We start from the raw sequence: 57,671 nt of genomic DNA, 5'->3' as shown, positions 1-57,671 counted from the left end.
CTCCTGCCAGATTAGCTTCCAGTGATTTTGAGTGGAAAATAACCCGCTCAACCCTGCCTTTTTTAATAGCTTGGGCAGAAGTCTCATAAATGAAAGCAGGAGCAAGAAAAAGAAAGATGAAAACTTGAATATAGAGGTTAGTTAGGTGTTTCATCCCGCAAAATAAGCTTAAAACAGAAAGGTTAAAAATTTTCTAGAAACTCTACATTAATGTAATTCCGGCCTGCCATCCCAACCACCCCATCCGATCTCCATTGAAAAGGTTCTTTGCACGATGAGGAATAAAACTCTTTTGATAGGCATCAGGCTCAGAACTATCGTTATTATAGACGGAAAACCCAGGACCAGCAAAAACTGTAAGTCCTTTTATAATTTGATACTGAATGTTAGTTTGAAGTCTGGAAAGTGTATTGAAGCTGCTATTCTTAAAGAAAATATACTGTGAACTTGTTTCCAACGCTAGCGATAATTTATTATTAAAGGTAAAGTCGTGACCTATACCTAATCCAGCGGAATAAACATCGGATGAATTATCTTTCAAAATGCCGCCAGTGATCATTGTATATAGCTTGTTGTTTCCTGTTTTGAAACTGATATTTCCTTTCATAACATCATTGCTGGTGATAGTTATTTTATGATAACCCTTTCTAACCAGATTTAATAGTCCGATCGAGTAGCCAGACGAGGTATCTGCCACATTCACAAGTCCTATCTGTGTTCCATTCATCTTCTTTGCAAAGTTCACTATTCCGGCCACCTGTACACCTTTTAACCGGTTTCCGGCTATATTAAGTACTCCCGCTACCTGGGTTCCTTCAACCGACTTCCAATTAATGTTTAAAACTCCAGCTCCCTGAACTCCTTTTAGTTTTCCAAAGCTTACATTTGTAACACCCGCATATTGGGAACCCCTGATGTCACTTCCTGTAACATTTAAGACACCGGCAGCCTGCATTCCTGAGAAGGTCCCCTCCGTAAGGTTAGCTACCCCTCCAAATTGTCCGCCTATAAATTTACCGTGTGCTCTGTTAACAACCCCGGCTGCTTGAAGGCCATGCACATCTTTCTCAACATTGTTGAAGACGCCTGCAAACTGGCCCCCCACAACACTATCCAGAACAACATTGAAAACTCCCGCCGCTTGGAATCCTTCAACCTGTCCGCCGACAATATTCATTACGCCAGCAGCCTGGAACTTCTTTGCATCTTGTTTACTGATATTAAATATGCCCGCTACTTCAGCACCATCTATTCCAGCCGTATACCCACCGATAACATTTAAGGAACCTTTATTCACGATCTGAGAGCTTAACATTCCATGGGAGCTTAGGCCAGGGAGCAGGGATGCCTGAAATGGACTTTGAGCAATAAAGGAAGGAATATTTAAACTTTGAATACGCTGTTTTGAGGATACCAGCCACCTGCCAAGCCCATATCGTTCTATCCGGTTAGAAAATGCTCCTTCTCCTCCTGAACCTACTGCATAACCCTGTCCCGTAATAGTAATGCCGGCAAGGAATTGGATGCTCGTGTCCCTAAAGTCTTCTTTACTGACCGAAATTATAAGTCCTTTGTGATCTCCTTTAAACTTCAGCTTGAAATACCCTTTACTATCAGTAAGTGTTGATTTTAATAGTTTCCTTTCATAAACGCTCGCATTTCTAACTCCTTCGCCTGTCCTCTGATTGTATACGTACCCCTCTATTTCGTAACTGTTTTTTTCAGTACGTATGTCGCCGGCTTCTATGTTGAACCGGTAAATAGCGGTACGAAGAATAATGTAATTGCCGCTCTCTTTATAATCCACATCGCCTTGGAATAGAATATCAAGAACGTTTCTGATGGTTTTATTTTGAACGTTTACCGTAACAAGGCTGTCAGAATGAAAAGTGCTTCCACTGTATGAAAAATAAAAATTTCCCTCTTTACTGATCTTGTCCAGTACCTGGGTAAGCGGTTGATTAATAAACCTTACGGAAATATTCCTATTTAAATGGTTCTTGAATCCTGCTGGAGACTGAGCGTGTATTTTAAATGAGAGAAGCAGAAATACGAAAATGGTAAGGCGGTACATATTATTTAAGGATGATCTGATTATCCTTTTGAGTAACAGAAATATTAAATGTTTCACTAATCACTTTTAAAATTTCACCTAGAGACTCATTTTTGAAGGTGGTAGTAAGCGTTAGGTTACGTAGTTCCGGGTTTTCGATTACAATTTGAGCTTGATAAGCCTCATTCATTATTTCAATCACGCGCCACAAAGGAGTATTGCTAGCAACAAAAATTTTGCTTCGGTAATAGTTATGCAATTGATCTGTACTTTTCTCCACACGCAGTTTTTGCTGACTATCCACAAACACCTTCTCCCCGGCATGCAATATTACAGTTTCAGAACCTTCACTAACTTTAACAATACCAGTCTCAACGATCACTTCTGTTGCTGTCCCTTTATGTTTAACGTTGAAGGAAGTGCCAACAACCTCTACCAGTACTGCGCCACTTGATATTACAAACGGCTTAGCTTTGTCTGGTTTAACTTTAAAGAATACCTCTCCTTTTGCAAGATCCACTTGTCGTTTTTTTCCAAGTAAAGAGCTCGAGTAAGTTAAAGAAGAGTTTTTATTTAAGGTGATCACTGATCCATCAGGTAAAGTTTCTGTGATCACCTTATTACTTGCGGTGAACTGAGTTTCCGACTTTCGGAACAGAAGTAATCCGATCAATGATACCAATACAATAGTAGCTGCTACTTTCAGCCAGTTGAAGTCCCTTTTAATAGGCCTGATGACCGTTTCTGGTGCGGTTTTTCTCTCTCCTGCCCTTTGTTTGAACCTTTCCCAGGCTGCGTTTTCATCTACAGTGCTTTTCGATTCGAGATTTTTGCTGGTGCTCCAGATAAGAGAGATGTCCGAAAACTGCTTCTGATGTGCAGGATCGGCCGCAATCCAGTCTTTTACCTGGCGGTCCTCTTCGGGGCTCGTCTCCTTTAAAAGGAATTTTACCAATAGCTCATCTGTCATCGCTTACAAAAGTCTGTTAAATAGCCAAAGTAATAGTAATGGTAAAAAATCGACAAGTTTAGTACGCATAATTTTGAGGGCTTTACCCATTTGGTTTTCTACCGTTTTAATAGACAGTCCCAGCTGATCAGCAATCTCCTTATACTTCAGTTCCTCAAACCTGCTCATCTGAAAAATTACCCTGCACTGCTGTGGAAGTTCATTGAGGGCTTCTCCGATCTTCTGTTCAAGCTCTTTCAGTTCAAGTCTTTGAGAGGCTTTATTACTTTCTCCTGCCATAGAATGTACCGCGTAGTCTTCATACTTGGCTTTGGTTTTATTATGCTTGAAGTAATTTAAACAAGCGTTGTGAATCATTTTGTACAGATAAGCTTTCACCGATATCTCCACATTCAGTCCTTCTCTTCGTTCCCACAATTTAAGAAAAACGTTCTGCACAATCTCTTCCGCCAGGTCCTCATCTCGCAGCATAACGTTCGCGTATGCATGCAAGGCCTTGTAGTGCTCTTTGAACATGCGTTCAAAGGCATGGTCGTTATAAAAAACATTAGCCGAAAGAGAAGCAGTATTAGATTCCACTTGTTTAAATCTGCTTCAAACTTATATAAAATTTTTGCCTTCTATATCCAATTTTTTAAACTGTTATTCCAACCCTTCGGGTTTGTTTTTGAGAAAAAGCTTCTACTGTTTCCTAATCACCTTTCCGCTTCCACTGATGCGGCTATCCACGCTCGGGTTACCCCAATAGTAAACTTTCCCGCTTCCACTTATCCTGGCTTTTAAAAAGTCTGAAATACCGAGCCATGCTTCACCACTTCCGGAAATATCAACGTCAGCATCCCTGGCTTCTAAGTGGTGCAGGTCCGCCTCTCCTGATCCCGAAATGTGTATATCTGCTTTGTCTACCTCAAAACTATCTTCAATTTTAACTTTTCCCGATCCACTGATCCTTATTCTAAGACGGTCTGATTCTGTAAAATCCGAGATAGAGAACTTCCCGCTACCACTTAGATTTAATTCCTCAATTTCTGGTGTTACGATATGTACTCTTATATCATCGTCAATAATGTTGCTACGGGTCTCGTAACCGAGGGTAAGGGAATTGCCTCTCACAGTTGTTTTATATTTTGATATCAGATTGGATGATCCTCGTAATTCTACCTTGTATTCATCTCCATATTCAACGGTTACATGCTTTGATCCACTTAAATTTATAGTGTTGAAATCTCTTAAGTTGCGTGTTTCATTAACGATATGTCCGTTTGCCTCAATTCTGTCTTTTAAGCAAGAGCTAAATAGAACTAGTATAAATGCTAGAATAGTTGTTGTTTTCATGTTTGTATATATATTAAAATTTAAAGTTTAAACCTGCTTTGAAACCGATGTACCATGCCTGAAAATTGTCATCCCAGCGGTTCTGGTGTTCATGGAAGTAGTGCTTTACCAATGTTTTTCCCTCTTCTGTATTTGTATTTATGAAGTTCAGAGATGGTCCCCCGTTTAGCTCCAGGTGTTTCCCGATAAGGATCGCTGGCATGACTCGTAGCGAAGTCTTGAAATACTCTTCGTAATCAAACCTCCCTACATACGTGGAAGCTAATTCGGTATTTAGTCTGAATATTCTGGATTGAAAAAAATGAGCTCCTAAACCTGCCTCGAGGGCATAGTCGTCCTTATTTGTTTTCCAGTTGAACCCTCCTCCAATAATACCATAGAGGACCCTTCCGCCGGAACGAAAAGAAAGAAGAGTGGTTTCTGTTTCATCAGTACTAACACCGATAGATTTTTCACCGTTACGTATTAAATTGATGATTCCCACTGGACAATCGCTGCTGTCAGCTATGTTGATAAATCCAGCTATTTGCGCTCCCCTTACCTTTCTAGCAATATTGATAAAACCGGAAACCTGGGAGCCAGAGATATCTTTTCCATGATTGAAGAAGCCTGAAAGCTGGCTCCCGGTTACGTTTTCTGCACTTACGTTGCCGAACCCGGCAAATTGTGAACCTCTAACTTGTTTTGCTGTATTTAAATAACCTGCGAGCTGGATTCCTGTAACTTCGCGGGCTACATTAATAAAGCCAGCAGCCTGGATCCCTTTCATATCTCCGCATGTATTGATGAATCCAGCGTACTGCCCACCTTCAACTTCTTTCGCTGCTATGTTCGCAAAACCAGCAAACTGCATCCCTTTTGCACTACCATACGTGTTAGCGAAACCAGCAATTAGCAAACCATCAGACCGTGTGCCCAAGTGGTTGGAGAACCCAGCTACTGCTAAGCCTTTAACATCATTGCGAACAACGTTTGAAAGTCCGGCAAATGCCAAACCTTTTTCTGCTGCAGAAAAACCTGCAAGAAGATGAAAGGAAAAATCGTTAGTATCCAGGGGAGCGTGACTTCCATGAGTACTGATCGGATATATCACCCCAAGATGTACACGGTCTGTTGTTTGAGCATTTCCCGAGAAAGCCGTGAAGGCTTGAATTGTAAAACCAGCTATAGCTGTCAGCAGGTTATGTTTGGTTTTAGTAGTAAGTCTCATTTCTTCGATATTTGTAGATGTGACACCGAAAGAAAAGCTTACCCCTACGTCTTCGAAAAAAAAAATTAGCTGTCTTTATAAGGCAAAATTTCAACACTTAAAAAACTGCCTGAATTTTTATCTAAGTTTGAATTAAGATATGACTGCTGCTGCTCTTTTAAACGATCTTAAATCCCGGAAGTTCAAACCTGTATACCTCTTTCATGGAGAGGAGCCATACTATATAGACTTTTTTGGTAATTATATTGAGAATAACTTACTGTCGGATGCAGAGAAGGGCTTTAATCAAACGGTGCTCTATGGAAGAGATACCGATATGATCTCTGTTCTTAATGCAGCAAAGCGTTTTCCTATGATGAGCGAATACCAGCTTGTGATGGTAAAAGAGGCGCAGGATCTTAAATGGGGTAAAGATGGTGACGACGATAAAAAAGGGAACGATCCTTTATTGACTTATCTTGAGAAGCCTGTGCCTTCCACAATCCTGGTTTTTTGTTACAAACATGCTAAGTTCGATAAACGAAAGAAGACCTTTAAGGCAATGGACAAAAATGGTCTTGTTTTCGAGTCTGCCACTATCTACGATAATAAGGTGCCAGGTTGGATTGAAGATTTCGTACGTGAAAAGGCCTATCGAATTCAGCCCAGGGCTGCATCTATTTTGGGAGAATACCTCGGAAACGATTTGTCTAAAATATCCAATGAGCTGGAAAAGCTCATGTTGAATATCCAAAAGGGGCATGAGATAACTGCCGAAGATGTCCAAAACAATATTGGCGTTAGCAAAGAGTATAATGTTTTTGAGCTTCAAGATGCCCTTGCTAAAAAGGATCCTCTTAAAGCTAATCGAATAATTGATTATTTCGCTGCTAATCCAAAGAATAATCCTATTCAAATGGTGCTGGGTGCCCTTCAGAGTTGGTTCACTAAAATTCTGAAGTATCATTACATTGGAGATAAAACACCCTCTAATCTTGCGAAGGAATTGGGAGTTAATCCGTATTTCGTAAAAGATTACGAATCGGCGGGGAAGAGTTTTAATGTCTGGAAAGTAATAGAAATAATAGGATTTTTAAGAGAATACGATCTCAAAACAAAAGGCGTAGACGCCACCGGAAATACAGCAGATGGCGAGTTATTAAAGGAGCTGGTCTTTAGAATCATTCACTAGATTATCAGTTAGACACACGCTTCCATTCTTCTGTTCGTCCCATGATTGCCAATCCGTAATATTTTCTAATATTGAGTTTAGAAGGTTCAGGCAGAGCTACCTGGCAGTTATAAGATCTTCCGGATTTTGTGTCATAAACTGATCCTCCGCGCCAGATATTTTTTCTTGCAAAAGATAGATCATTAAGGATATCGACGCCAATCAATGACCGACCCCTAAGGGAAGCATCATGATTATGTGTATCTTTCAGAGGTTTTTGATCTTTGTCTACAGAATCTTTTAACCAAATAAGTTTTCCAAAGTACTTGTTGTCTTTTTTATATATCTCAATCTTTTCTGTTTCCCGAATACTTATCCAGGTGCCAAGTATAGCATCTTCTTCCTGGCAAAAGGCTTTAAAGGCAGAGGTGGTTAATAAAATACAAAAGAGTACTGTAGCTTTCATAGGTTACAAGTGTAAATAAGGATACGGTCTGATCGTCTGGATTATTATGAGAAAAGAGCTTGCGGTACAAGCTCCTTTCGCTGAAAAATATAATTATAAATTATGGTTGTTGATTTTGGATTTTAGATTAGCAAATGTGTCATTCGCTTTAGACACTGCTGTATCAGAGAATCCTTTTAATGATCCTGAAACTTGTGAAATAGTTTTCTTTCCGTTTGCAGTACCTAGTAAATACCATGCAGCGGCTCCTGTTGCAAGCCCTGCTAACAATAGAGTTCCAGTTTTTGAATTGTTTTTCAACATCATAGTAGATTTTTTAATTATACTCAATACTGTATAAATATCTTGCCAAAATGCAAAGTTTGAGTTGAAAAAATTAAACTTCGAGTAATTGAAGAAAGGGCTAGGCTGGATTATGTCTGTCTTTAGACTTCTATTTAAAAGATTAAAGGGCTAAAATAAAAAAAGCCGCTTTCGCGGCTTTCGGATTATTCTTCAGAATCCCCGTCGTAATGAACTTTAGGGATGTGCTTGTCAATTTCCCATCGTCCTGTTCCTTCTTCACCTATTACGTCAAATAATTCCAGAACACGGCGTGCTACGTACTCCTCTTCAATCTGTTCTTTCAGGAACCATTGAATAAATTGAAAGGTCATGAAATCTTTGGCCTTAAAACAACGGTCTGCCATTCGATTGAATTGTGCAGTTACGCTGATTTCCTGTTGTAACGCAATCTCGAAAACACTTTTGAAGGTTTCAAATTCCTGGGGAATGTTAGTAATTTCAGGAGAAATAGCATGGCCACCCATATCGTTAACGTAACGGAACAATTTCATCATATGTTCTCGTTCTTCGTAAGATTGTTTTTCCAGATATTTCGAGCTATTATCGAACCCATTCCGGTTACACCAGGAAGACATTGCTAAATATACGGCTGAGGAGTAGGCCTCTGTTTTAATCTGTTCGTTTAAAAGAGCTTCGATTTCTTCGCTTAATGAAGTTCTTAGTCTGAGAAGGTCTTTCATATCTTTTTACTGTTGTCTTTATACTAAATTACACAAAGAGAACAGCAAAACTTGCTAAAAGTGTACCAGAAAAGTTAATACGGAATAAGTCTAAATATTATGCAAGCGAGGTCATGCATTCTCTCAAGATGCTATTTAGCTGGAGCATAAATTTAGCGCCGTTAAGAATGTCCTTTAGAGCGATCACATCGGTGATAGTTAAAACGAAGCATCGTTCCGTGTAATGAGGCATAATTATAACAGTATCAGCATGACGTGATGTATTTTTCGCCATTTCAGCTACGTCGATCTTATTTATTTTTTTAGAAAAATTCAAGAAATCGCCAATCTTGAAGAAGGTGCGACTATTGCCAAATTCTAAATAGAAAGCATTTTTAGAGTTACACTGGTAAACACCTCCATTAGAAGTTTTGAATATTTCTATAAGATTTTGAGCCGATGATATTTGCATAACTATTTAGAATCATTACAAATATATGGGTTGTTTATAATTAGTCCAAATTGTTTTTCGATAATTTAAACTTTAATTGGTCAAACAATTAGTCGATTAAAATTTTTAGTTTTTATTATTGGATGTTCATTTTTCACGACAAATTTTAATGAGAGAGTTACCAATTACGGTTAGGAGATCAATTGAGTTATTAGGCTTGGTGCTGATCGCATATATTATTGTTCTGGGACAAAGTATAATTATGCCCATCGCCATGGCATTTTTTATAAGCATTGTTCTTTTACCAGTTTACCAGTTTTTTGTAAGGAAACGTTTTCCTGAGGCCCTGGCCATCTTTATATCTATTCTTCTATTAGCAATAGTGGTGGCTTCCATTGTCTGGTTCTTCTCTTCTCAGATTTCAGCCCTCGTTTCTGATTTTCCTTTAATTAAAAAAAATATCACCAGTCACCTAAACTCGTTAAGTGCCTGGATAAACACCCAAACCAAGTTTTCTACTAAGGAACAGTTGAATCTGATCAATGATCAAAGTAATAAACTTTTAAATTATGCGAGCGGTATGCTAACTGGAGCTGCTGGTTCCGTTTCTTCTACCCTGGTTTTCCTTGGACTCCTTCCCATCTATATCTATTTGTTGCTTTATTATAAAAATTTGCTTCTTCGCTTTATCTTTCTGTGGTTTCCCGACGAAAGCCATGATAAAGTAAGAGAAGCCATTTTAGAGTCGAAGGTGATCATAAAAAGTTATCTTATTGGTTTACTCATTCAGGTTACCTATATGACCATTTTACTGGGAGTAATTCTTTCTATTATTGGCATTAAACATGCCCTGCTCATTGCAGTAATTTTTGCGTTCCTGAACCTGATACCTTATGTGGGGGCATTGATAGGTAATATTATTGGTGTTTTGATCACCCTAACTTCCAGCGATCAGTTGTGGCCAATTTTAGCCGTGCTAGGTACAATAGCACTCGTGCAGTTTCTTGACAATAATATATTAATGCCGCGAATAGTAGGGTCGAAAGTTAAAATAAATGCTCTAATGACTATTATCGGAGTGTTCCTTGGAGGTAGTCTTGCTGGTATATCTGGGATGTTCCTGTCACTCCCGATAATTGCGGTGCTTAAGATAGTATTCGACCGCTCTTCAATATTGAGGCAGTGGGGGGTATTACTAGGAGACGAAAGACCAACAGAAAGTCCTATGGCGTCACCCGCTATGCGTTCAAATAGTCAGGAAGTTCAGGAAGATATACAACGGAAAAACGACATAGAGCCGCCGCACAAAGATTGATGGGTTAAATAGAGATAAGTATTTCAGGCAGAGGCCCGGCGATAACCCGTACTTCTACCTTCTGTAAAGGTGGCGGCCTTATTTAACAGGGTATTCATTTCAAATGGCTTTTCTATAATACCGTCTGCTCCATATTTTTCTACAGCATGATAAATGCTATCATCAGATGAGATGATTATAACAGGGATACTACTGGAGTAAAGATTGTTCTTCAATTCCTTACATATCTCTAGACCATTATAGGAACCCATCTGAATATCAAGAAGGATGAGATCTGGCTGGAAATCCGTGATTTGTTTTTCAATCGATGCAGGGGAAAGGCTAGTTTCCACCTGGTAACCGTCAATGGTTAACATAAGGTTTAAGACGTCTAAAATATCTTCGTTATCATCCACCGCTAAAATCCTCTTCGCCATAACGTTTAAATAAGTCAATAATTAACCGGGCATTGGGGAGATTGTTTGCTGAATCTCAATAAATATTAAAATAAAGGGTGATAGGTAGCTTGATGAACTTATTGAAAGGAAATTACCCGGAAACGGAGCAAAAAAAAATCTGCAAAACTTAATTTTGCAGATTTTCTAGATTTAGTTTCTTAATAGATATTACGACCAACGGTTGCCGCCTCTTCCGCTGTCACCGCCATTGCCTCTGGTATTACCATTTCTGCTGCCCGCAGATCTGTTAAAACCCCCACCACCTCTGTTAAAGTTTCTATCACCATTACCACCAAATCCACCGCTTCCACCTTCGCGATTGAAGCCGCCACCAGTACGAGGTTTGTTGAAATTATTTCTTGGACGATTGTCTGCTCTTGCTTCGGCTTGTGAAACAGAGATTGCACGACCATGGATTTCAGCTCCATTCAGTTGATTAATAGCATTTTGACCTTGTTCGTCATCAGGCATTTCAACAAAACCGTAGCCTCTCTTTTTACCTGTTTCTTTATCAAGGATTAATTTTACGGATGAAACTTCTCCGAATTCTTCAAAAGTTTGCCTTACATCGTCTTCTTCAAGCTGAAACGGAAGGCTGGCAACAAAAATGTTCATGGATTAAATAGAATAAAGGTGAGAATTTATGAATAATTATTATTTGAAAATCATGCAGATAAGACTACTGTTGTAGAGGTATAACATATGAAAGGTTTATAATGTTCTGGAAAAAAAATTAAAATTATTATTTGATCTCTATGTATTCCTCTGATTGTTTATAAGTATTAGTAAATATTAATTTATTAAATTTACATCTTTTTTATTAAACTCAAAATCTTTTGCTATTTTTTCCCTGAAAGATAAAATAGAATTAACATCACCAAAATAACGTGACTTTTAACGACTTTAATTTTGAACCCGATCTGGGCGAGGGCCTGGAAGCAATGGGTTACAGCGAGCCTACCCCAATACAGCAGGAAGCAATTCCTCTAATTCTTGAGGGAAAGGACTTGATTGCTTGTGCTCAAACGGGTACAGGTAAAACAGCTTCGTATCTTTTGCCATTAATTAATAATATAGCGAAGGGTAATAAAGAGGAAATAGCGGCGCTAATCCTAGCACCAACCCGTGAGTTGGCCCAGCAGATAGACCAGCAGGTTGAGGGACTGGCCTACTTCTCTGGCGTTAGTTCCGTTCCAATATTCGGCGGGGGCGACGGGATCGTATATGAACAGCAAAGAAGAGCTATTCAGAACAAAGTCAATATTTTAATTGCAACTCCCGGTCGGTTGATCCAGCATTTAAACTCTGGTATCCTTAATCTGAAGAGCCTTAAATACCTTGTTTTAGATGAGGCTGACAGGATGCTTGATATGGGTTTTTATGACGATATCAGAAAGATCATCAATCATTTGCCTAAAAAGAGACAAACTCTGCTGTTTTCGGCTACAATGCCTCCGAGAATTCGTTCCCTGGCCAAAACAACACTAATTAATCCCCAGCAAATAAATCTTGCACCTTCTCAGCCCGCTGCTGGTATAGAGCAGCAGATTTTTAAAGTTACTGATGTTCAGAAGGTACCTCTGATTCAGCTCTTACTAAAAAAGGGTTCTTTTGCCAGTATTATCATATTTGCCTCTACCAAGGAGAAAGTGAAAGACCTTCATCGTGCTTTAAAAAGCATGGGAATTCAGGCGAAAGCCTTTCACTCCGATCTTGAGCAAAATGAGCGTGAGGAAATTTTAAGGGAGTTCAGAAATCAAACGCTACGGGTTCTCATTGGTACTGATGTTCTTTCGAGGGGAATAGATGTTGAAGGGATCGACCTTGTTATAAATTTTGATGCACCCTCCGACCCCGAGGATTACATTCATCGTATAGGACGGACAGCAAGGGCAGAAGCAACAGGTACTGCGATCACACTTGTTAATGAGAAAGATCAGCGGAAACTATTATCTATTGAAAGGATTATAGGAAAAGAGCTTCCTGTGTTGAGACTTCCGGAGGAAATAGGAGAGCAGGTTGAGTTTTCCGCCGCAACAAGTAATAGAAGAAGGCCACCACAAGGAAAAAAGAAATTTAAGCCTAAGCCTAAAAAAAATTCCTCCCAGTAACGGCCTTTTGTGATGCTTATGCTTAATCAACAAACAGGCTGTTAGCCTCTTTTGAAAGCTGATTGAGGTCTATTGGAACTACACCGACGTGCTCGCATACCAGGCCTCCTGCAAGGTTGGCAATAGCCGCCGTTTTAAAATCATCCAAACCGGCAGCCAAACATAAAGCTGCCGTAGAAATTACAGTATCTCCGGCCCCTGAAACATCAGCGATGTTCCGGATATGGGCTGGAATAATTTGATGTCCTGCCGCGGATTGCATGAAAACGCCGTGTTCAGATAAAGTAACCATAACCTTCTCTGCATTGAGAACCTGCTGAAGTTTTGCGACAGCAGTTTCTAATTCACCAGGGTTTTTAAGATTGACATCTATTTTTAAACCCTCACGAAGCTCTTTTAAGTTGGGTTTGAAAAGGGTAACCCCTTTGTACCTAAGGAAGTTCCGTTTTTTAGGATCAACAACGGTAATTATATTTCTTTGCTTGGCCTTTAAAACTACTTTATCAATCAGGTCTTCTGTAATGGCTCCTTTGTCATAATCCTCAAAAATAATCGCGTCGATCTTTTTCTCATCAATAATTAAAAGGATGCGAGAGAGAAGATCTACCGTTTCTGTCTGACTAATATCCCTGTCAACTTCTGCATCAATACGAAGCATTTGTTGATGGTGACCAATCACACGGGTTTTAACGGTAGTAGGTCGCGAAGTTAATCTGAGCAGGCCTTCGCTGGAAAGATTCTGGGCTTCCATAAGTCGGATAAACTCATCACCCTCAAGGTCGTCACCGATTACGGCGCAGATAATTGGATTAGCGCCAAGGGCCTGAATGTTTAAAGCAACATTAGCCGCTCCACCAAGACGGTTCTCCTTCCTTTGCACTGAGATAACAGGAACTGGAGCCTCTGGGGAAATGCGGTCAACATTTCCCCAGAGATATGAATCCATCATCACATCTCCAATTACCAATATATTTAAGTTACTAAACTGCTGGAACAGTTTTTTCATCTTTCAACTGTTCTAATGCTGATTTAATTCGTTTACAAGCTTCAATTAATTTATCATCTGCAGCAGCATAAGATAAGCGGATAGAGTTTGGATCTCCGAATGAGTCACCACTTACAGTGGCTACGTGACCTACGTTCAATAAGTATAAAGAAAGATCTTCAGCATTTTTGATCACTTCACCTTCAAAAGATTTTCCAAAGAAAGAGCTGATCTCCGGGAAGAAATAGAACGCACCTGCAGGTAAATTTACTTTCATTCCTGGAATTTCTTTAAGCAAGCCATATACAAGATCGCGGCGTCTTAAAAATACCTTTTGCATTTCTTTTACGCTGTCTAGGCTCCCGTTGTAAGCAGCAATACCTGCCATTTGAGTGATAGAAGAAGTTCCTGATGTTACCTGGCTTTGTAATTTCTCAATAGCAACAGCAATTTCTTTATTGCTTGCAGACCAGCCTAAACGCCATCCGGTCATAGCATATGCTTTTGATAAACCGTTGATAATGATAACGCGGTCTTTTATGCTTTCAAATTCGGCAATAGAAACGTGCTCTCCTATGAAGTTTATATGCTCATAGATCTCGTCTGAGATAATATAGATGTTAGGATGTTTCTCAAAAACGGCAACAAGCGCAGCAAGCTCTTCGCGGGTGTATACTGTTCCTGTTGGGTTGTTTGGAGAGGAGAACATGAACAGCTTTGTTTTCGGTGTAATGGCTGCTTCAAGTTGCTCAGGGGTGATTTTAAAATCCGATTCAATAGTAGCATTAATGAAAACAGATTCGCCTTCTGCTAATTTTACCAATTCAGAATAAGATACCCAATAAGGAGTAGGGATAACTACTTCTTCGCCCGGGTTAATAAGACAAAGTATTGCATTAGCTAAAGATTGTTTAGCACCAGTAGAAACAACAATTTGATCGAAACCAAAATCCACCTTGTTTTCGCGCTTTAATTTTGCAGCGATAGCCTTCCTTAAATCGGGATAACCCGCTACAGGGGTATAGTAAGAATAGTTCTCATTAATAGCTTTTTCTGCTGCATCCTTCACAAAATCAGGGGTAAAGAAATCTGTTTCACCAAGGCTAAGGCTTATTACGTCTACGCCCTTAGCTGCTAATTCTCTTCCGAGTTTTGCCATTTTTATGGTAGCAGACTCGGCAAGATTGTTGATTCTGTTCGATAAAATACTCATAACGGCAAATATATGAACCCTTTATGTAAAGGTGGAGAAAAACTTAAATTTTCAAAATTATGCCCTCTATGCTATCCTGAAGCCTATTTGTTTTATTTCTGAACGTCGAAGTGTTTCTTCTAACTCATTGATCGAGTTAGGCGTTTTTTTTGTTTCTATTTTTTTCTAAGGATGTTTTTCTGTTTGTTTTTCTAGCTTAATTGAATGAAAAATTGGTTATTTTATCTACTTGCGGTGTTTTTTCGCTGTTTTATTGATAAAATATTTCCTGTATCATGTTTTTTATTCAAAAACGTTTGAAATTATTATAAAAAGTATGATATTTGTAATGTTTTAACAGAAGGTTGTGAGGGTAAGGTAGGTTTTTAAGTTTGTTAAACTGTTTTAGTCGTTCTTTTTGCCGTTAATAGATTGTCTTAGTTTTTGTTTTGTTTTAACTATTACCGGTTTCCATATTAAACAGTGAAACCTACCTTCTCTTTTTTTAACAATCTTGGTATGGCTAATAAAAATTTCAAATCCGTTAAATTCTCCGAAACAGTTATTACTGAATTAATGGTTCCTTCTTATGCAAATTTCGAAGGAAAGATTCACGGAGGAATTATCTTATCCTTAATGGATAAGGTAGCTTATGTATGTGCAGCAAAGCACGCAAACGCATATTGCGTAACAGCTTCGGTTGATACTGTAGACTTTCTTGCAGCGGTGGAGATGGGCGAACTAGTTTCATTTCATGCTTCCGTTAATTATGTTGGGAACAGTTCTATCGTTGTAGGTATAAAGGTTGTTGCTGAGAACGTAAAAAAGAATACGGTCAAGCATACCAATACCAGCTATTTTACAATGGTAGCCCTGGATGACGATCACAAGCCAGTAACGGTTCCCGGTTTAATACTGGAAAGCCAGAAGGAAGTGCTTGCCTTTATAGAAGCAGTTAAAAGGAAGAAGCTCAAAGAACAATTTAAGAACAATGTAGCAATGATCAATAGCACTATTGATATTGATATAGAAAAGCAATTGCTTTCAGAGGAACGTTGCCTGATATCTTATGAATGCGGACAAGATGTTCTATCTGCAATTTATACAAATTCGCAGCTATATCAAGGCGAGTATCATTAAAAATTATAGAACCTAATATTCATCTACCTAAGAAAATTGTTACTTAAAAAGTAAACTGTTTTGGTGTAAAGAGCAGCATGGATCTGCTCTTTTTTAATTTAAAGCTTCCTATCCCTGCGTCAGCATCACCTTTGAATCCTTCAAGTTGTCTATTTGAACTAAATATATAACTAATAGGACAAATTGAATTAATGATCAAGACGTAGGTTTGAATAAAATTTTTTCTGGATTATTATGGACCGCTTTGATTTTAAAGTTAATGTTGTTTCTTCCACTCCCGTTTATCTTCAGCTGGCCTATGTTATGCAAAGGGCAATAGAACTCGGTACATTAGAACCTGATGCTTCTTTACCTTCAATAAGAAACTTATGTATCAAGTGTTCTATTTCTAAAACTACGGCACTTCAGGCTTATAATTACTTATTGCAACGAAAGAAAGTATATTGGGAAGGTAAAGGTTTTTTTGTAGTCGGTGAACAAGGTTTTAGAAGATCTTCGGTACCTCTGAGGCCACCTCTTTAAGAAATGAATTTAGAAATATTTAAAGCCTGAATCGTAACTCTATTGCTCTTCCTATTGCCTGTATAAGATCAGATTCAATACCCTGTTTTGCTGTACTGGAAATCCATCCTTTAGTATCTTTTATTAATTCTATCGTCTCTCCATTTATAATAATAGGAATTTTGGTTGTTTTTTTAGTAATTGGTTCAGTATTAACAACTTTGAAGTTGTAATCAACGTCATTGAATGTAATTCTTAATGGCATTCCCATAGTTCCAAAGTTAGCTTTTAATTTTTGGCGACTAAAGAATTGTTGAAAACATCCCATTAAATATTCATTAACAAAGCGGCGGTTTGTTCATAACTTTCAGCAGTTTCATTTTGATAATAAATCATATAACCTGCACAAGGCAGGCGAAAGAAAGGATTAAATTCAACCAAATATGTTGTATCGGAATAGACAAATGAGGAGGCTCCTTGCGACGAGGGACGTATGGGGAAGGGTATGAATCAAGCTTTCCTTACACGGCAGAGATGCATCATATAGTATTCCTACAATTAGGCTACTGCTAGGATCTTGGCTGCCCTTGCATTAAAATACACATTCGTTTTATAATTTTTTTGATTGTGGAGAAAAAAGTTTGTAGTTTAGACGTACATCTACTAAAAACATGACTTTTCTTTTATTTAAGCGGTTCTTTCGAGAGCCCGTGAACCTGTATCCTTTTTTACAAACGCTGACGTTTACGCTGCTTGTTGACTATCTTTTCTTTGCAATTCTATTGATCAAATTAGAACTTCTATAATGTAATCAAGATTTGAAAGTTGGACCTGATTCATCAGGAACTATTTATTATTTGCTCCGTTTCTTATCTTAAAGAAATCGCAGAAGGGAAATTCCCAAAAGAAGTTTGCTCCCGACTGCAATTTTTGCTTATTTATTAATTACAAATGGAATATAAAACGCTAGGAAAATCTGATCTGAAAATTAGTAGGATCAGTCTTGGATGCATGTCTCTAACGGGTAGCATAGATGAAGCTGAAACTGTGATTGCCGGAGCTCTCGAAGCAGGAATTAATTATTTTGATACGGCTGACCTGTATGAAAGCGGAGCTAATGAATCAAAAATAGGAACCCTGCTACAAAGACGCAGGAAGGATGTTGTTATAGCCACTAAGGTTGGCAATCAAATGAGGGCCGATGGATCTGGATGGGATTGGAATCCGAGTAAAGAATACATTCTTAAGTCAGTTGAGGGAAGCCTGAAGAGGTTAAAAACGGACTATATCGATCTTTACCAGCTACATGGAGGAACCCTAGAGGACCCGATTGATGAGACGATAGAGGCATTTGAAATCTTAAAAGAGCAAGGTAAAATACGTTTTTACGGCATTTCATCCATTCGCCCGAATGTTATTTCGGAATACGTAGCTAAAAGTAATATAGTGAGTGTGATGATGCAGTTTAGCTTGCTTGACAGACGCCCGGAGGAAAAAGCTTTCAATCTCCTCGAAGAAAATGGCATATCTGTACTGGCAAGAGGAGTGGTTGCCCAGGGTTTGCTGGCAGGTAAAGAAGTCAAAGCCTACCTGGAAAGACCTCTGGATGAAGTGGCGGTTGCCGCCAGGGCCGTCAGGGAAGTTTCCGGTGAAAAAAGGACTTTAATGCAAACGGCCTTACTATATGTATTATCTAAAAAGGTAGTAGCAAGTGCTGTATTTGGAACCCACTCAGTACAGCATCTATCTGAGGCAACTAGTGTTTTCAATGTTCCGCCTTTAGCACCTGATGAATTGCAGTATTTGGATGAACAGGTTAAACCTAATCTTTACACTGTTCATCGTTAGAAACTAGTTTTTCATCCTGTTTGCTTCAGCATCAAGACCGGTATTCCTGTTCCGTTCTGGTTTGATATTGCTGTTGCCGAACTTATAGGAAAGAGATAAGTTGAAAACCCTCGATTCCCATTTATTGCTGAAATTTAAGTTCATATTCGCATAATTGGTCTTGCCGCGATTCTCGCGCATATTAAATATATCATTCACATTAGCCCGCAGACTCATTTTGTCTTTGTTAAAGCTCCTTTTCAGGCCAACATTAAAGGCTGGTGTGTTATTGATCTCGAAGATGCTGTATCGAAGGGGCGACATGTACCAGAAAGATAGGTCTGCACTTGTTTTTTTATTAATAGTAAATTGATTATCAGAGTTGATCTGAAAAACTGTCTGATTTACGTCTAGTTGGGAACCAAGCAGAGCAGATTTAAAGCCCATATTAAAAACCTGTGTATTGTTATTTATCTTCCACCATTTAGCGACCTGTATCGGCGTGAAAAAATTAACGGAGTATACAGTCTGGCTGCTCAAATTCCTCTCCTGTGCTAAAGTGATCTTCGTTTTATCGTCTTGTTCTGTGATTTGGGCGATTACATTATTTGTCCGACTGTAGTTAAGGGTGAGCGTATAAACGCTTTTGAAGGTATAAGACAAGTCAGTTGAATTAGTGAACTGGGGTCTTAAGTATGGATTCCCCTGTTCATAGGTATAATCATCAAGGATATAAATAAAAGGATTAAGGTTATTATAGTTGGGTCTGTCTATTCTCCTGCTAAAACTTAGTCCCACCTGATGATCCTTCCCTAATTTCTGACTAATAGAGGCACTTGGAAAGTAATTTAAATAATCCCTTTCTATCACGCTATCCTGAGTTATCGAATTTCCTTTTGAATAGGTTTGCTCTGCCCTTAAACCGATCTGTACAGTAGTTTTCTTAAACTGCTTATTAAGATTGAAATAGGCTGCATTAATATTCTCGTCGTAAATAAAATGGTTCGATCTGCCACGGTCGGTAATCCAGATATTATTTTGCAAGGTGTCGAAGCGGAAATTATTATCTGTTCTTACATAACTGCTTTTAAGTCCAGCCTCCAATCTCAGCGTTTTAGAGAAAGGATGTGTATAATCAATTTTTGCTGATACTATATTAATATCGGCAGGGGCAAGATTATGAATAGACTTTACAGGGCGACTTGTCGCGTTGGTCCGGCTGTAAAAGTTATCCCTGAACTCGTCCAGCTTACCTTTGTAAGTGGAGTAATCTGCGTCAAAGGTGATCTCTCGCCCGTTGGTGTCAATTGTAGTTTTAGCATTGAAGTTGAAAGCGGAGTTAGTGTAACGCTGGTTATTTCTTCCGTTTACGTTGATTGATTCAGCCGGCTTAAAGACGGAGCTTGGCGAAATAAAGCTTATGTCAGTTCCGCTAATGGCATCCTCATCCACCGAATTATCATAGCCATTGATCATAAGGCCTAGTGTGGTTTTTTTTGTCGCAAAGAAGTCGATCCCTGCTTTGTATGAGTTGTTTGATCTTCTGCCATCCCAACCATTATTCTGGTTGAAGTGAGTTACTTCATTACTTTCTTCAACAACACGAATTAAGTTGAAGCGACTTATATTACCATTGTTGCTATAATTATAATTTCCGAATACATTTATTTTGTTTTTGCGGAAGTTTAGATTTGTTCCTGTATTATACTTAGAGGTTTTGCCATAGCCGGTACCTGCGTTAAAGGTTCCATTGAAACCCAGGTTTTTGTTCCTTTTGGTTTTGATGTTGATAATTCCAGCATTACCTGCAGCATCGTATTTAGCAGAAGGATTAGTGATCAGCTCGATCGTCTCAATCTGATTGCTTTGCATACTTCTTAGCATGTTTGCAACGTCGGCACTACTCATGTACGTTGGTTTACCATCAATCATGATAAGCACACTGTTCTTACCGTTCATAGAAATGTTATCATCTTTATCAATGGAAACACCGGGAGATTTCTGCAAAACTTCTAATGCTGTATTTCCTGCTGATGATGGGCTAGCTTCAACATTTACAACCAGTCTGTCTGCTTTTCTTTCGATAAAAGGCTTTTGAGCAGTTATCGTTACCGCCTTTAAGGTTTTACTTTCTTTTACAAGAACTAGTGCCGGAATAACTATGGATTTCTGGGCAGAGTCTATAGTCACAGGCGAACTATAAGTTTTTGCAAGTCCAACAGAATTGGCCATTATCAGGTAGCTTCCCTGTGCTGAAGGAGCAAAACGGTATCCGCCCTGCTCGTCGCTCAATATTGTTTTAACAAGAGAAGAATCTTTCTTATTAAGCAGACTTACTGAAATATAATCAAGAGGTACGTTCTGCTCATTCACAACCTTTCCACTTATTGAATAGGTGATCTGGCCAAAACTCTTAAAGGTGATCAGAAGAAGAGTAATAGTTATAATTGGCAGCGATAATAGTTTCATGTTAAGATCTGGTAATTCAATATTCTTGTTTTGGTTGAGTTATTATAAGAGTGGGAGAAAGCAAGAATAGTTACAAGGAATTTTAAAATTGTGAATTTAGAAGCTTGCTTCATACCAAAATTACAGCTGCAACTGAGCAGTAGAGCCTAAAACAAATGAGTTGTTTGTGCTATTTCTAATACTTTATATTTTCGTTATATGATCAAAGCGTATAAGTTATTTACTGGTGATGACGGGCATTCGCACTTTGAAGAGGGGACAGTTGCCGAAAATCTTATTCACCATGTAGAAGGCATCAGATTTAAGGAAACTCCGGCAGATTTTTCTTATGATTGGCATAATGCTCCTACAAAGCAATATGTGCTAACATTAACGGGGACCCTGGAATTCGAAACCCGCCTGGGGGAGAAGTTTATTTTAAGGCCCGGAGAAGTATTAATTGCACTAGATGTAACTGGTTCGGCTCATCGATGGAAAATGTTGGGCAATGATCCTTGGAAACGCGTATATGTTTCCATTAAAGATGAAGCGGATCTTAATTTCATCCCAAATTCAAAAGATCAGTTAAACCCCTGAATTTTATCTTCAGATTTTTCTAATAGACGGCTTCCTTGTATCTTGCGGGGATGTTTAATAGTAAAATAGAGAAGAGGCAATCGGGGATTCTTTTATATGGTATTACGCCTCCAAAAGCAAATAATACTACTGAGAAAATAGAGGAGATCACTAAAAGGACTATTGCCAGGGTTCAGGAGCTGGATATAGACGGCTTGGTAATCTATGATTTGCAGGATGAAGCTACCCGGAATCCTGCTGAAAGACCTTTTCCTTTTTTTCAGACTATTGATGCATTTACCTACGCGAATGAGTGGTTCCGTGATTCTAATCTTTCCAAGATTGTATACTGTTCTGTTGGTAAGTTGAACGAGGATGAACTCACTCGCCAGGTTCAAAATGGGTCAGATATGAATGCAACTGTTTTTGTAGGTGCTCCATCAAAGGATCATCATGTACAATTGTCACTGGATAAAGCTTATAAGATCTGGAAAGATTATGACCCATCATCATTGCTAGGGGCAGTTGCCATTCCTGAAAGGCATTATGTGAAGAAAAACGAACATTTACGGATCGCTAATAAAATGCAGAGTGGCTGTTCGTTTTTTATCACTCAATGCGTGTACAATGTTGAGTATGTTAAGAACCTTATATCAGACCTTTATTTTTCATCTCAGCAAACCGGAACTGAAATTCCTACGCTTATTTTCACTCTAACTCCATGTGGTTCAGTTAAAACCTTAAAGTTCTTAGACTGGTTAGGTATTCATGTTCCCGAATGGCTGGTTAATGAATTAACTTATTCAAATAATATCCTGTCTAGATCTGTCGATCTGTGTATTCAAATTGCCAGAGAGATAATTGATTACTGTCTCGAAAAGAATATTCCGTTCGGATTAAATATCGAAAGCGTTTCTATCCGCAAGGAAGAGATCGAAGCTTCTGGTCTTCTTCTAAAGTCTGTAGCTAAAATGCTGGAGGAAAAAGGAGTGAGGTCTAAATTGGAAAAAGGCCTAATTGCTTAAATGCATTATATATATAAGACGGGGGGAAGTTTTCAAAGAGCTTCCCCCTTCCTATTTAAAGCATAAATAGTAGCCAGGTAATAATTAGAACTAAAACCAGGGGGGGAATTATCCATATTAACGCCGGACCTGCACCTTCATCATTTTCCTGATGTACAGCTTCATGAGAGGGGCCAGGATTGCGCTGGTGGTGCTCATAATCGTGCTCCACATGCTCCATGTTTTTTAGCTTTTCCTGATCGTTTGAGTTGTTCTCCATATTTTTAAATCTGCATTATGTTCCCAACAATTTTATCGGAACTAAGTTCTGTTTCTGTCTAACAAAGATTGGTAGAGGCAGAATTTGAAAGCTGCCTTTGTATTCTGCTTAATAGTGTTCTTTCATCGAATGGTTTGGAAATTACATCATTGGCTCCAACTTCACTAATAGTGTTATAAATTTCAGGAACGGCAGAAAGTATCACAATAGGAATTGAAGAGGTTTCAGCGTTACTTTTGAGGTCTTTGCAGATGGTCCGTCCATCCTCATTTTTAAGGATAATGTCCAGCAGAATAACATCAGGTTGAAAAGTTTCTATAGCTTCATACAGACCTTCCCCGCCAGCAAGTGTTTTTACCCGGTAATCTGCGTTTTGTAAAAGTAAAGCTATAGTTTCTCTTACATGCTCTTCATCTTCAATAATTAGTATTCCCGGATTCATTAATGTTGTATCAAAATAGTACTCAAAATATAAATAAAGTAAAAATACAAGCTTAGGTGCTTTTTGGTTTGGGGTTTTTGGAGCAACTTTTCAACATCGTGAAGGCGCTGCAGCTATGAGGTGACTTCGAGGCGACAACCAAAAAGGTGATCAATGTAAATTAATGCCTCCGTTTTATCCTCTAAAAATCAGAGTGGTAATCCTTAATGAAGGAAATTCTGGTGGGTGAAAAGATGTGGTTCTATTAACACTTGTTTTGTAAAAAATCGCCTGTTTCGTTTTTAATTATTAAAATTTTGTTGAGTAAAATATCGAAATTCCTAAAGAAACATTTAAAGAATTGAAAATTTCGTATACTTGCTTTATCTGATACGGGCATTAACAAACCAAATATGATTAGGCTAAAAAGAACGTCAAGTAGGGATATAGATTTTAAAAACCTGACAATGGAGTTGGATAGTGATCTGCAGGGACGATATCACGATGTTCAGTATCAGTATAATGCTTACACTGATGTTTCGAAGATAAATACGGTGGTTGTTGCTTATATTCAGGATATAGCTGTGGGATGCGGATGTTTTAAAGAAATCTCAGACCGGGCAGTGGAAATAAAAAGGATGTTCGTAAATCCCTATTTTCGGGGGTTCGGGGTAGCTTCTTCTATTATTGATGAACTTTTGATATGGTCTAAGCAGCTATATTATAATGAGGCACTTTTGGAGACGGGAAAAAGACAGCCCGAATCTATCAAGCTTTATACAAAACACGGCTTTCAAATCATAGATAACTTTGGTCCCTATGTAGGGATGGCCGAAAGTGTATGTATGAAACGGGAGCTATAACTGCTTTTTTAAAAAATAAGTCCGTTTTTCCGGACTTATTTCTTGTTGTTTAACTGAGGGAAAAAGAACGATTGTGTAATTGTTTTTCTGTTTTCGTAGGTATATATGTAGGGTTGAGATTGATGCTTATGCCACCAAAAGCCCGTCATCAGAACCAGGTTTCAACGTCTTAATAATCTGTTCTTTAGCTTCTTTAACGGCTTTAAGTTCTTTATTAAGGATGTTAAGCAATTGTCTGTCAAATTTTTCGGTTAACTTAACAATTTTAGTATCGTTGAATGTTTTCATAACAGTTAAATTGGGTTGATCGAGTATTTGGGTTGTTTAATCTTCTTTTGTATTTTCTTCGTCTTCGCTAAGATTCTCTTTTCTTCTCTCAGCTTCCTTCTTCTGACGCATTAGCTGCTCCATGTCCCTTGGATCATGAGAGTGCTCAGGGTCTGTCGGATTTTCCCAGTCAACTTCTGGCTGGTCATTGTCCTTCAGTTCCTTCGGTACTATTATTTTATTTACGACTACCATTGTTTATCGCTTATGTCAGATATTATTCATAATTCATACCATTTTTAATTTATTGTCCCTCTTAATACCGCCCAAGATGCCAAAGAGATTGATTTACAGCGATCTATCCGGTTTTTGGATTTCCACTAGCTGTTGTAGCCACGTAAATCTGTATTACAAAAGATTTGTTTTCACTACAATCAAAGCAATCCTTGTACGAATTTTAGTACGAAAACTGATAAACAAGGATGGTATAACTAGCTAAAATATTTAGTTTTGTATATCTCTAACTGGTAGTTGAAGAGGGGCTACCTGTTTAAGTATTATTTATATATTACAATCTATTAAACTTTACAAAAGTGGCTGAGAATAATGTAAATTATAGTGAAGACAGTATACGGTCTTTAGATTGGAAGGAACACATCCGGTTGAGGCCCGGGATGTATATTGGTAAGTTAGGTGATGGCTCTGCCTATGATGATGGTATCTATGTCCTGTTGAAAGAGATCATGGATAACTCGATTGATGAGTTTGTCATGGGGGCGGGCCGTACGATCGAAGTTAATATCACTGAACATAAAGTAACGGTACGCGACTACGGCCGCGGAATTCCTTTAGGAAAAGTGATAGACTGCGTATCTAAGATAAACACGGGTGGAAAATATGATTCGAAGGCTTTTCAGAAGTCGGTAGGGTTGAACGGAGTGGGTACAAAGGCAGTAAATGCTCTGTCAACATCCTTTACAGTGCAGTCTTACCGTGATGGAAGAACTAAGATTGCAGAGTTTGCTAAAGGTGAAATTGTAAGGGAAGAGCCTGAGAAAGATACAACTCAACGGAATGGAACATCCATAAGTTTCATTCCTGATGATTCCATATTCCGAAACTATCGCTTTATTCCAGAATTTATTGAGAACATGATCTGGAATTATGTTTTCCTTAACTCTGGTCTTACTATAAACTTCAACGGACAGAAGTATTTTTCTGAGAAAGGTCTGCATGATCTTTTAAGTAAAAATACAGATGCTGAGGCTATCCGCTATCCTATTATCCATTTAAAGGGAGAGGATATAGAAGTTGCAATGACGCATGGGCAGCAATACGGCGAAGAGTATTATTCTTTTGTGAACGGTCAGCATACCACACAGGGAGGTACGCACCAGGCCGCTTTCAGGGAAGCACTGGTAAGAACAGTCCGGGATTTTTACAAGAAAGAGTTTGATGCCTCTGATATCCGTGCTTCTATCGTAGGGGCAATAGCAATTAAGGTTCAGGAACCTGTATTTGAATCACAGACTAAAACCAAGCTGGGATCACAGAACGTGGGTCCGGAAGGGCCAACTGTTCGCGCTTTGATTAATGATTTTCTGAAAAAGGAACTGGACGATTACTTACATAAAAATCAACCAACTGCCGACGCTTTATTAAAACGTATCCTTCAATCAGAACGGGAGCGTAAGGATATTGCCGGCATCAAGAAGTTGGCAAATGAGAGAGCTAAAAAGGCATCCTTACATAATCGGAAACTCAGAGACTGTAAGATTCATTTTGAGGATAATCACGAGCGCAAGCAGGATACCACTTTGTTTATCACCGAGGGTGATTCTGCAAGTGGATCCATTACTAAATCCAGGGATGTGATGACGCAAGCTGTATTTAGTTTGAAAGGTAAGCCCCTGAATTGTTTCGGCCTCACAAAAAAGGTAGTTTACGAGAATGAGGAGTTTAACCTTCTTCAACATGCTCTGAATATAGAAGACGGACTGGATGGACTCCGTTATAATAATATTGTTATCGCAACCGATGCCGACGTCGACGGAATGCACATTCGCTTGCTGATGATGACCTTCTTCCTTCAGTTTTTCCCCGACCTTGTAAAAGCAGGGCACGTATCCATTCTACAAACTCCTTTGTTCAGGGTGAGAAATAAGAAGGAAACTATTTATTGTTATAACGAGGAAGAAAAACAAAGAGCGATAGCCAAGCTTGGAGTTAAGCCCGAAATTACCCGATTTAAAGGGCTAGGGGAGATCTCTCCTGATGAATTTGGTTTGTTTATAGGAAAGGACATAAGGCTTGAGCCAGTGATTCTGAAAGATGCAAATATTCATTCTCTACTCGAGTACTTTATGGGTAAGAACACACCCAACAGACAGCAGCATATTGTTGGGAATCTCCGAATCGAGAAAGACGATGCGCAATTTGCCGCCAGCGTAGAAACCGTCGAGGAAACAGTTGCAGCTTAAGAACTTTACAAAATAATAAAGGAGTCCTGATAATCAGCGACTCCTTTTTCTCAACTATAACCAAATAATATTTTAACTAAAAGAACTGGACACGTTTGTAATCTTCCAGCCTTTGGACGTATTGTTAAATGTTACAAAATTAACACGGGTAAATTCTTCGTATTTCTGCGTTACCCTTACAATTGTCTGTGTTGAATTTTGTTCTACAATTGCATAATCTGTTGTGCAATTCTGCTTTACTCCTTCTGAGGATTTCAGGGATGATAACATCTCCGATTTCGAATAGTTCACAATTTTTTCACCTCTGGTTACAGTAAATTTTACATCACCATCCAGAATCTCTGCAAAGCCCTTGATTTTTCCTTCGCTAACAGCATCTAAGTAGCTCCTAAGAGCGTAATCAATGCTTAATTTGTTAGAAGTGTTTAGTTCATCAGCATAAGCTCCGATGGTAATAACCATCAAAAATGCGGTAAGGAGAGTCTTTAGCGTTTTCATTTCTTTTGTTGTTGGGTTGGTTTCATTTAATAGACGCTCGGGTATTTCTTCCGTTACAACAAATTTTATTTTTTCAGATAAATAAAGTCTTTAGTTTTTATTAAAATTGTAATACCATTATAAGTGTAAAATATACAATTATAGACCAATTTTATTTATGAATATCTTCCATCAGTTCAAAAGGGGATACTGTCTTGTTTTTGCCGGTGCCTTTGCCAGCTCCCTGTTTTCTACGGCCACAGCTCAAAGTATAAAACCTGTAACTGTTGCAGACACTTTAACCCGGAATCCAATTATCAAACATAAATACACCGCCGACCCTGCTGCTATGGTATATAAAGACAAGGTTTATTTATATACAGGTCATGATGAACCTCCTGCAAAACGTGAAGGTTATGAAATGCACGAGTGGTTATGTTTTTCATCATCAAATATGGTCAACTGGCAGGAACATCCATCTCCATTAAATGTAAAGGCTTTTACCTGGGCGAAAGATGATGCCTGGGCATCGCAGGTGATTGAGAGGAATGGAAAGTTTTACTGGTACGTAGCTATATCCCATGGTACAGTCCATGGAAAAGCGATAGGTGTAGCGGTTTCTGATAGTCCAACCGGTCCTTTTAAAGATGCCAGAGGTTCAGCGATCATTACAAATGACATGACCACTGATACCAAAATAAGCTGGGACGATATCGACCCCTCTGTCATCATAGATGATGATGGACAGGCTTATTTGTTCTGGGGAAATACACAGTGCTACTATGCGAAGCTGAAAGAGAATATGATTGAACTCGATGGTCCTGTCATGAAAGTTCAGGGTTTGCCAAACTTTACTGAAGCTCCATGGGTCCATAAGCGGAAAGGATTCTACTATTTATCATATGCCTATCAGTTTCCAGAGAAGATCGCCTATGCTATGAGTAAAAGCATTCATGGCCCCTGGGTTTTCAAAGGAATACTGAATGAGGTTGCAGGAAATTCAAACACCAATCATCAGGCAATTATAGATTTTAAGGGAAAGTCTTACTTTATTTATCATAACGGGGTAATCCCGACAGCCGGTGGTAGTTTCAGGAGGTCGGTTTGTATTGACTATCTCTACTACAATAAAGATGGCTCAATGAAAAAAGTACAAATGACCACCCAAGGTGTCAATCCCGCAAAGTAATGGACGATAACAAAAATGGCCTCAGATAGTTAATCTGAGGCCATTTTCTATTTGAGCGGTGTTACTACTCTTAAGCCATTTCACGCATGTCTACGGCTACTACTCTTGAAATACCTTGTTCAACCATGGTTACACCATAGATAATATCTGTACTTGCAATAGTGCGTTTGTTATGAGAAACAATGATGAATTGTGACTCGTCGGAGAACTTGCGGATGATATTATTGAATTTGTCAATGTTTGTGTCATCTAATGGAGCATCCACTTCGTCGAAAATACAGAAAGGCGCAGGCTTCAACAGGTACAGGGAAAACAATAAAGCGGTTGCAGTAAGAGTCTTCTCTCCCCCGGAAAGCTGATTGATCGATAAAGGACGCTTTCCTTTTGGCCTGGCTATGATATCAATATCAGACTCTAATGGGTTTTCAGGGTTATCCAGGATCAGGTCACAGCTATCTTCCTCATTGAACAGGGAACGGAACACACGGATGAAGTTTTCACGAACACTTAAAAAGGCATTCATAAATTTATCCTGAGCGCTATCATCTATTTCTTTTATTGTTTGAAGAAGGGCCGATTTAGCTTCCTGAAGGTCTTTTTTCTGATTTAGAATGAATGTATATCGTTCATTCATTTCACGATAGGCCTCCATAGCCGTCGAGTTGATCGCTCCGAATTCATCGAGTTGCTTTTTAAGGCGTTCTGTCTGGATTTTCAAATCGGATTCACTTTCTCCTTCCGGGATCTCAGTATCAAAAAGATCAGCAATGTCTATGTTAAATTCAACAGCGAGTCTTTCTTTGAGACCGTTAAGCTCTAATCGAAGGCTTGTTTTTTTATCCTTGATCTCGTTTGAAATGAAGTCAGCATTTTCCTTATTCCTTCTTAAGGTAGCGATGTTGTTTTCCGTCTCAGTTATTAAGCCTCTGGAGGCAAAATAATCCTGTTCAGCTTCCCGTACCCCTTTTTCCAATTCCTCTTTTTGGGAGTACATTTCCAGTAAGCCCTCGTCGTTATGATCAACGTGTTGAACGGTATCTGCTATTTCAGTCTTTACTTTTTCAAGTTCTGTACTGTTTGTAGCAATCCTCTGGTCTAAGGCCTGTTGTTGCGTATCCCGGTAGTCCAGGTCCTTTTCAATGTTAGAAACCTTATTCTGCTGCTGATGGAAGCGTATATTTTCCTGGTTAAAGGCAGTAGATTTTTCAGTCACCAACTCCGTAAGCTCTGTATATGTACTCTGCTGGTCGCGCAACTCGTTTGCCATTTCCTTCTTTCGGGATTCGAGACGGGCAAGTACCGGTTCAGACTCAGCTATTTCAGCTGTAATTGCAGCTATCTTAGTCTCGATGTCCTGCTTTCGGTTTTGGCTATTCCTGATAAAGGCAGCATACTGTTCCTGACGTGTCTTTAGCGAGATCAATTCGTTGCCAAACCTGTTGGTTTCCTGCTGTAAAACCTGGATCTCAGGTTTTCTGGAGGACGTTTTTAAGGTCTGGAGCTTATGAGTTTCCTGTTCAACGGAACTTTTTAAATTTCCAATCTCCTGCTCCAGGGATTTGATTTCCTTTGCAAGGATCTCCAGATTTTTTGCCCTACCGATTCGCTTACCCTCAAATAAGCCCACTGAGCCTCCAGCCATGCTGATACGACTCTTCGTAAACTTACCACTGCCACTTAGGATCACAATATTGTTCTCAGGCATCAGGTTGTTTAGCTCTTCTTCATCCCCGGATGTCAGTATGTACACGTTGTTCAACAGTTGCCGGCAGAGCTTGCCATATTTGGCATCAACGTCAATAATACTAAGTGCAGGGATTAAATTATCGGCAACCAGATCAAGTTTAGCCGGTTCCGGTATTTTGTTAAGTGCTTCAAGAATGAAGAAGTTAGATCTTCCTTTTGACGAATCGCTTAACAACCGGATAGCGTGCACAGCATCCTGTTGGCTTTCCACAACATAATGGTTCATCACCGGCTCCAGGTAATTCTCGATTGCCACACGGTAATCTTCCTTACAGAATAGTACATCAGAAAATAAAGGAGTTTGTTTTGTCCATCCCGCATTCTTTTTCAAGAAGCGGATAGATTCAGGGAAACCTTCCAGATTATCTACAAGAGATTTAGTAAGGTTGTATTCGTTTTGTTTAGCGTCTAATTTGCGTGATTCCGAAGAAACCTTGTCTTTATATTTTGAAATGGCTTCTTCTGTAAACTGAATTTGCTGATTAAGGTCTTCCTCAAAGGCTAAAAGTTCCCCCAGCTCTCTTTGCTTTTGTTCTGCTTTTGCCTCAAGTTCATTAATAGCTTTATTGAACTCGTTTAGTTCCGTTTCTTTCGATGCTGTATCTTCAAGATTACGGTTGCTTTCCTGTAATAATGCGTCTTTCTGAATGTTCAGAACGGCGACGTCTTTTTCTATCTTATAAAGCTGGTTTTGGATCTCATTATTTTCTTTAACCAGGAGATCCAATTTGTTCTTTGTGGTTTGCTGCTGAAGTCTTAACTCGTCCAGCTCTTCCTTTTTATCAGCCAGGCTGGTTTTTACACTCTCGAACTGTTGCGATTCTTGCAATTGTTCTTCGTTTAGCCTTTTGATATTATAAAGAACGTGATTTAACTGAGTTTTGTCCTTATCAAGCTCATCTGTCAAGCGCGCTTCCTTGTCTTGAAGGTGGCGCAGTTGTTCGTTCTTTATTTTCTTCTCGCTCTCGTAGGCACGGATCTTTGAGGTAAACTCATTGGTAGCCTTTTGTTGAGCCCCCAAGTTCTTCTCTTTGGTGATATTATCTGTTTTATACTGTTTGAGTGCCTCTTCAAGCTTTTCGATTTCAGCGGTTAATCCAGCTTTTTGATTTTCGTGTACCTGTTCCTGTTGTTCCAGGCTATCCAGGGAGTTCCGGAAACCAACGATCCTAAAAGCAGCGAGTGTAACGCTTAGAGCTCTGTACTGCTCCTTTAATTTATAATAACGCTCGGCTTTTTTGGCTTGATTCTCAAGGGTCTTTAGATTTTTCTCGATCTCAAATAAAAGATCCTCAACTCGGCTCAAATCTCCTTCTGTTTCTTTGAGCCGAGACAGAGTTTGTTTTTTTCTAAGTTTATACTTAGAGATACCTGAAGCTTCTTCAAAAAGAACCCGTCTAGAACCTTCTTTATTAGCGATGATCTCATCGATCATCTTCAACTCTATAATAGAGTAAGAATCCGCCCCAATTCCGGTGTCAAGGAAAAGGTCAGTAATATCTTTCAGCCGGCACTGGACATCGTTTAAACGGTATTCGCTTTCACCGCTTCGATATAACTTCCGGGTAATGGTAACCTGCGAAAAGTCGGTAGGAAGGATGTTTTTATTGTTGTCGAAGGTTAAAGAAACCTCAGCTAACTGGGCCGGTTTTCTGGTTTTTGTTCCGTTGAAAATGATATTTTCCATTTTCTCGGAACGGAGCATACGGGTACTCTGCTCTCCCAAAACCCATCGTATTGCGTCAACCACGTTGGACTTTCCGCATCCATTTGGTCCCACAATTGCCGTTACCCCTTCGTTAAAATGAATCGTTATTTTGTCTCCAAAGCTCTTAAAGCCCTTAATTTCCAGTCTGTTTAATTGCATTTTTTCTCAACAGGTTCTATCCCTTACTCTTCTAAAAAAAGATCACCAAGTTATGGTATTTAATTAAAATTAGAGAGAAAACTACCGGCTTTTTTATAGATGTTTGTAACTTGTAAAATATGGAAAACTTTATTCCTTTTCTGATTGGAATTGCTTTGTTTATTTATAAGATCTGGTCTAATTTCACAAAGGAACAGGAGAAGGCAAGGAAACGAAGTCCTGGCCGTCCTGTATCTTCAGAAGCAAAACCTGCAGATCATAAGCGTGGTATGAACACTTCTATTCCTACTCCCACAAAAACTCCACAGCCTTTCTTATTGGAGGAAATGCCCAATAGCAATGATCAACACGAGCCTAAATACAAACATATTTACGAGCGGGAAAGGCGAAGCGGGAAAGAGCACCAGGGTAAAGCTTATGAGTCTGGCAACCATGAAATTTTGTTGTCAAAAGAGGGATACAATCCTGAAGAGGTGGCCGATGAAATAAAAACCAGTCGGAAAATACACAAAGCACCCAAGCATCGGCAGGTGGTGATCCAGGAAGAGGAAGAAGTACCCGTAGAGTTTGACATGAAGAGTGCCGTGATCGCAGAAGCTATTTTAAATCGTCCAAAGTTTTAATGCGTTTTTTCTTGAAATTTAAAGAACTTGTACTTTTACAAGTAATGACAGCTTTTGCCTTTTCCGCAGAAGCGCAAAGGGTAGTCGACAAAGCAGTAGAGTTTTGGCCGCAATATTATCTTCATGTACCAGTTGATTCTGTATGGTCTGTTTCGGCTGACTATTCTGACCGCTACGATAACTTCAATGACAAAGTGCAGTGGATCGGTCGCGTGGGATTAAACTACCAGTTGAGCAAGATGATAAGTGTTTCGGCAGGGTACGCCTACTCCGAGTTTTTTACGGCCTCAGGAATAAGGAGAGAAAACAGGCCCTGGGAGCAGTTGACGGCAGTACATAAGTTCAAAAAATTTCGAGTTAGCCATCGCCTGCGGTTAGAAGAGCGTTTTCAAAAGGATACCAGGGCAGAACGCTTTAATTACAGGCTACGTTATCAATTCCAGGTTCAGGTACCTGTTTTTAAGAATCAGAAAGGCTATTTTTTTATTTCCGACGAGCCTATGATCAATTTGGGAAAAGAACTGAAGGGACTTAATAAATTTGATCAAAACCGTTTTCAGTTCGGAATGCAGTTTAAACTAATGGAAGATTTTTATCTTACTCCCGCCTATCAAAGTACTTATCAGATCCAATCAAACAAAAAAGATTTCAGAAGCCTCAGCATATGGAGGATTGGAATTACCTATCGATGGGAGTAAAACTTCCCCTTTTCTATAAGAATTAAGGAAGTTAATAGGTTTGGTTAAATAAAAATCTGACCTTTTAAGTAAGTCACCGCTTGTCCAGACATCAATACCCGGTCTCCATTTAGCTCGCACCAAAGCTCACCTCTTCTTGCTGATATTTGAAATGCATGAAGCTTTGACTTGCCTAGCCTTTCTGCCCAGTAGGGTATCAGGTTGCAGTGTGCTGAACCTGTAACGGGGTCTTCAGCGATACCAACCGCAGGGGCGAACATGCGGGAAACAAAATCACTGTTGGTTCCGGGAGCGGTTACAATAATTCCAATGGCGTCTATTTTCGCAAGTGCATTAAAGTCTGGCTGGATGGCAGCCACCTGTTCCTCTGTCTCGTAAATGAGCATGTAATCTCGGGATTTGTAAACTTCAATAGGAGGCATCGACCCAAGTGCTTCAATCAATTCTGATGGGGCATCTACCAATTCGGGAACCCTGGTGGGAAAATCAAGGGTATAAAGTCCATCATGACGGCTGACGGTCAGAGTTCCGGCCCTTAAAGTATGAAAGTGAATAACGTCTTTTGTATATCCAAGTTCAGTAAAAAGTATATGGGCCGAAGCGAGGGTTGCATGTCCGCAAAGGTCGATCTCCAGCTCAGGAGTAAACCATCTTAACTTATATCCATCACCTTCAGGAACAAAAAAGGCAGTTTCGGCAAGGTTGTTTTCTGCTGCGATCTTCTGCATTACAGGATCAGGAAGCCAATGTTCTAATGGGCATATTGCAGCAGGATTGCCTCCAAACAATTTGTCAGTAAAGGCATCGGCTTGGTAAATAGGTAAAGTCATAAGAAGTGTTTTTTGCTAATATATTTATTAAGTAAAAATAGAAAAGCTCCGGGAGTGTTTAATTGTTGTATTTATCACTGCAAATTTCCTTTCTGCTAAACTTTTTGTCGCTTTTACCCTTTTACATCCAAGGGGAGATCAGATTTGCCTTCATACTTCTATGGAAGAAATACTTGAACAAGTGCGGCTTTTTGCTGAGAAAGCACATGGAGAACAAACTCGAAAGTATTCTGCTGAAGGATACGTATTCCATCTGGTTCGGGTCATGGAGATGTGTAGGGAACACAGCCAGAAGTTACCGGTACTTGCCGCGGCCCTTCTCCATGATGTTCTCGAAGATACCCCGGTAAAGAAAGAGGAAATACGAACTTTTCTAAGTGGGCTGCTGGAGAAAAACGAAGTTGAGTATACACTCAAACTAGTGATAGAGCTTACTGATATTTATATTAAAAAGGATTATCCCAAGTGGAACAGGCGAAAAAGAAAGGCAAGAGAGGCGGAGCGCATTGAGAAAACGAGCGCGGACGCGCAAACCGTAAAATATGCCGATATTATAGATAACTGTCGGGAAGTGATAGAGAAGGATCCCCAATTCGCTGCAGTTTTTCTTAGAGAGTGCAAGAATCTTTTGGCTAAAATAACTAAAGGTAACAGAACGCTCTATAATCAGGCTGTAAAAACAGTTAACGATCGTCTTTGGGTGCTTTTACGATAATTCCATATTGTCGGATAAAGCCTGTAAAAGTGTCTGGTGTTTTTTATACTATCTACTATTTGTCAAGTCACAGCAATCGGTGATACAAATCATTTCCTAAGCCTTAGTTCTTTTTTAAAATTGGAGTATTGAAGCGCAGGGTAATTCCTGACTTTCAGCCAGATCAATAAACTCTAATAATGGAAAAATCAATTTTTAAAAAACTAGTCTTACCTGATGAACTAAGTACGATCCTTGAATCGAAAGAAATAATCCTGGCCGAAAGCAGGGAAGATTTAATTGATCTTTCCCTCGGAAGGATTAATGGAAATATTTTTGAAGTTGTTTATGATACGCCCGGAATTGGTAAAGTGATCGAAGCAACAGTTGTTAGATGTAAAAATGGAATTTCAGTAAATTATACTGATCCTTACCTTAGAAGACGCGATCCTGATTGTATGGTGATTGCAGATGACCGGCCGACAGATAAACCAAAGTTCGTTGACCGTTATGGCGTTAATTTTGAGGGTTTAAGAAATGAAACATTCGAGTGGCTTAACCAGCAGGAAGAACTGATCGTTGTCCCATTTATGGCAGGTGGAGACGAATCAGGCTACCCAGCATTGATGGTCGCACCCGCTAATGCAGGTTTTTTTGCTGCAGGATTGGCTGACCTTCAAGGTTTCATTCCCAGGAGTAAGATTACATCAGAGTTTAAACCCCGTGCAATTATATATGTAGCTCCACCATTCAGGCATACACATTTTTCCGGTAAACAGGTAGTTGTTCATAATCGTCTCCATAAAATGCATGAGATGTTCGCGTATAACCTGTATCCTGGACCAAGTGCGAAAAAGGGCGTTTATGGCGTGCTCTTGAATATTGGCGAAGAAGAGGGATGGACTACCTTACATGCTTCCGCTGTGAAAGTAGTGACTCCATATGAAAATGATTTCACCATTATGCACGAGGGAGCAAGTGGGGGAGGTAAGAGTGAGATGACCGCTGCCTCTCACCGTGAGCCAGATGGACGCTTGCTATTAGGCGTGAACATCAAGAGCAATGAAAAGTATTATATCGAAATAAAAGAGGAGTCTGAATTACATCCGGTTACTGATGATATGGCGCTCGCCATACCATCATTACAGAATAATAAAAAGTTAGTTATTAAGGATGCTGAGTATGGGTGGTTCTTAAGGATCAATCATATTACCAAGTATGGAACAGATCCTGAAATAGAACGGGCAACAATTCATCCGAAAGAACCATTGGTGTTCTTGAGTATGGACGGAAAACCAGATTCTACCTGTCTGATCTGGGAGCATACCATGGATGCGCCAGGCAAGCCGTGCCCGAATCCAAGGGTGATATTGCCTAGAAGATTCGTCGAAAATACAATCGACGAGCCAGTAGAAATTGATATCCGCAGTTTCGGGATCCGTACCCCTCCTTGTACTAAAGAAAATCCAAGTTATGGAATCATTGGTATCTTCCATATTTTACCTCCAGCACTTGCCTGGTTATGGAGATTAGTGGCGCCACGTGGTCACGCGAATCCAAGTGTTACCAGCACAACCGGAGGTATGGTAAGTGAAGGTGTGGGTTCTTATTGGCCATTTGCTACAGGTTTAAGGGTTGATCAGGCTAATATTCTGCTTGAACAGATCCTGAATACTCCACTAACAAGGTATATCCTGATCCCTAACCAATACGTTGGGGCTTATAAAGTTGGTTTCAGCGGTCAATGGATTGCACGCGAGTATTTATCAAGAAGAGGTAATGTAAGTTTCAAAAAGGAACCTCTGGTTGCTTCAAGATGCCCTCTGCTGGGATATGCTCTTGAATCCCTGAAAATTGATGGGCAAATCGTTCCTAAGCATTTCTTGCAGATCGATCAGCAGAAAGACAACGGAGTTGAAGGGTTTGATGCAGGGGCGGCAATTCTTACGGAATTCTTCAAAAAAGAACTTGAACAATATTTGGTACCTGACCTGCACCCTCTTGGAAGGAAGATAATTGAGACTTGTCTGAACGATGGTTCTCTTCAGGATTATATTGACTTGATCCAGCATCCTCTTGAGACGAAAAAAATAGAAACACCCGTTGACGGGCGTATAAATGAAACTCTGGAAGTGAATTTGTAATAATTTGGTAGTTTAATTGAGCGCCGGCTGTTTGCGAATGCGGACAGCCGTTTTTTTATTTCCACACACATTTTATTTCCGCTCTCGTCTATATATCACCAGTCCCAGGCTCTTGTCAAAACCTAAATGCTAAAGCAAACGAGTCAATCAGTAAAAAGATGAGCACTAGATGCAAACGATCGTCACTATTATCGCTGACAAGCGTCAGCGGGATAGAATAATTTTTTCTTAACTTGGGATAATAATTTTTTTATCATGAAAAAGATTTTTGTTCTTGTCATTTCAATGCTAGTTACAGTGGAAGTGATATTTGCGAATACAGTACTTCGAAATACTGGAGATCCTTGTTCAGCTACGCTGGCCAAGGATAAGGAAGTACTACAGGAAACGCATTTGTTGTTCAGAGATGGCAAGGTTTATAAAGTAGAGAACAGTGAGTCGAAAGTGCTTCAGAAAGAGCTACAGCTTAACAACGGCACAGTTGTTCACCCTGATGGTGCCTACGAGTTGAAAGATAAAAAGCGATACGTCTTGTCGGATGGTGAATGCCTGGATATGAACGGTAGTCATTATCTGAACCAGAGGATGCTGAACCAAAAGAGACCCATGTCTGCTGACGAATTGCAAAGGAGCAGGAATCAGAATACGGAAAAAGGTAGTAAGGATAAACAATAACGTCAGGTCCTGATATATATAACCTCTCCAAAGGAAATAGCTCTCTCCCAGATATTTTCAATGGCAATTTGTCCCGCAAGGGCCATTAGGAGCCGTATTACTCCTCCATGGGTCACCACCACTGTTTTTTGATGCTCTGCAGCTTTGAGCTCTTCCCACCATAATTCAACTCTATCTTTCATTTCAAGCATTGTTTCTCCAGCTGGAGGACATCTGTTCATATAATCTTCCATCCAAAACTCACTCGCCTTACGGTCTATTGTGTCCCAGGTTTTGCCTTCCCAGTCGCCGAAGTTCAACTCAAATAAGCGCTCATCGCAGATTACTCGTGAAGAAATTGCTTCTGCAAGTAGGTAACAACGTTGGGACGGACTAGAGTAAACTACGTCTATATCCTCAGGGAGAGACCTCAATACCGCTTCCAATTCCTCTTGAAAAGAATCAGCTAAAGGCAGGTCTTTCCTTCCGTAAATCAATCCTTTGGATAATTGCGGTTGAGTATGTCTTATTAGGTAAACTTCCATAAGGGAATAAGGAACAAGTAAAAGCTTACTTCGGTGATCAATTGAACAGCTCCCAGGCAATCTCCCGTATATCCTCCGATCCACTTCCGGAAGTACTGTTTTAGGTACACGCTTATTAGAAGGAGAGCCGGGACCAGTAAGATCAACATGGGCTTTCCTGTAAAAAACAGCAATAGGATAAACGGAACTGCAGCCAAAATGCAGGCTATAATCAGGTCTTTCACAATATGTCTTTGAGAAACAAAGGACGCTTTACTTTTCTCAGTCTCGCGCACATACTCATTCTTATATAAAAGGCTGGAGGCATTAAATCGGCTTAGACTGTGCGCGGAGATAATAACACTTAATTGAGTAAAAGGCTGACTTTGGGATAAACTCACGGCTTCCTCCAGTGTATGGAACCTTAGAAGCAGGATAACGCAAATTCCCACAACCCCGTAAGCGCCAACCCGGCTGTCTTTCATTATTGCGAGTATTTTTTCTTTAGTCCATCCTCCCCCAAAGCCATCACATACGTCTGCAAAGCCGTCTTCATGGATAGCTCCGGTTAATAGAACAGAGCTAGCGATGGCTAATATCACGGCAATGGACCGGTCAAAAAGATATTCACCCGCCAGAAAAACAAGAGCACTGCTTATCCCGGTTATCCAGCCTATCAACGGGAAATAGCGGATAGAACCAGCCAGATGGCTCTCATCCAGCTGTACTTTACATGGGATACGGGTATAATAAGAGATGGCTGCAAGAAAAGTCTTTAGCTGTCTTTCCATTAGCTTTTGTTAGTAACAGAGGCACTCTCGAAACTTGCCATTTCATTTAAAAACACAACTGCACTTTCAATAAGCGGGAATGCAACAGCTGCGCCACTGGCTTCGCCCAGGCGCATTCCCAAGTGCAACAGCGGTTTCACTTTTAAATAGTCCAGTAAAAGCTTATGGCCTTTTTCGTCGGATTGATGAGCAAATATTGCATTTTTTTTCACTGCTGGATTCAATAGGTAGGCACAAAGAAATGCACTGGTACAAATGAAACCGTCTACAAGTATGATCATTCCCTTTTTTTCAGCCTCTAACATCGCTCCTGCAATTTGAAGGATCTCAAATCCTCCAAATTGTGCCATAAAGCTCTCGGCACTTCTATCTCCTGAATAATTTTGGATAGCCAGTTCCAGTATCTCTATTTTTCTTTTTAATTGTTCATCCAACAGCCCTGTTCCTTTGCCTGCGCAATCAGCAATAGGAATATTACAAAGCATACTCATTAGCACTGAGGCGCTTGATGTATTTCCAATTCCCATTTCTCCAAAACCTATTGTATTGCAGCCTTCCTCATGAAGCTTTGATACCACTTCAGCTCCCTTTTGCAAACAAAGCTGCAACTCTTCCCGGCTCATTGCAGGTCCATTAAGAAAAGCCTGTGTCCCTTTGGCGATTTTATTGTCTATTATGCCTTTATTTCCCGGAAAGTCATAATTAACCCCGGCGTCAACCACCTTCAATGTAATTTGGTGCTGGCGACAAAAGACACTTACAGCTGCCCCTCCTGTAAGGAAATTATTAACCATCTGGCTCGTTACTTCCGGAGGAAAAGCGCTCACCCCGTGTTGGGCAATTCCATGATCTGCTGCAAAGACCACAATATGCGGACGACTGATACGGGGTTTGATAGTATTCTGAATAAGACCTATTTGTTTGGCAAGATCTTCCAATACTCCCAGCGATCCTAAAGGCTTTGTTTTATTATCAATCAGGTGCTGAAGTTCTTCTTCCAGGTTTCTTGAAACTTCTTGTTTTCCTGAAGTTGTTTCACTAACAGGTCCAGCAAGGGGAGAAACTGCGTTTATTTCTACTACAACTGGATGCGGCGACTTTTTCTTCCAGCCTAGTTGTTGCAACATTGGCTGCTTATCATAATTCGTTGCCGGTTTCCCTACGCAGAAATATCCCAGGGCTTCAATTTCATCCGGCAGGTTAAGGATCTTCTTAAAATTATAGTAGTTTAAGATGGATACCCAGCCCATGGAGTAACCTTGTTCCGTAAGGGAAAGCCAGATGTTTTGTACAGCACAAACCGCGCTGAATTTTATAGTCTCGTTACTGGCAATAGTGCCAATGGTGAAGTCGTTAAGTACCGACCGGTCATAGGCAACAACCAAACCAAGAGGAGCATCAAGGATACCTTCGAGCTTTAAAGAAGAATAAGTGGATTTTTGGCCGGGATCGGTAATTAGATCAGATGCCTTTTGATTGTATTCTTCAAATAGTTTTTTGATCTCCAGCTTTACCTCAGTCGACCTGATCAGATAGAATCTTGTAGCATCTGTTAATCCTACAGATGGGGCAGCATGACCAGCCTCCAATGCTTTACGTATAACTTCTTCTGGGACCGCTTCATTGCTAAAGTGCCTTGTGTCTCTTCTTGATTGGAAAATCTCCTCTAAACTTAACATGATTGCCTTCTTTTTAAATACAAGGGTAGTCCCGATACCATGAAAATCGCTTCTTCTGCCTGATTCGCTACATATTGATTAGCCCAACCCTGCAGATCTGTGAACTTTCTTCCGACTTCATTATCAGCATGCAAACCCATCCCCAGCTCGTTTGAAATAATAATGAAAGTGCCTGGGAGATTTTGTAGTTGATCGATTTCAAGTTTGAAAGCGGAAAGCGATTTTTCTATAGAATTATCAAAATCCATAAAGAAATTAGTAAGCCACAAGGTTACGCAGTCTATCACTACCACTTTGTCTTCTATTGGAAGATCTGCAACATTCTGATATCCTTCAAAATTGATCCATTCAGGCCCGCGCTCTTGCTGGTGGCGCTCTACTCGTTTTCTGAAATCTTCATCCCAGATCTTCGCTGTGGCAACATAAACTGGATTGGCAGAAAGGCTTAATGCCATTTGTTGAGCAAAACTACTTTTACCGCTTCGCACGCCTCCGCTAATGTAAATGATCATGTCGGAACAAATAAACAGGTAAAACCTCCGATGTATAGTATTTGAAAAAGCGAAGGTTGGATTTTCAAAGATAGAAAAGTATGATCCACATTATTAAAGCAACATTTTTTTAATGTTTCTTTCGTCATAGTGTGAAGCTCCTTCATCTTAGGCCCTGGCAGATATTCTTTCTGGTTTTAGGCTAAGTTTGAGTACCTTTGTTGCCGTTATAGGTTTCCATATAGGAATTAATAGGGAATCCGGTGTGAGTCCGGAACAGTTCCCGCTGCTGTAAGCTTTATAATGTTTGCCATAACGCCACTATTCAAATGGGAAGGCGGCAAATTGGAAGCAAGTCAGAAGACCTGCCATTAACGCACAATTCATAGCTTTCGGGTAAAAAGCTGATGAGTAGATGCATGTTGTATCTATTGATAACCCCTAGTTATGAATGATTTTCATCTTTTAAAATCATTCAATGAAAAGAATATCCTTCTGCTTTGAATTCTCGCCTGCTTCTAATAAGCGGCATTTCCTTCAAGCTCATTCACACCATTTTTTAAATTATCAATCTTATGAACATTAGTCTTTTAGGTTGCGGTTGGCTTGGCCTTCCCCTGGGGGCTTTTCTCGTGGAGAAGGGTTATGAAGTTAGGGGATCGGTTACAAACCCTAAAAAATTTGAAAGCTTAGAGAGGGTAGGGATAGCACCTTTCAAAATCTCCCTGTCGCCCCAGCTTGAAGCTGATGATCCTTCTGATTTTTTTAAGTGTGAAGTTCTGATTGTGAATTTTCCGCCCAAGCGTAGGGACGATATCGAGGAATTCCACCCGGAACAAATAAGAAATTTAATTAAGGCTGTCATGGAATACGGTATTCAGAAAGTGCTATTTGTAAGCTCCACTTCTGTCTATCCTGATGTGAACAGGGAAGTATTTGAAGATGAAGATCTGGAACCGGTGAAGGGCAGTGGAAAAGCGTTAAAAATAGCCGAGGATCTGTTGCGGCAGGAGGCAGGTTTTAAAACTACTGTTCTACGGTTTGCAGGACTGGTAGGGCCGGAAAGGTTGCCGGGAAGATTTTTTGCGGGGAAAAAAGATGTGCCGAACGGAGATGCGCCGGTAAATCTTATTCATAGGGAGGATTGTATAGAGGTAATTTATCAGATAGTGAAACAGGGGGCCTGGGGAGAGGTGTTTAATGCCTGCTCTGACGTACATCCAACACGGCGCGAGTTTTATACGAAAGCTTCTTTAAATATTGGCCTTGAACCGCCTCAGTTTATCAGTAACGCTCAATCTACCTTTAAGATCATTAATTCAGAGAAGCTAAAACGCCAGTTAGACTTCGAGTTTAAGTTTGCAGATCCGATGGAAATGTTGAATGCATAATAGTATCAATTGAAAAATTAAGAAATAGATATAATGAAGATTTATACCAGAAAGGGTGATAAAGGAACTACCGGAGTATTCGGTGGAAAAAGAGAGGATAAAGACTCTCCAAGGATTGAGTGCAATGGTGCTTTAGATGAAGCAAATTCGACTATAGGATTGTTAAGAGCTAAACTAGGTGCGGATCATGAGTGGCAGCCTAATTTGCATCGTATTCAAAAGGATTTGATGGATATGATGTCTCACCTCGCCCGTCCGTCTGATTCGAATAAAGAGAATACAAATCCAAAGCCGGTTGATGGTGCTGTATTTTGTGAGCAATGGCTTGATGAACTGGAAGCTGGAATTACTTCTCCTTCCGATTATTTTCTTCTGCCCGGAGGGAATGAGATCTCTGCCTTATGTCATGTGTGCAGAACCCAGATCAGACGTGGAGAAAGAAGACTGGTTACTCTTATGAAAGCCGACCCTGCCTGTGTTGAAGATTATATTATCTCCTATGTTAACCGTCTGTCAGATCTGTTCTTTACTCTTGCCAGGGCTGAAATGGATAAAGCAGGTGTAGCTGAAGAGAAATGGCAATTGTTTTTATATAAAAGAAAGAAGAAGGCTGTAACAGAAGAAGGTTAGTAGCCGGTTTTAAGAGAATAAATGTCGGATAAAATTACAGTAGACGAAGAGGTTCCGTTAGGAACGTCGAAGGTCCGGAGCGGTGTTTTGGTTCCTCTTCTGATTCTTGCTTTAGCGATCTGTTTTATTGCAGATATTGCTTTCGGCACTATTTCTATTCCCTTTAGTGAGGTTGTCAGCATCCTGTTCTCGAAGAAGTCGCATGACGAGGCCTGGCTTTATATTATTCAGGAGATCAGGCTACCGAAGGCGATAACGGCTGTATTGGTTGGCTGCGGACTTTCCGTGAGCGGCTTGCAGATGCAAACCTTGTTTCGCAACCCTCTGGCCGGTCCTTCCATTCTGGGGATTACTGCAGGTGCAAGTTTGGGTGTAGCACTTATCATGCTGTCTGCTGGAACAATCACCAGTATCTATACGATAAAGGAAATGGGACTAAGTGGAAGCTGGCTGTTGATTACAGCATCTACTGTAGGAGCGGCAATTATAATGCTTGCTATACTAGCCATCTCGGCCTCATTAAGGGATAATGTAGTAATGTTGATTGTTGGGGTGATGATCGGAAATATTACTCTGGCAATCATAAGCATCTGGCAATACTTTAGCTCGCCGGAACAGATCAAGGAATACTTATTATGGACTTTTGGGTCACTGGGTGGGGTAACAAAGCAGCATCTCATTGTGCTGGCTGTTGCCGTAGGTATAGGGCTCATTGTTTCTTTTGCATCTTCGAAACTTCTCGACGCCCTGCTTTTGGGTGAAAATTACGCCCGCAGTATGGGCCTTACAGTAAATCGTGCGCGTTTGTTAATCATTTGCAGTACTAGCCTTCTTGCAGGTAGTATCACTGCTTTTTGCGGTCCCATAGGCTTTGTTGGTATCGCTGTTCCCCACCTGGCCCGGGCCTTATTTAACACCTCCAACCATCGCATCTTAATCCCCGCATGCTGTTTAATTGGAGTAGGCCTTATGCTTATTTGCGATATCGCCTCTCAGGTTGCCGGAAGTCAAACTGCCCTGCCAATCAATGTGATCACTTCGCTTATCGGTTCTCCTGTTGTTATCTGGGTAATCGTAAGGAATAAAAATTTAAGAGGTTTTTAATGGATACGCTGCTGAGCATAGAGGGTCTTACAATCGGATACAAGAACGGTAGTAAAAAAGTAAGAGTTGCAGGACCCTTAAATATCTCCATGAAAGCAGGAGAGCTGGTTTGTTTGCTGGGACCGAATGGCGCTGGGAAGTCGACACTAATTCGCAGTATAGCCGGCTTACAAGACCCCTTCGAAGGAACTGTGCAAATCGAAGGAACACTTCTTTCCAATTTAAAACCTATAGAAATTGCAACCAAACTGAGTGTCGTACTCACTGATCCTGTACGGTCGTCGAACCTGGATGTTTATTCCCTTATTTCGCTTGGAAGAAATCCATATTCGGGATGGCTTGGACGTCTGGGGAAAAAAGACAGGGAAATTATCCGGCAGTCTATCGCTGCCACCCACCTGGAGGGTTTCCTGGATAGGAAGATAGGGCAGTTAAGTGACGGTGAATCACAGAAAGTGATGCTGGCAAGAGCCCTTGCCCAGGACACGCCCCTTATTGTACTGGACGAACCCACCGCCCACCTCGACCTTCCTAGCCGGATCGAAATGATGCGCTTACTGCATCGTCTGGCCAAGGAAACCAATAAAGCTATTTTGGTATCAACCCACGAGCTGGATTTGGCCCTGCAAGTTGCGGATAAGATATGGCTGTTAAAAAAGGACGGAACCTTAGATGCTGGGTTGCCGGAAGATCTCGTTCTTAATGAGGTTTTCGAAAAGGCATTTGAAAAAAATGGAATCCTCTTTGACCGTGAAAGCGGAACGTTTAACATTCACGAAGAGGGACAAAAGAGTATAAATCTGAAAGGAAGAGGAGCTGCTGCCTTTTGGACTAAAAGAGCTTTAGTACGAAACGGATTTGTTGTAGGAGAGATGAATGAATTACCCCTGATTGAAGTCACGACACAAGCAACCTGGATCATCAGTACAAATAGCGGCAGAAGCGAATGTTCATCAATAGAACAATTAATAGGGGAATTGCGGAGGCTGGGTACTCAATAACCAAAAAAAAGACGGCGTTTGAGGACCGTCTTTTCTGTTTATCGACTATATACCTCTAAAAACTCAAGCCATATCTCAACGAGAAGCTTCTTCCCTGAAGGTTATAACCTCTTTTTTCATAGTAGTTTTCGTCAGTTATGTTGTTAAGAAGCAAGGAAAAGGTATGTTTCTTAGCATAGGTATAACTGCCAGAAAGGTCTACCGTCATGAATGCGGGGTAGACAATTACAGGTGCCTTACTGTCGCTAAAAATATCTGTACGATTTCCTACGTAACGGTTGTTTAAGCGAATTGCTACGCCTTTTAACGTATTGTACTCAACCCCAAAGTTACCTGTGAACTTCGCCACATTGTTAATCCCTTTATAAGTTGATCTATCGGATCCTACTGTGACTTCGGTGGCTTTGAAATTATGCGTTGCATCAGCGTAGAAGCGCAAGACATAAGTATGATCATACAAAGCTCCCAGGTCGTACGAAACTTCCCATTCCAAGCCCCTGATAAATGCCTTATCTGCATTGACATAAGTTGTAACATTCGTTATCTGAGCTCCATTCGGGGTCTTTTCACCAGGTGCCGCTGCCGAAACACTTTTTGTTATCCTGTTTTCAACATCAGTAAAGAAATAGGTAACATCAGCCGATAATCCGAAATTTGTTTTGAAAACTCGTAATCCGGCATCCCAGGAAATAGAGCTTTCATTCTTCAAGCCAGGGTTGCCGCGAGTTACGTCTACTTTACCAGGACCTACATTCTCGGAGTACCCAGCTACGTTATACGCATCAGGAGTAACGAAGGCTCTGCCGAAACTTCCGTGGATGGCAAGTGATTTTAGAATGTTAAATTGTGTTGCTAAACTGGGACTGAAAAATGGATTTGTTTCTTTTCCCGGACTGTAATTTGTTAAAAGTGGTGTTGACTTTACATCGTAAGTGATCATGTCGTAACGTGCACCAGGATTAACTAAAAGCCTGTTTTCAAAAAAGCTTAGTTGTGCCTGCAAATATGCAGCAACAGATTGCAATTTGTAATTAGGAGAGTAGGTTCCTATTTCCGCCTTATCGGTAAATCTTCTCGACTCGGTAGTTGCACTCATGTAATCAATACCCGCAATCAGGCTATGCTCATTAAGTGTATATATATCTTTTAATTGAAGGCCATTCCACTTAGATGTAGCCATGTAGGAAATATAAGGAGGAATAACTACTCCATTATTTTGCAGGTCTTTATTTGCACTGTCCTCAGTGGTTAGATATCCTCGCAAAGAAACCTGATGATTTGCAATCTTTCCTGAAACAGAAGCCTCTCCCATGTATTTATTGAGATCCTTTGAGGAAGGACGGGCATTGATGTACGTGATATCGCTGGGAGCTTCCACATTCATTGCAGCGAAACGTTCAGCCTTCACATCTGCTCTCCAATTGTCAGATAATTTATAGCCAAAACGAATGTTCTGATTGTTGTAATTCACCCTTGTATATTCACGTTTCAATCCATCCGAACGCCTGTCGTCAATATGCGCTGTATCGCCGGTCAGGAAATTCTTTACGGCAATATCGTACCCGAACCAGTCGCGAAGCATATTGTTTTTTCCAAGCCTCATGTTCTTGTTACGGTCAAAGATGTTGAATGATAAGTCGTAATCTAAGCGCTTATTTATGGAACCACCAGTACTTCCTCCTGCCTTAAATGTTTCGAAAGAGCCATACTCTGCAAACAGATTTGTCCTCGGTGTTCCCGTAGATCTTCTTGTGATGATGTTAACGACACCGCCCATCGCCTGCGACCCATATAAAGCAGACGCCGGACCTTTCAAAATTTCCACACGCTCAACGTCGGAGGTGTTGATCGTTGAAATATTCGCCGTTCCCGCAGGTCTACCATCCACTAATAAAAGGGTTCTTTGGTTAAGTCCGCTAAATTGAGGCCTGAACCCCCGAATGCTTACCCCGGCCGAAAGACCCGGATATTGAATAACATTAACAGAGCTATTTTTTTTAATAATATCCGTAAGCTCTGACGAAGGAGTTAAGGCGATAGCAGCCTTACTAATAACGGTGATATTTTGGGGAACTTTATCCCTGCTTACAGAGTTTCTGGTCGAACTTACGGTTACTGTGTCCAACTGGTGCCTGGAGGATAAGCTGTCTGATCGAAGATCTTGAGCCAGAGAATAATCGAATTGACTGCAGCAAAGGGCCAGCAAAGCCAAAGACGAACGAAATTTGAACTTCATTGAATTAATTTAAATGGAGGTTTCTCGTGTAATGAGAATGCTTATTGCAATTGTTTGTAATAGAAAAGCTTGTAGTTCGGCAATAATTCCGGATGTAGGATCTTGATGAGATCTGCCAGGATCAAATGAGGGTTAACACCGCCCGACTCCCAATAATCGTTAGAGCCCACATCGTTAATCCGTTTATTATAATTGAACATCTTGCCGGTTTTGAACGGCTTAAAAGCTGTAAAACGTTCATCTTTTGCAATAACGTCTAGTTTGGAGTTAACGTAACCAATATTCAACCAATAGTCGGCCTTTAGTGCTACGGGAGCTACTGCTTCAAATGTTAAGGGTAAACTGCCTGTCCCTTTTTGCTTCGACCAGTGATAAGAGGCGCCGGCGTCGTGGAAAAGCTTTGTGTTATAGCTATCAGCATCAGGAACATTCCAGGTACCCTTAAAGGGCATTCCTGTAATTACCAGAGGTCTTGTTTTAGCCTTTTTGGCAACCTGTACAAGTCTCGCGTACTCTTTCTCAACCTTTTCGAACTTTTGGTTAACCATAGCTTCGTTATTGGTCAAGGCCGCAACCAGCTTCACCCACTCCATTCGTCCCAGGGGATTAGTCTCGAGCCATTCATTCATCGCGAGAACAGGGACCTTAGCGTTAACCAAAGTTTGGTACTTACTGAAACGGGCCGAAGGATTACCCATTACCATCAGCACGTCAGGACGCATTGAAATGATCAGCTCCTGGTTCAGCTCTCCATCCAGTCCCACTTCTTTGACCTTTCCGGCTTTAATGTTCTTCCTGACGAGGGGCGAGGAAACATATTTAAAATTACCCTGGCCCGAGATCAGGTTTGCCGCTCCCGCAAATTCTGTCAGCGCAATGTGCATAGAAGACATGGTGATCAGACTTTTAACTGGGGTGCGAATGACCTGGGTGTTTGAAAAGCCTTTTGGAACAGCGGCCTTACGGTCCAGCAACAGGTATCGAAGGGTATCGGTCTGGTCGTTGTAGTAATTAAGAATGCTTAGCACCTTGTAATTTCCTCGATAGCTTATAGCAAAGCCCCTGGCATACTTAATGGTGCTTTTAGCTGTCGCTTTTCCTGTCTGCGCAAATAAGGACAAAGGAGATAGTAAAACTATAAATGCTCCTGTTTTTAGTGCCTGGATTGCGCCTTTCAGAAAAATCCCTTCTCTGATTGACTTGAACTGAGTTTTGATTTCTAGCATATTTCTCTGCCTTTCTTCCGAAAGCATTAATGAGTAATTATTAAAGGCAGGTCTTCTGACTTTCCCCGAACTCTGCGCCTTCCCGTCGTACATTTGGTTGTTTCAACAGTGGCATTTTGCAGGTTCTTTTATGAGGTTACAGCAGCGGAGACTGTTCCGGATTTTCACCGGTATTCCCTATTAAAGCGTTCTATGCAGAACTGCTACCTTTTGCGCTGCAAATGTAGGGTAATTTATCGGATTAAATAATATTAAAAACCTTCATAAGCAGAAACTCATAAACGAAAGATGAAAGCAAATGAAGTTCTTCTTGGCCATTGAAAAACAATGGACTAACTTGCCGACGCTATTCTTAGCTGGAATTGACTTGCGTTACACCACGCGCTACCCTATAGAAATGAGTATATTAAATATCAGCAGGCCTCTTCTGGCAGGCGTTCTTCATTCCTTTGAGCCAGACCACGTTACGGCCGTTTCTGTGCTTGCTGCTGAAAATGCTGCAAGTAAAAAAAGACTGTCCTGGAGAGTTATGCTTCGTGCTTCGCAATGGGCATTAGGGCATTCTGTAACTTTGCTGCTTTTTGGCGGCATTGCGCTGATCTTTAAGTCTTCCTTACACTTTTTTGTGAGTGATATTTCTCAATGGGCTCAGATTTGTATTGGTCCGATTATGATCCTCCTTGGGATTCAAGCTATAAAGCGAAATAAGAGGATAGATGTTATGATGGCGCGGTATCAACAGAAAACCCTGCATCTAAACCAAAACACTGATCACCTGCAGCCAACTCATGTGCAGGAAAAAACAGCAGGTCCCTTCAACCGCTCCTTCTGGGTTGGCATGCTTCATGGCCTTGCAGGAACAGGTGGGGTTTTAACTTCTGCTTTAGTGATCAGTGCTTCTACAATGCAGGAATCGATCATGGTCCTGGTGATAGAATCCATAGGAATAATTATCACGATGGGAATATACAGCTATGCTCTGATTTCAACCATGAGCCGCTTTCTACAGAAGAATATGATTCTTTTTAAGTGGATGAACGGAATTGCCGGTATCGCATCCGCCGCTTTAGGCTGTTACTTTATATACGAGCTTTTCCTTTAATCTTAAAGAACCTTCTTTACCACTGGAGTTAGCTGATCTGAATCAATATCGGCCAGCGAGATATACTCTAATCCAAGAGCCTGAGCCATTTGCTGTGCTTTACCAAGTTGCAAATAGTCGACATCTGTATTAATTACCAGCCCAGGGATTTCCTCGCTTTTTATGCTTGCTGCGATATTCAGAGTTTCCTCCCATGGATCACCGCCAGCTACGGGTACATTCGCTTTTCCATCACTTAAAATAACAAGGATCGGTTTTAATCCTTCTGTGGCACCTGCCATTCGTGCCAGTTGAAAAGCCGTTTGCAAAGCATGGGGGAGAGGTGTTCTGCCCCCTGTTGGTAGTCTATTTAAGGCTACTTCAGCAAGTTCAACACTTCGGGTAGGTTGCAATAATACTTTCGCCTCTATTCCCCTGAAGGCAATAACGGTCACTTCATCCCGTCTTTGGTAAGCGTCTTTCAATAGGTTCAAAACGGTGCCCTTCACCGCCTCCATCCGTTTATTTGCAGCCATTGAGCCTGATGCATCAACAACAAAGAGGATTAAATTCCCTGTTTTCCCATTTCGTACCTTTTGTTGAATATCTTCCTTGCGGAGCTCGAAGTTTTCCGGATCGCGTTGAATGGCATGATAGACAGAAGAGTCGATCGCAATATCCCTTAATGTTCCCAGGCTTTCAGCTCTTGTATATTTTCCTTTTTTTGCACGGTCTACAAGCGATCTCTTGCCTTCCTGAAGCTCATCCAGCTTGGTGTTGATCTTCAATTCGATGTGCGGAACTGAATGGGGCTGATTTGCGGCAAAAGTTTTTTCGGAAATAGGGTTATCATCCCGCGCCGGATTCGAATTTACAGGTCCCTCTGGTTCATTATCAAATGATTGTTCGTCTTCCTCGCCCTTATCGGGTTTGGATTGCGACTTGCTGATCATATCATCCAGCTTATCTTTGTTAAAGCCTGGGTCTGAAAAAGGTTTTTGGTGACTTCTATGCGCCAGTACCAATTCTGCAGCTTCGCGTATGTCTTCGGCTGTTACTTCAGGCCGTCCCTCCAATGCAGCTATCGTTTGCGCTGTTTTATACATTACAATATCTGCTCTTAGGCTTTTTACTCCCATTCCCATTGAAAGTTCACTGATGAGCGTTAACAGATCGTCCCCCAGCTGTACTTGCGGTAGTAATTCCTTTGCAGTAATAAGTTGACTGCGTAACGTTTCTTGTTCTTCCCTCCACCTTGCAATAAAGCTTGCAGGGTCGCTTTCATAGGCAACCCGACGGCGAACAACTTCCGTCCGTTCCTCAATGCTTGCAGGGGCTTCCACATCAACCATTAACCCAAAACGGTCAAGCAATTGCGGACGTAAATTCCCTTCTTCAATGTTCATGGTTCCGATGAGGGTGAAACGGGATGGGTGACTAACTGATAAGCCTTCGCGTTCGATGGTATTTACACCCATAGCAGCAGCATCAAGCAATACATCCACTAAATGGTCCGAAAGGAGGTTAACCTCGTCGATATACAAAATCCCCTGATGGGCCGATGCAAGTAGGCCGGGTTGAAGTTTCTTTTTCTTTTCAATTAGAATGCCTTCGAGGTCTAACTGTCCTAAAACCCGTTCCTCTGATGCTCCTAATGGTAGGTTGACAAAGGGGACTTGTACCAATTCAAGCTCTTTTTCTATTTGCATGCAGGCTTCACAGATGCTTAAAGGAGCATGATCGGGACAATTAAACCTGCAGCCAACCGTTCTGGAAATAGGAGGAACTATCTTGGCCAGAGCCCTGGCGGCTGTACTTTTAGCCGTACCTTTATCACCTCTTATTAAAACTCCTCCGATTGAAGGATTTATTGCACATAATAAAAGTGCCTTCTTTAATTTCTCCTGCCCTACAATTGCCGTAAAAGGATATATCATTTGCCTGATTGCTGTTTTTTTGAATGATTTATGCTTCGTTTTTGACTTCAAGCATATTTTCGCTTTGAAGATAAATATCCTGTAACGATTTCAGAGTATCAGGATCAGGCACCTCCCACATTTTCCGCTGTGCCGCTTCCAATAACCGTTCTGCTATAGCATTCAAAGCCCATGGGTTATTCTGTTCAAAAAAGGCCTGCATATCTTTATCCAACGCGTAGGTCTCCGCAACTTTTTCGTACATCCAATCGTCTGCCACCTGAGCTGTAGCATCATAGCCGAAAAGATAATCAACCGTTGCCGTAAGTTCCAAACCTCCCTTGTATCCGTGTTTTTTAATGCTCTCCAGCCATTTAGGATTAACAACCCTCGACCGGAAAACCCGTAGGGCCTCTTCCTTCAAATCTCTTACAATTGCTCGTGATGGGTCCTGACTATCTCCAAAATAAGCTCTCGGGCGATGACCGGTCAGGCTCCTGATCGATGCGATCATTCCACCATGAAATTGCAGATAATCGTCACTGTCAAAAATATCATGCTCCCGGTTGTCCTGATTGTGGAGAGCTACCTCAACACGCGATAATACTTGCTTAAATTCATTCCTTGCGTCAACTCCACTTACAGACGATGAATAAGCATATCCGCCCCAGTTAATATAGGTTTGAGCAAAATCAGCATCCGACTGCCAGTTCCGTTCCTGGATAAGTGGTAGGATGCCTGCTCCGTAACTTCCCGGCGGCGAACCAAAGATCCGGTAAGATGCTCGTTGTTCAGCTTCTTCAGGACTTATCTCTTCCTGCTGCAGTTCTTCAAGATCTTTCAGGTAATGTTTCCTCACGAAGTTCTGATCCAAGGGCTCATCAAGACTTATGACAAGCTGAACTGCCTGATCAATAAGTTCTATTAAATGAGGAAATGCATCCCGGAAGAAACCGCTTATCCGGGTAGTAACGTCTATCCTTGGACGTTTTAATTCTTCAAGCGATATCACCTCTAAACTCGTTACCCTTCGGCTTTCGTTCTGCCACACCGGTCGAACTCCAAAGAGAGCCAGGATCTCTGCTACATCATCCCCCTGAGTACGCATTGCACTTGTCCCCCAAACGCTTATCCCCACATTTTCCGGATAGCGTCCGGTTTCCCTAAGATGCCTGTCCAGCACCTCACGTGCAAGCTGTTGGCCAACTTCCCATGCGGTTTGAGAAGGAAGGGCTCTGGGATCAGAGGTATAAAAGTTTTTTCCCGTAGGAAGAATATGGGCCATCCCCCTTGTAGGAGCACCGCTGGGTCCTGCAGGTATATAGCCGCCAGACAGGGCATGTAAAAGGTTGTTGATCTCATCATAAGTTTGGTCAAGGTTAGGAAGGATCTTATCACAAATATATCCAAGGGTAGCATAAATCCCTTCAAAGCTTTGCGGCTTATGGTTGCCAAAGGTCTCTTTCAAGGTGCTTTCAATAGAATCTTTTCTAAATCCCTGTTTTTGCAATAAAAGCAGAAGATGCTTTCCTAATTCATCTATAACTTCAAGTGCGTCAGCTGCAGAAGATAACGGTCGCCCTGCCACTTCGCTAAACTTTTCTGTTATATTATCCAGACGCTTCCCTTTGTCTGACTGCAAGGCATGAAAGTCAAGGTCAAATAGGGCTGCTATTGAAGCTGGCAGACTTCCAACGCCGAGATTTGGTAATCGCGTTAATGCCTGAAGCATGTCTACCAGAGCTTCACCCTGCGGCATTTCTCCCAAAATATGAAGTCCGCTTCGTATCTGCGCTGCGCCCAGTTCACATAAATAACCATCTATATCTTCAATCAAATGCGAAACGTCCTTCCCCTCCATCTCGGCGAGGCTCACAGGCACGCCTTCAGGGGTAAGTTCATCGTCCCATTCATGAACGTGGTCACCATGATCCTTACGTAGCAAAAGTGCAAGGTCCTTATCCAGATTTGCTTTCTGGATCAGTTCCCAGATCTGCCTTTGCAGAAGCGGTAATTTTGTAGGATCAAGGGTCTCCACCTGATAATATTCGTCCACCAGTTGAGTGAGCTGAGCAAGTTCTCCGTACGTGTCTGCTGTTGTCATGGGCGGGGTCAGGTGATCAATGACAACAGCATGTGCCCTGCGCTTTGCCTGTGAACCTTCTCCCGGGTCATTAATAATAAATGGATAGAACAATGGAAGATCGGCAAGAAATGCATCGGGAAAGCAGTTTTCGGAAAGTCCGATACCTTTTCCGGGCAGCCATTCCAAAGTACCATGTTTACCAACATGTACAATGGCGTCAGCTCCCCAGCCATCCCTTAACCAGCGATAAAAAGCATGGTAGTGATGCGTAGGAGGGAGGTCGGGTTGGTGATAGATGGCATCAGCGTCCATGCCATATCCCCTTGGCGGCTGAAGTGCAACAAGAGCGTTCCCATAGTTAATCCCGGCAAAGCAAATCGCATTTTCATGCACATAGGTCTCTCCAGGAGGAGGGCCCCACTGCTTTTGCATCTTTGTACGCAACTGCTCAGGTAAATCCAGGAACCATTGCTTATATCTATCTGCACTGACTTTTCCAACCGCATTTTCCAATTGCACTGCAGAAAGATAATTCTCATCGTAAGAACAGCGGTTGATCAGCTCGTGAATAATGTCTGTTCCTGTTTCCGGAAGTTCTCCAATATCGTAACCTTCCGCTTGCATCGCCTGCAGGATAGCTAGGAGGGAGGCGGGAGCATCGAGACCAACAGCATTCCCGATCTGGGAAGCTTTAGTGCTTGAGTTGGTGAATATAAAAGCAATTTTTTTCTCAGAATTCTTTAAATGCCTCAAGCGCGCAAATCGATAGGCAATACCAGCAACACGATCGATCCGGTCCTCCTGTGCTTCGTAGCCTTTCGTCTCCCTCTCTCTTTCTTTAAATGAAATGGGGACTGTTATAATCCTCCCGTCGAATTCCGGAATGGCCACATTCATTGCAGTATCAAGCGGATTGAGACCTCGGGTCGAGTTTTCCCATGAGCCTTTTGTCATGCCACTGCTAATAGCCTGCAAGATGGGCACGTCTAGCTGGATTAGGGGGCTTTCTGCATTACTTCCATACTGCTCAGAATCTTGCATCGCAAAGGAGACCGTGTTAATAAGTATATCTATTGCTGTTTCCCCATTCCACTTAAAGAAGTTAAAAGCGGAAGGCCAGCTGCTACCCTTGTTTGTAGCTTTGAGGGAAGAAGTAAAGACGGGTAATACATTCATTCCCTTTTCTTCCAGACTTTCTACAAGCTTATCAATGAAGGCAGTATTTCCACTTAAGTAATGAGCGCGGTAGAAGGTAATTCCAGCAGTAGGTAGAATAGGATTATAGATCTTTTCCCAATCCTCTAGAGTTGCATTCTCCGGCAGTGTCGGATGATAGATCCCGTGGTCTGGCAGGTCCAAAGGTGCTTCATATCCAAATCCTGTTAGTAATAGGTGGTCTGAAAGGAAATGAAGCAGGTTAACCAGGTTGATATGTCCGCTAGCTTGCAGGTACAATAAGGTGTCCTGAAGGATTGCAGGCGAAACAGTAGATATTGCTGCAAATTCAGGATTTAATTCACCCGTTCCACTAACAACTATCAATTGTTGATTTCTTTCATTTGCCCGTTTCACTAGTTCATTAAAACCTGGAACACTACTTGGCCGACCCAGGATTCTAAGGATAATGATCTGTGCAACTGCCAGTTCTCTATCCAGAAGCTGTGCCATGTGTGATTCCGTTTTTACAGCCTGCAAATTAATTCCCAGTGTTTTGGGAAAGTTTTCAGGCAAAACCTGTAAGGCACGGTTTAAAGTAAGAAGATCGGTGTCGGCATGGGTCAGGAATACTATTCCTTCTGAAGGGTCAGGCGATTCTCCTGCAAGTGTGTGGCTTTCAGATCCTTTCCAGGTATAAAATTGGAAAACGTATTCGTTCAGCTCTGCCGGAGGAACCAGGAAAGCGTCTGCCTCTACCATGCTTTGTATGTAATCGAAAATAGCCGTCACCTGCCACTCGCTGTTGATCGAGTGAAACCAAACAGAATTCCCATCAAAAAGCAGGGTTGCTACATTAGCCAGCGTACAGGGACCAAGACAACCTCCCTTGGTAAGGTGTACAATATTCCTAAGTTTTCGTTTCAGCCATTGATTCTTATAATGGTCTACCGGAACCGCCGCATAACCACGATCGGTTCTCCCGCAACAACAGGCATTATAGCAATAGGATAAATGGCCCCTTCGTTGCACCAGGTTTATAGACTTACCATCTGGACGGGTAATTCGTTGTCGCTTTATTTCTCTCATTACGGATTTGTCAGCAGCCAGCTCTTACAAGCTGTTCAATTACAGTTGAGAGCAAAGGTATTAAGATTTACGATTGACGAATTACGATTGACGAAGTGCCAGTGGGATTTACGAATTACGATTGACGAATTACGATTTACGATTTACGAAGAACAGTAATTTACGAAGAATGATTTAAGAAGTACAAGAAAGGATTTGTGAATTACAACCTAGCTATTACGAGCCATTAGAAAGTCCAAAAAGGCCTTTCAGGAAGCTAGGATCTTCAGCCCAGTAAAAATGGATATAGGATGCGATCGTTGATTGTATTTTAAAGATCTTTGTATCAACTTCTGCACCTTTTGCATTCATAATCTTGCATTCGAGCGCAGTAACCTCCTCTGATTTACTGCAACTGGAATAATGAAATTCGTGCCCTTTTATATGCAGACCTTCCATAACCATTTCCCTGTAACCTAAATGTAATTTAGGTACGACCATCGACGTTGACAGGGGCAGGAAGCCTACCATAGGAAAACTTTCACCCGCCTGATCCATGATTGATTCTCCCAGGTACATCATTCCTCCACACTCAGCTAGTGTTCTTCCTCCTGCTCCACAGTAGGTCCTCACGGCCAATAGCATTTCCAGGTTCTGACTCAATTGTTCCAGAAAAAGCTCAGGATAACCTCCAGCCAGGTATAGCAGATCGCATTCCGGTAAGCGTTTATCATGCAGAGGACTGAAGAAAACAACTTCTCCCACTTCCTTGAAGGCTTCTAGATTCTCTTGATAGGTAAAACTGAAAGCTTCATCTTTTGCTACAGCAATCCGGATCCTTTCTGGGCGACCCGGAGATGGCTCCGTCCGTTTTTGTAAAGCAGGTACAGGTTTAGATGTTAATTCAAGCAAACGCGGGATATCGACAGTTTTTTGTAGAGCATCAGCAATACGGCTACAGATGGCTTCTATATTAACCTGCGTGTCGATGCTCAAACCTAAATGTCTCGACGGGATTTCAATATTCTCCTGAGGGGTAAGATATCCTAATGCTTCAACACCTGCATCCGTACAGGCATCGACAAGAAAACTATAGTGAGAACTTGTTTTAACGCGGTTAAAAATAACCCCAGCTAAATGAATGTCTTTACAAAAGTTTTTAAAACCGTAGATCAGGGCAGCTGCAGAATAAGCCATTGCCCTGGCATCAACCACTAAAATTACTGGAATATTCAGCATTGAAGCTATTTCAGCTCCGCTTCCTTTCATTTTATAGGCTCCATCAAACAAACCCATTACTCCCTCAATAACAGCTGTATCGGCCTCGTTCGTGTACTTTGCGTAGAGGCTTTTTGCATGAGCCGACGAGGCCATAAAGGTATCTATATTAATAGAAGCAAAACCACTTGCTCGTCTGTGAAGAATGGGATCAATATAATCAGGACCACATTTAAAAGCTTGTACTTTTAATCCCTGGTTTGAAAGAGCTTTAAGCAGTCCTAAAGTAAGGGTGGTTTTACCTGAATTACTGGATGGTGCAGCTATTAAAAACTGGGGGATGAGGCGGTTTTGCTCCATTATTTTGTTGTTGAAACGAGATTCTCAATATGTGCCACTACAAATTCCGCTCGTTCTTTGGTACTGGCTCTCGGGAGCTCGATCAATTCGAAGCCAAGCTCTTCATATGTCTCTTTAATTGATTCGTACAGCCTGCCTGCCTCCTCAAATGTTTGCCAGCGTTCACTGTCATTCACATAAATGCTTTCCCAGGGGGCAAGTATAAATACCTTTGATTGATACTGACATTTGAATAATGCCTGATAGTATTTCGCGTCAGGATCAATTGATGCAGCTTTGAGATACGCAATAATATCAGGTATGCCG

At 40.9% G+C, this 57,671-nt stretch carries 53 protein-coding genes and 2 riboswitches (2 of these 55 only partly in view); of the genes, 21 read left to right on the top strand and 32 right to left on the bottom strand.

Features of this window, described 5'->3' with window-relative positions; translation table 11 throughout:
* The 6 genes from J4N25_RS06320 to J4N25_RS06295 all read right to left on the bottom strand — a co-directional run.
* Positions 1–154, bottom strand: partial view of an alpha/beta hydrolase gene (locus tag J4N25_RS06320; RefSeq protein WP_207421296.1) — the 5' portion only. 896 nt of this gene lie to the left of the window's left edge; 154 of the gene's 1,050 nt are visible here — the first part of the coding sequence; it begins with the start codon at positions 152–154; its stop codon lies off the left edge, out of view.
* Between the two features lie 48 nt (positions 155–202).
* Complete coding sequence (locus tag J4N25_RS06315) at positions 203–2,074, bottom strand: STN and carboxypeptidase regulatory-like domain-containing protein (RefSeq protein ID WP_207421295.1); 1,872 nt, start codon at positions 2,072–2,074, stop codon at positions 203–205.
* A 1-nt stretch (position 2,075) separates the two neighbouring features.
* On the bottom strand, positions 2,076–3,023 hold the full coding sequence (locus J4N25_RS06310) for a FecR family protein (protein ID WP_207421294.1): 948 nt from the start codon (positions 3,021–3,023) through the stop codon (positions 2,076–2,078).
* Positions 3,024–3,026: 3 nt separating this feature from the next.
* Complete coding sequence (locus tag J4N25_RS06305) at positions 3,027–3,602, bottom strand: RNA polymerase sigma-70 factor (RefSeq protein WP_369410833.1); 576 nt, start codon at positions 3,600–3,602, stop codon at positions 3,027–3,029.
* 102 nt (positions 3,603–3,704) lie between these two features.
* Positions 3,705–4,358 (bottom strand): head GIN domain-containing protein, encoded by a 654-nt coding sequence (locus tag J4N25_RS06300; protein WP_207421293.1) that lies wholly within the window; start codon positions 4,356–4,358, stop codon positions 3,705–3,707.
* A gap of 13 nt (positions 4,359–4,371) precedes the next feature.
* On the bottom strand, positions 4,372–5,568 hold the full coding sequence (locus J4N25_RS06295) for a hypothetical protein (protein WP_207421292.1): 1,197 nt from the start codon (positions 5,566–5,568) through the stop codon (positions 4,372–4,374).
* A gap of 139 nt (positions 5,569–5,707) precedes the next feature.
* Here J4N25_RS06295 and holA point away from each other — a divergent pair, with 139 nt between their 5' ends.
* Entirely contained in the window at positions 5,708–6,739 is a 1,032-nt protein-coding gene (holA, locus tag J4N25_RS06290) for a DNA polymerase III subunit delta (protein WP_207421291.1), read from the top strand.
* 4 nt (positions 6,740–6,743) lie between these two features.
* On the opposite strand, the gene J4N25_RS06285 is transcribed toward holA, so the two are convergent.
* Positions 6,744–7,184, bottom strand: a complete 441-nt coding sequence (locus J4N25_RS06285) for a DUF2147 domain-containing protein (protein WP_207421290.1) — start codon at positions 7,182–7,184, stop codon at positions 6,744–6,746.
* Between the two features lie 46 nt (positions 7,185–7,230).
* Between J4N25_RS06285 and J4N25_RS06280 the strand changes: the two genes are divergently transcribed.
* The gene (locus tag J4N25_RS06280) at positions 7,231–7,524 is read left to right on the top strand and encodes a hypothetical protein (protein ID WP_207421289.1); all 294 of its coding nucleotides are present in this window, start codon (positions 7,231–7,233) and stop codon (positions 7,522–7,524) included.
* Positions 7,525–7,672: 148 nt separating this feature from the next.
* On the opposite strand, the gene J4N25_RS06275 is transcribed toward J4N25_RS06280, so the two are convergent.
* Positions 7,673–8,209 carry a ferritin gene (locus tag J4N25_RS06275; protein WP_207421288.1) on the bottom strand — a complete coding sequence of 179 codons (537 nt, stop codon included), beginning with the start codon at positions 8,207–8,209 and terminating at the stop codon, positions 7,673–7,675.
* A gap of 97 nt (positions 8,210–8,306) precedes the next feature.
* Positions 8,307–8,660: a DUF6686 family protein gene (locus J4N25_RS06270; protein WP_207421287.1), complete on the bottom strand. Its 354-nt coding sequence runs from the start codon at positions 8,658–8,660 to the stop codon at positions 8,307–8,309.
* 148 nt (positions 8,661–8,808) lie between these two features.
* Between J4N25_RS06270 and J4N25_RS06265 the strand changes: the two genes are divergently transcribed.
* Positions 8,809–9,954, top strand: coding sequence for an AI-2E family transporter (locus tag J4N25_RS06265; RefSeq protein ID WP_207421286.1), 1,146 nt, complete (start codon positions 8,809–8,811; stop codon positions 9,952–9,954).
* 23 nt (positions 9,955–9,977) lie between these two features.
* Here J4N25_RS06265 and J4N25_RS06260 read toward each other — a convergent pair whose 3' ends face one another.
* Both J4N25_RS06260 and rbp read right to left on the bottom strand, forming a co-directional pair.
* Positions 9,978–10,370 carry a response regulator gene (locus tag J4N25_RS06260; protein WP_207421285.1) on the bottom strand — a complete coding sequence of 131 codons (393 nt, stop codon included), beginning with the start codon at positions 10,368–10,370 and terminating at the stop codon, positions 9,978–9,980.
* 189 nt (positions 10,371–10,559) lie between these two features.
* On the bottom strand, positions 10,560–11,006 hold the full coding sequence (rbp, locus tag J4N25_RS06255; RefSeq protein WP_207421284.1) for an RNA-binding regulator: 447 nt from the start codon (positions 11,004–11,006) through the stop codon (positions 10,560–10,562).
* Positions 11,007–11,278: 272 nt separating this feature from the next.
* On the opposite strand from rbp, the gene J4N25_RS06250 reads away from it, so the two are divergent.
* Positions 11,279–12,502 (top strand): DEAD/DEAH box helicase, encoded by a 1,224-nt coding sequence (locus tag J4N25_RS06250; protein ID WP_207421283.1) that lies wholly within the window; start codon positions 11,279–11,281, stop codon positions 12,500–12,502.
* A 22-nt stretch (positions 12,503–12,524) separates the two neighbouring features.
* Here J4N25_RS06250 and J4N25_RS06245 read toward each other — a convergent pair whose 3' ends face one another.
* Together J4N25_RS06245 and J4N25_RS06240 are read right to left on the bottom strand one after the other, a co-directional pair.
* Positions 12,525–13,508, bottom strand: coding sequence for a bifunctional heptose 7-phosphate kinase/heptose 1-phosphate adenyltransferase (locus J4N25_RS06245; RefSeq protein WP_207421282.1), 984 nt, complete (start codon positions 13,506–13,508; stop codon positions 12,525–12,527).
* Positions 13,483–14,700, bottom strand: coding sequence for a pyridoxal phosphate-dependent aminotransferase (locus tag J4N25_RS06240; RefSeq protein WP_207421281.1), 1,218 nt, complete (start codon positions 14,698–14,700; stop codon positions 13,483–13,485). Before J4N25_RS06240 ends, J4N25_RS06245 begins: the two co-directional genes overlap by 26 nt.
* A gap of 498 nt (positions 14,701–15,198) precedes the next feature.
* On the opposite strand from J4N25_RS06240, the gene J4N25_RS06235 reads away from it, so the two are divergent.
* The gene (locus J4N25_RS06235; RefSeq protein ID WP_207421280.1) at positions 15,199–15,819 is read left to right on the top strand and encodes an acyl-CoA thioesterase; all 621 of its coding nucleotides are present in this window, start codon (positions 15,199–15,201) and stop codon (positions 15,817–15,819) included.
* A 541-nt stretch (positions 15,820–16,360) separates the two neighbouring features.
* On the opposite strand, the gene J4N25_RS06225 is transcribed toward J4N25_RS06235, so the two are convergent.
* A complete protein-coding gene (locus tag J4N25_RS06225; RefSeq protein WP_207421278.1) occupies positions 16,361–16,648 on the bottom strand; it encodes a hypothetical protein in 288 nt (95 codons plus the stop codon).
* A 623-nt stretch (positions 16,649–17,271) separates the two neighbouring features.
* On the opposite strand from J4N25_RS06225, the gene J4N25_RS06220 reads away from it, so the two are divergent.
* Positions 17,272–18,168, top strand: coding sequence for an aldo/keto reductase (locus J4N25_RS06220; protein WP_207421277.1), 897 nt, complete (start codon positions 17,272–17,274; stop codon positions 18,166–18,168).
* Between the two features lie 3 nt (positions 18,169–18,171).
* Here the strand turns inward: J4N25_RS06220 and J4N25_RS06215 are convergent, their stop codons facing one another.
* Positions 18,172–20,616 carry a TonB-dependent receptor gene (locus tag J4N25_RS06215; RefSeq protein ID WP_207421276.1) on the bottom strand — a complete coding sequence of 815 codons (2,445 nt, stop codon included), beginning with the start codon at positions 20,614–20,616 and terminating at the stop codon, positions 18,172–18,174.
* Between the two features lie 198 nt (positions 20,617–20,814).
* Here J4N25_RS06215 and J4N25_RS06210 point away from each other — a divergent pair, with 198 nt between their 5' ends.
* Both J4N25_RS06210 and J4N25_RS06205 read left to right on the top strand, forming a co-directional pair.
* Positions 20,815–21,192, top strand: a complete 378-nt coding sequence (locus J4N25_RS06210; protein WP_207421275.1) for a cupin domain-containing protein — start codon at positions 20,815–20,817, stop codon at positions 21,190–21,192.
* Positions 21,193–21,242: 50 nt separating this feature from the next.
* On the top strand, positions 21,243–22,196 hold the full coding sequence (locus tag J4N25_RS06205) for a methylenetetrahydrofolate reductase (RefSeq protein WP_207421274.1): 954 nt from the start codon (positions 21,243–21,245) through the stop codon (positions 22,194–22,196).
* A 55-nt stretch (positions 22,197–22,251) separates the two neighbouring features.
* Here J4N25_RS06205 and J4N25_RS06200 read toward each other — a convergent pair whose 3' ends face one another.
* Together J4N25_RS06200 and J4N25_RS06195 are read right to left on the bottom strand one after the other, a co-directional pair.
* Complete coding sequence (locus J4N25_RS06200) at positions 22,252–22,455, bottom strand: hypothetical protein (protein ID WP_207421273.1); 204 nt, start codon at positions 22,453–22,455, stop codon at positions 22,252–22,254.
* A gap of 58 nt (positions 22,456–22,513) precedes the next feature.
* Positions 22,514–22,897, bottom strand: a complete 384-nt coding sequence (locus J4N25_RS06195; protein ID WP_207421272.1) for a response regulator — start codon at positions 22,895–22,897, stop codon at positions 22,514–22,516.
* A 392-nt stretch (positions 22,898–23,289) separates the two neighbouring features.
* On the opposite strand from J4N25_RS06195, the gene J4N25_RS06190 reads away from it, so the two are divergent.
* Positions 23,290–23,739: a GNAT family N-acetyltransferase gene (locus J4N25_RS06190; RefSeq protein WP_207421271.1), complete on the top strand. Its 450-nt coding sequence runs from the start codon at positions 23,290–23,292 to the stop codon at positions 23,737–23,739.
* A 126-nt stretch (positions 23,740–23,865) separates the two neighbouring features.
* Here J4N25_RS06190 and J4N25_RS06185 read toward each other — a convergent pair whose 3' ends face one another.
* Both J4N25_RS06185 and J4N25_RS06180 read right to left on the bottom strand, forming a co-directional pair.
* On the bottom strand, positions 23,866–24,027 hold the full coding sequence (locus J4N25_RS06185) for a hypothetical protein (RefSeq protein WP_207421270.1): 162 nt from the start codon (positions 24,025–24,027) through the stop codon (positions 23,866–23,868).
* Positions 24,028–24,063: 36 nt separating this feature from the next.
* On the bottom strand, positions 24,064–24,261 hold the full coding sequence (locus J4N25_RS06180; RefSeq protein ID WP_207421269.1) for a hypothetical protein: 198 nt from the start codon (positions 24,259–24,261) through the stop codon (positions 24,064–24,066).
* 338 nt (positions 24,262–24,599) lie between these two features.
* On the opposite strand from J4N25_RS06180, the gene J4N25_RS06175 reads away from it, so the two are divergent.
* Positions 24,600–26,486 (top strand): DNA topoisomerase IV subunit B, encoded by a 1,887-nt coding sequence (locus J4N25_RS06175; RefSeq protein ID WP_207421268.1) that lies wholly within the window; start codon positions 24,600–24,602, stop codon positions 26,484–26,486.
* Positions 26,487–26,558: 72 nt separating this feature from the next.
* On the opposite strand, the gene J4N25_RS06170 is transcribed toward J4N25_RS06175, so the two are convergent.
* Positions 26,559–26,984: a nuclear transport factor 2 family protein gene (locus J4N25_RS06170; protein WP_207421267.1), complete on the bottom strand. Its 426-nt coding sequence runs from the start codon at positions 26,982–26,984 to the stop codon at positions 26,559–26,561.
* A 157-nt stretch (positions 26,985–27,141) separates the two neighbouring features.
* Here J4N25_RS06170 and J4N25_RS06165 point away from each other — a divergent pair, with 157 nt between their 5' ends.
* Positions 27,142–28,152 carry a glycoside hydrolase family 43 protein gene (locus tag J4N25_RS06165; protein ID WP_207421266.1) on the top strand — a complete coding sequence of 337 codons (1,011 nt, stop codon included), beginning with the start codon at positions 27,142–27,144 and terminating at the stop codon, positions 28,150–28,152.
* Positions 28,153–28,222: 70 nt separating this feature from the next.
* Here the strand turns inward: J4N25_RS06165 and smc are convergent, their stop codons facing one another.
* Entirely contained in the window at positions 28,223–31,765 is a 3,543-nt protein-coding gene (gene smc / locus J4N25_RS06160) for a chromosome segregation protein SMC (RefSeq protein ID WP_207421265.1), read from the bottom strand.
* A 119-nt stretch (positions 31,766–31,884) separates the two neighbouring features.
* On the opposite strand from smc, the gene J4N25_RS06155 reads away from it, so the two are divergent.
* Both J4N25_RS06155 and J4N25_RS06150 read left to right on the top strand, forming a co-directional pair.
* A complete protein-coding gene (locus J4N25_RS06155) occupies positions 31,885–32,388 on the top strand; it encodes a hypothetical protein (protein WP_207421264.1) in 504 nt (167 codons plus the stop codon).
* Between the two features lie 11 nt (positions 32,389–32,399).
* Entirely contained in the window at positions 32,400–33,086 is a 687-nt protein-coding gene (locus tag J4N25_RS06150) for a DUF2490 domain-containing protein (RefSeq protein ID WP_207421263.1), read from the top strand.
* A 44-nt stretch (positions 33,087–33,130) separates the two neighbouring features.
* Here J4N25_RS06150 and J4N25_RS06145 read toward each other — a convergent pair whose 3' ends face one another.
* Positions 33,131–33,916 (bottom strand): PhzF family phenazine biosynthesis protein, encoded by a 786-nt coding sequence (locus tag J4N25_RS06145; protein ID WP_207421262.1) that lies wholly within the window; start codon positions 33,914–33,916, stop codon positions 33,131–33,133.
* Between the two features lie 160 nt (positions 33,917–34,076).
* On the opposite strand from J4N25_RS06145, the gene J4N25_RS06140 reads away from it, so the two are divergent.
* The 3 genes from J4N25_RS06140 (at position 34,077) to J4N25_RS06130 (ending at position 37,429) form a co-directional block, all read left to right on the top strand.
* Complete coding sequence (locus J4N25_RS06140) at positions 34,077–34,631, top strand: HD domain-containing protein (protein WP_207421261.1); 555 nt, start codon at positions 34,077–34,079, stop codon at positions 34,629–34,631.
* Positions 34,632–34,810: 179 nt separating this feature from the next.
* Positions 34,811–36,754 carry a DUF4914 family protein gene (locus tag J4N25_RS06135; RefSeq protein ID WP_207421260.1) on the top strand — a complete coding sequence of 648 codons (1,944 nt, stop codon included), beginning with the start codon at positions 34,811–34,813 and terminating at the stop codon, positions 36,752–36,754.
* 255 nt (positions 36,755–37,009) lie between these two features.
* On the top strand, positions 37,010–37,429 hold the full coding sequence (locus tag J4N25_RS06130) for a DUF6799 domain-containing protein (protein ID WP_207421259.1): 420 nt from the start codon (positions 37,010–37,012) through the stop codon (positions 37,427–37,429).
* 2 nt (positions 37,430–37,431) lie between these two features.
* Here the strand turns inward: J4N25_RS06130 and cobC are convergent, their stop codons facing one another.
* Genes cobC through J4N25_RS06110 form a run of 4 tightly spaced genes read right to left on the bottom strand, consistent with a single transcriptional unit; the run spans position 37,432 to position 40,914 of the window.
* On the bottom strand, positions 37,432–37,953 hold the full coding sequence (gene cobC, locus J4N25_RS06125) for an alpha-ribazole phosphatase (protein WP_207421258.1): 522 nt from the start codon (positions 37,951–37,953) through the stop codon (positions 37,432–37,434).
* Positions 37,938–38,723, bottom strand: a complete 786-nt coding sequence (gene cobS, locus J4N25_RS06120; RefSeq protein WP_207421257.1) for an adenosylcobinamide-GDP ribazoletransferase — start codon at positions 38,721–38,723, stop codon at positions 37,938–37,940. Before cobS ends, cobC begins: the two co-directional genes overlap by 16 nt.
* Positions 38,723–40,402: a nicotinate-nucleotide--dimethylbenzimidazole phosphoribosyltransferase gene (gene cobT, locus J4N25_RS06115; protein WP_207421256.1), complete on the bottom strand. Its 1,680-nt coding sequence runs from the start codon at positions 40,400–40,402 to the stop codon at positions 38,723–38,725. Before cobT ends, cobS begins: the two co-directional genes overlap by 1 nt.
* The gene (locus J4N25_RS06110; protein WP_207421255.1) at positions 40,396–40,914 is read right to left on the bottom strand and encodes a bifunctional adenosylcobinamide kinase/adenosylcobinamide-phosphate guanylyltransferase; all 519 of its coding nucleotides are present in this window, start codon (positions 40,912–40,914) and stop codon (positions 40,396–40,398) included. Before J4N25_RS06110 ends, cobT begins: the two co-directional genes overlap by 7 nt.
* Positions 40,915–41,107: 193 nt before the next feature.
* A riboswitch (cobalamin riboswitch) is annotated at positions 41,108–41,280 on the top strand.
* A 188-nt stretch (positions 41,281–41,468) separates the two neighbouring features.
* Here J4N25_RS06110 and J4N25_RS06105 point away from each other — a divergent pair.
* Genes J4N25_RS06105 through J4N25_RS06090 form a run of 4 tightly spaced genes read left to right on the top strand, consistent with a single transcriptional unit; the run spans position 41,469 to position 45,019 of the window.
* Positions 41,469–42,284 (top strand): SDR family oxidoreductase, encoded by an 816-nt coding sequence (locus J4N25_RS06105; RefSeq protein ID WP_207421254.1) that lies wholly within the window; start codon positions 41,469–41,471, stop codon positions 42,282–42,284.
* Between the two features lie 33 nt (positions 42,285–42,317).
* Positions 42,318–42,914: a cob(I)yrinic acid a,c-diamide adenosyltransferase gene (locus J4N25_RS06100; RefSeq protein ID WP_207421253.1), complete on the top strand. Its 597-nt coding sequence runs from the start codon at positions 42,318–42,320 to the stop codon at positions 42,912–42,914.
* A 21-nt stretch (positions 42,915–42,935) separates the two neighbouring features.
* A complete protein-coding gene (locus J4N25_RS06095; RefSeq protein ID WP_207421252.1) occupies positions 42,936–44,018 on the top strand; it encodes a FecCD family ABC transporter permease in 1,083 nt (360 codons plus the stop codon).
* Positions 44,018–45,019: an ABC transporter ATP-binding protein gene (locus J4N25_RS06090; RefSeq protein ID WP_207421251.1), complete on the top strand. Its 1,002-nt coding sequence runs from the start codon at positions 44,018–44,020 to the stop codon at positions 45,017–45,019. The genes J4N25_RS06095 and J4N25_RS06090 overlap by 1 nt, the downstream gene beginning before the upstream one ends.
* A 55-nt stretch (positions 45,020–45,074) precedes the next feature.
* On the opposite strand, the gene J4N25_RS06085 is transcribed toward J4N25_RS06090, so the two are convergent.
* Entirely contained in the window at positions 45,075–47,255 is a 2,181-nt protein-coding gene (locus J4N25_RS06085) for a TonB-dependent receptor (protein WP_207421250.1), read from the bottom strand.
* Between the two features lie 41 nt (positions 47,256–47,296).
* Entirely contained in the window at positions 47,297–48,481 is a 1,185-nt protein-coding gene (locus J4N25_RS06080; RefSeq protein ID WP_207421249.1) for an ABC transporter substrate-binding protein, read from the bottom strand.
* A 28-nt stretch (positions 48,482–48,509) separates the two neighbouring features.
* Positions 48,510–48,707: riboswitch (cobalamin riboswitch) on the bottom strand.
* Between the two features lie 72 nt (positions 48,708–48,779).
* On the opposite strand from J4N25_RS06080, the gene J4N25_RS06075 reads away from it, so the two are divergent.
* Positions 48,780–49,583 carry a hypothetical protein gene (locus J4N25_RS06075; RefSeq protein WP_207421248.1) on the top strand — a complete coding sequence of 268 codons (804 nt, stop codon included), beginning with the start codon at positions 48,780–48,782 and terminating at the stop codon, positions 49,581–49,583.
* Between the two features lie 2 nt (positions 49,584–49,585).
* Here the strand turns inward: J4N25_RS06075 and J4N25_RS06070 are convergent, their stop codons facing one another.
* The 4 genes from J4N25_RS06070 to J4N25_RS06055 form a co-directional block, all read right to left on the bottom strand.
* On the bottom strand, positions 49,586–51,499 hold the full coding sequence (locus J4N25_RS06070; protein WP_207421247.1) for a magnesium chelatase subunit D family protein: 1,914 nt from the start codon (positions 51,497–51,499) through the stop codon (positions 49,586–49,588).
* Positions 51,500–51,527: 28 nt separating this feature from the next.
* Positions 51,528–55,808, bottom strand: coding sequence for a cobaltochelatase subunit CobN (locus J4N25_RS06065; protein ID WP_207421246.1), 4,281 nt, complete (start codon positions 55,806–55,808; stop codon positions 51,528–51,530).
* A 216-nt stretch (positions 55,809–56,024) separates the two neighbouring features.
* A complete protein-coding gene (locus tag J4N25_RS06060) occupies positions 56,025–57,365 on the bottom strand; it encodes a cobyrinic acid a,c-diamide synthase CobB (RefSeq protein WP_207421245.1) in 1,341 nt (446 codons plus the stop codon).
* Positions 57,365–57,671: the 3' portion of an AAA family ATPase gene (locus J4N25_RS06055; protein ID WP_207421244.1), read on the bottom strand. It continues 242 nt past the right edge of the window; only the last 307 of its 549 coding nucleotides appear in the window; its start codon lies beyond the right edge, outside the window; the stop codon is at positions 57,365–57,367. Before J4N25_RS06055 ends, J4N25_RS06060 begins: the two co-directional genes overlap by 1 nt.

The sequence above is a fragment of the Desertivirga brevis genome (genome assembly GCF_017355835.1).
This window is presented reverse-complemented; position numbering and strand designations above follow the sequence as displayed.

Coding starts and splice junctions, on each gene's coding strand:
- J4N25_RS06075 (WP_207421248.1), top strand. CDS start 48,780: ATGAAGTTCTTCTTGGCCATTGAAAAACAATGGACTAACTTGCCGACG.
- J4N25_RS06105 (WP_207421254.1), top strand. CDS start 41,469: ATGAACATTAGTCTTTTAGGTTGCGGTTGGCTTGGCCTTCCCCTGGGG.
- J4N25_RS06200 (WP_207421273.1), bottom strand. CDS start 22,455: ATGGAGAACAACTCAAACGATCAGGAAAAGCTAAAAAACATGGAGCAT.
- J4N25_RS06070 (WP_207421247.1), bottom strand. CDS start 51,499: ATGATATATCCTTTTACGGCAATTGTAGGGCAGGAGAAATTAAAGAAG.
- J4N25_RS06100 (WP_207421253.1), top strand. CDS start 42,318: ATGAAGATTTATACCAGAAAGGGTGATAAAGGAACTACCGGAGTATTC.
- J4N25_RS06210 (WP_207421275.1), top strand. CDS start 20,815: ATGATCAAAGCGTATAAGTTATTTACTGGTGATGACGGGCATTCGCAC.
- cobC (WP_207421258.1), bottom strand. CDS start 37,953: ATGGAAGTTTACCTAATAAGACATACTCAACCGCAATTATCCAAAGGA.
- J4N25_RS06170 (WP_207421267.1), bottom strand. CDS start 26,984: ATGAAAACGCTAAAGACTCTCCTTACCGCATTTTTGATGGTTATTACC.
- J4N25_RS06300 (WP_207421293.1), bottom strand. CDS start 4,358: ATGAAAACAACAACTATTCTAGCATTTATACTAGTTCTATTTAGCTCT.
- J4N25_RS06145 (WP_207421262.1), bottom strand. CDS start 33,916: ATGACTTTACCTATTTACCAAGCCGATGCCTTTACTGACAAATTGTTT.
- J4N25_RS06085 (WP_207421250.1), bottom strand. CDS start 47,255: ATGAAGTTCAAATTTCGTTCGTCTTTGGCTTTGCTGGCCCTTTGCTGC.
- holA (WP_207421291.1), top strand. CDS start 5,708: ATGACTGCTGCTGCTCTTTTAAACGATCTTAAATCCCGGAAGTTCAAA.
- J4N25_RS06245 (WP_207421282.1), bottom strand. CDS start 13,508: ATGAAAAAACTGTTCCAGCAGTTTAGTAACTTAAATATATTGGTAATT.
- J4N25_RS06090 (WP_207421251.1), top strand. CDS start 44,018: ATGGATACGCTGCTGAGCATAGAGGGTCTTACAATCGGATACAAGAAC.
- J4N25_RS06225 (WP_207421278.1), bottom strand. CDS start 16,648: ATGGGATGTTTTCAACAATTCTTTAGTCGCCAAAAATTAAAAGCTAAC.
- J4N25_RS06135 (WP_207421260.1), top strand. CDS start 34,811: ATGGAAAAATCAATTTTTAAAAAACTAGTCTTACCTGATGAACTAAGT.
- J4N25_RS06095 (WP_207421252.1), top strand. CDS start 42,936: ATGTCGGATAAAATTACAGTAGACGAAGAGGTTCCGTTAGGAACGTCG.
- J4N25_RS06190 (WP_207421271.1), top strand. CDS start 23,290: ATGATTAGGCTAAAAAGAACGTCAAGTAGGGATATAGATTTTAAAAAC.
- J4N25_RS06310 (WP_207421294.1), bottom strand. CDS start 3,023: ATGACAGATGAGCTATTGGTAAAATTCCTTTTAAAGGAGACGAGCCCC.
- J4N25_RS06185 (WP_207421270.1), bottom strand. CDS start 24,027: ATGAAAACATTCAACGATACTAAAATTGTTAAGTTAACCGAAAAATTT.
- J4N25_RS06260 (WP_207421285.1), bottom strand. CDS start 10,370: ATGGCGAAGAGGATTTTAGCGGTGGATGATAACGAAGATATTTTAGAC.
- J4N25_RS06155 (WP_207421264.1), top strand. CDS start 31,885: ATGGAAAACTTTATTCCTTTTCTGATTGGAATTGCTTTGTTTATTTAT.
- J4N25_RS06060 (WP_207421245.1), bottom strand. CDS start 57,365: ATGGAGCAAAACCGCCTCATCCCCCAGTTTTTAATAGCTGCACCATCC.
- J4N25_RS06270 (WP_207421287.1), bottom strand. CDS start 8,660: ATGCAAATATCATCGGCTCAAAATCTTATAGAAATATTCAAAACTTCT.
- cobT (WP_207421256.1), bottom strand. CDS start 40,402: ATGTTAAGTTTAGAGGAGATTTTCCAATCAAGAAGAGACACAAGGCAC.
- J4N25_RS06080 (WP_207421249.1), bottom strand. CDS start 48,481: ATGCTAGAAATCAAAACTCAGTTCAAGTCAATCAGAGAAGGGATTTTT.
- J4N25_RS06165 (WP_207421266.1), top strand. CDS start 27,142: ATGAATATCTTCCATCAGTTCAAAAGGGGATACTGTCTTGTTTTTGCC.
- J4N25_RS06235 (WP_207421280.1), top strand. CDS start 15,199: ATGGCTAATAAAAATTTCAAATCCGTTAAATTCTCCGAAACAGTTATT.
- J4N25_RS06220 (WP_207421277.1), top strand. CDS start 17,272: ATGGAATATAAAACGCTAGGAAAATCTGATCTGAAAATTAGTAGGATC.
- rbp (WP_207421284.1), bottom strand. CDS start 11,006: ATGAACATTTTTGTTGCCAGCCTTCCGTTTCAGCTTGAAGAAGACGAT.
- J4N25_RS06110 (WP_207421255.1), bottom strand. CDS start 40,914: ATGATCATTTACATTAGCGGAGGCGTGCGAAGCGGTAAAAGTAGTTTT.
- J4N25_RS06195 (WP_207421272.1), bottom strand. CDS start 22,897: ATGAATCCGGGAATACTAATTATTGAAGATGAAGAGCATGTAAGAGAA.
- J4N25_RS06180 (WP_207421269.1), bottom strand. CDS start 24,261: ATGGTAGTCGTAAATAAAATAATAGTACCGAAGGAACTGAAGGACAAT.
- J4N25_RS06215 (WP_207421276.1), bottom strand. CDS start 20,616: ATGAAACTATTATCGCTGCCAATTATAACTATTACTCTTCTTCTGATC.
- J4N25_RS06205 (WP_207421274.1), top strand. CDS start 21,243: ATGTTTAATAGTAAAATAGAGAAGAGGCAATCGGGGATTCTTTTATAT.
- J4N25_RS06315 (WP_207421295.1), bottom strand. CDS start 2,074: ATGTACCGCCTTACCATTTTCGTATTTCTGCTTCTCTCATTTAAAATA.
- J4N25_RS06295 (WP_207421292.1), bottom strand. CDS start 5,568: ATGAGACTTACTACTAAAACCAAACATAACCTGCTGACAGCTATAGCT.
- J4N25_RS06285 (WP_207421290.1), bottom strand. CDS start 7,184: ATGAAAGCTACAGTACTCTTTTGTATTTTATTAACCACCTCTGCCTTT.
- J4N25_RS06280 (WP_207421289.1), top strand. CDS start 7,231: ATGAGAAAAGAGCTTGCGGTACAAGCTCCTTTCGCTGAAAAATATAAT.
- J4N25_RS06130 (WP_207421259.1), top strand. CDS start 37,010: ATGAAAAAGATTTTTGTTCTTGTCATTTCAATGCTAGTTACAGTGGAA.
- J4N25_RS06275 (WP_207421288.1), bottom strand. CDS start 8,209: ATGAAAGACCTTCTCAGACTAAGAACTTCATTAAGCGAAGAAATCGAA.
- J4N25_RS06240 (WP_207421281.1), bottom strand. CDS start 14,700: ATGAGTATTTTATCGAACAGAATCAACAATCTTGCCGAGTCTGCTACC.
- cobS (WP_207421257.1), bottom strand. CDS start 38,723: ATGGAAAGACAGCTAAAGACTTTTCTTGCAGCCATCTCTTATTATACC.
- J4N25_RS06265 (WP_207421286.1), top strand. CDS start 8,809: ATGAGAGAGTTACCAATTACGGTTAGGAGATCAATTGAGTTATTAGGC.
- J4N25_RS06065 (WP_207421246.1), bottom strand. CDS start 55,808: ATGAGAGAAATAAAGCGACAACGAATTACCCGTCCAGATGGTAAGTCT.
- J4N25_RS06140 (WP_207421261.1), top strand. CDS start 34,077: ATGGAAGAAATACTTGAACAAGTGCGGCTTTTTGCTGAGAAAGCACAT.
- smc (WP_207421265.1), bottom strand. CDS start 31,765: ATGCAATTAAACAGACTGGAAATTAAGGGCTTTAAGAGCTTTGGAGAC.